Source organism: Tenuifilum sp., from assembly GCF_037481895.1.
Lineage (GTDB): Bacteria > Bacteroidota > Bacteroidia > Bacteroidales > Tenuifilaceae > Tenuifilum > Tenuifilum osseticum.
On the sequence record NZ_JBBFKU010000028.1, the window covers coordinates 1 to 48042 of the forward strand.

Annotated in this window: 37 protein-coding genes; 20 read left to right on the forward strand and 17 right to left on the reverse strand. The window is 42.3% G+C overall.

Features of this window, described 5'->3' with window-relative positions:
* Window positions 1-450 precede the first annotated feature (450 nt).
* Window positions 451-1626 carry a tRNA 2-thiouridine(34) synthase MnmA gene (mnmA, locus tag WHS63_RS09260; protein ID WP_445204865.1) on the reverse strand — a complete coding sequence of 392 codons (1176 nt, stop codon included), beginning with the start codon at window positions 1624-1626 and terminating at the stop codon, window positions 451-453.
* 123 nt (window positions 1627-1749) lie between these two features.
* On the opposite strand from mnmA, the gene WHS63_RS09265 reads away from it, so the two are divergent.
* The 5 genes from WHS63_RS09265 to WHS63_RS09285 all read left to right on the forward strand — a co-directional run bounded on the left by WHS63_RS09265 (window position 1750) and on the right by WHS63_RS09285 (window position 12112).
* Window positions 1750-4923, forward strand: a complete 3174-nt coding sequence (locus WHS63_RS09265; RefSeq protein ID WP_445204866.1) for a two-component regulator propeller domain-containing protein — start codon at window positions 1750-1752, stop codon at window positions 4921-4923.
* 67 nt (window positions 4924-4990) lie between these two features.
* Entirely contained in the window at window positions 4991-8137 is a 3147-nt protein-coding gene (locus tag WHS63_RS09270) for an efflux RND transporter permease subunit (RefSeq protein WP_445204867.1), read from the forward strand.
* A gap of 43 nt (window positions 8138-8180) precedes the next feature.
* Window positions 8181-9293: an efflux RND transporter periplasmic adaptor subunit gene (locus tag WHS63_RS09275; protein WP_445204868.1), complete on the forward strand. Its 1113-nt coding sequence runs from the start codon at window positions 8181-8183 to the stop codon at window positions 9291-9293.
* A 51-nt stretch (window positions 9294-9344) separates the two neighbouring features.
* Window positions 9345-9668, forward strand: a complete 324-nt coding sequence (locus tag WHS63_RS09280; protein WP_369489772.1) for a hypothetical protein — start codon at window positions 9345-9347, stop codon at window positions 9666-9668.
* A gap of 209 nt (window positions 9669-9877) precedes the next feature.
* On the forward strand, window positions 9878-12112 hold the full coding sequence (locus WHS63_RS09285) for a TonB-dependent receptor (RefSeq protein WP_445204869.1): 2235 nt from the start codon (window positions 9878-9880) through the stop codon (window positions 12110-12112).
* Window positions 12113-12165: 53 nt separating this feature from the next.
* On the opposite strand, the gene WHS63_RS09290 is transcribed toward WHS63_RS09285, so the two are convergent.
* The 4 genes from WHS63_RS09290 to WHS63_RS09305 all read right to left on the reverse strand — a co-directional run bounded on the left by WHS63_RS09290 (window position 12166) and on the right by WHS63_RS09305 (window position 17898).
* Window positions 12166-14445: a tetratricopeptide repeat protein gene (locus tag WHS63_RS09290; RefSeq protein WP_445204870.1), complete on the reverse strand. Its 2280-nt coding sequence runs from the start codon at window positions 14443-14445 to the stop codon at window positions 12166-12168.
* Between the two features lie 133 nt (window positions 14446-14578).
* The gene (locus WHS63_RS09295; protein WP_369489775.1) at window positions 14579-15760 is read right to left on the reverse strand and encodes a SpoIIE family protein phosphatase; all 1182 of its coding nucleotides are present in this window, start codon (window positions 15758-15760) and stop codon (window positions 14579-14581) included.
* Window positions 15761-15772: 12 nt separating this feature from the next.
* Window positions 15773-17644 carry a [Fe-Fe] hydrogenase large subunit C-terminal domain-containing protein gene (locus tag WHS63_RS09300; RefSeq protein ID WP_369489776.1) on the reverse strand — a complete coding sequence of 624 codons (1872 nt, stop codon included), beginning with the start codon at window positions 17642-17644 and terminating at the stop codon, window positions 15773-15775.
* An 8-nt stretch (window positions 17645-17652) separates the two neighbouring features.
* Window positions 17653-17898 (reverse strand): (2Fe-2S) ferredoxin domain-containing protein, encoded by a 246-nt coding sequence (locus tag WHS63_RS09305; RefSeq protein WP_369489777.1) that lies wholly within the window; start codon window positions 17896-17898, stop codon window positions 17653-17655.
* 301 nt (window positions 17899-18199) lie between these two features.
* On the opposite strand from WHS63_RS09305, the gene WHS63_RS09310 reads away from it, so the two are divergent.
* From WHS63_RS09310 to hydG, 10 genes are all read left to right on the forward strand, one after another.
* Window positions 18200-18664, forward strand: coding sequence for an NADH-quinone oxidoreductase subunit NuoE family protein (locus WHS63_RS09310; protein WP_445204871.1), 465 nt, complete (start codon window positions 18200-18202; stop codon window positions 18662-18664).
* 2 nt (window positions 18665-18666) lie between these two features.
* Window positions 18667-20616 carry an NADH-ubiquinone oxidoreductase-F iron-sulfur binding region domain-containing protein gene (locus tag WHS63_RS09315; protein WP_445204872.1) on the forward strand — a complete coding sequence of 650 codons (1950 nt, stop codon included), beginning with the start codon at window positions 18667-18669 and terminating at the stop codon, window positions 20614-20616.
* A 13-nt stretch (window positions 20617-20629) separates the two neighbouring features.
* A complete protein-coding gene (locus WHS63_RS09320; protein WP_445204873.1) occupies window positions 20630-22354 on the forward strand; it encodes a [FeFe] hydrogenase, group A in 1725 nt (574 codons plus the stop codon).
* A 21-nt stretch (window positions 22355-22375) separates the two neighbouring features.
* On the forward strand, window positions 22376-24385 hold the full coding sequence (locus WHS63_RS09325; protein WP_445204874.1) for a [Fe-Fe] hydrogenase large subunit C-terminal domain-containing protein: 2010 nt from the start codon (window positions 22376-22378) through the stop codon (window positions 24383-24385).
* Window positions 24386-24400: 15 nt separating this feature from the next.
* On the forward strand, window positions 24401-24796 hold the full coding sequence (locus tag WHS63_RS09330; RefSeq protein ID WP_445198694.1) for a response regulator: 396 nt from the start codon (window positions 24401-24403) through the stop codon (window positions 24794-24796).
* Window positions 24797-24798: 2 nt separating this feature from the next.
* Window positions 24799-25947: a sensor histidine kinase gene (locus WHS63_RS09335; protein ID WP_445204875.1), complete on the forward strand. Its 1149-nt coding sequence runs from the start codon at window positions 24799-24801 to the stop codon at window positions 25945-25947.
* Between the two features lie 79 nt (window positions 25948-26026).
* Window positions 26027-26662: a redox-sensing transcriptional repressor Rex gene (locus WHS63_RS09340; RefSeq protein WP_369489784.1), complete on the forward strand. Its 636-nt coding sequence runs from the start codon at window positions 26027-26029 to the stop codon at window positions 26660-26662.
* Window positions 26663-26671: 9 nt separating this feature from the next.
* Window positions 26672-27616, forward strand: coding sequence for a bifunctional riboflavin kinase/FMN adenylyltransferase (gene ribF, locus WHS63_RS09345; RefSeq protein WP_445204876.1), 945 nt, complete (start codon window positions 26672-26674; stop codon window positions 27614-27616).
* A gap of 169 nt (window positions 27617-27785) precedes the next feature.
* Window positions 27786-28034 carry a TM1266 family iron-only hydrogenase system putative regulator gene (locus tag WHS63_RS09350; protein ID WP_369489786.1) on the forward strand — a complete coding sequence of 83 codons (249 nt, stop codon included), beginning with the start codon at window positions 27786-27788 and terminating at the stop codon, window positions 28032-28034.
* An 80-nt stretch (window positions 28035-28114) separates the two neighbouring features.
* Window positions 28115-29542, forward strand: a complete 1428-nt coding sequence (gene hydG, locus WHS63_RS09355) for a [FeFe] hydrogenase H-cluster radical SAM maturase HydG (RefSeq protein WP_445204877.1) — start codon at window positions 28115-28117, stop codon at window positions 29540-29542.
* A gap of 50 nt (window positions 29543-29592) precedes the next feature.
* Here hydG and WHS63_RS09360 read toward each other — a convergent pair whose 3' ends face one another.
* Both WHS63_RS09360 and mtgA read right to left on the reverse strand, forming a co-directional pair.
* A complete protein-coding gene (locus tag WHS63_RS09360; protein WP_445204878.1) occupies window positions 29593-31524 on the reverse strand; it encodes a tetratricopeptide repeat protein in 1932 nt (643 codons plus the stop codon).
* Window positions 31525-31546: 22 nt separating this feature from the next.
* Window positions 31547-32236, reverse strand: coding sequence for a monofunctional biosynthetic peptidoglycan transglycosylase (gene mtgA, locus WHS63_RS09365; protein WP_445204879.1), 690 nt, complete (start codon window positions 32234-32236; stop codon window positions 31547-31549).
* 198 nt (window positions 32237-32434) lie between these two features.
* Between mtgA and WHS63_RS09370 the strand changes: the two genes are divergently transcribed.
* A complete protein-coding gene (locus WHS63_RS09370) occupies window positions 32435-33223 on the forward strand; it encodes a M48 family metalloprotease (protein ID WP_445204880.1) in 789 nt (262 codons plus the stop codon).
* Window positions 33224-33280: 57 nt separating this feature from the next.
* On the opposite strand, the gene WHS63_RS09375 is transcribed toward WHS63_RS09370, so the two are convergent.
* The 10 genes from WHS63_RS09375 to WHS63_RS09420 form a co-directional block, all read right to left on the reverse strand.
* Entirely contained in the window at window positions 33281-33799 is a 519-nt protein-coding gene (locus WHS63_RS09375; RefSeq protein WP_445204881.1) for a flavodoxin, read from the reverse strand.
* 47 nt (window positions 33800-33846) lie between these two features.
* Complete coding sequence (locus WHS63_RS09380; RefSeq protein ID WP_445204882.1) at window positions 33847-34542, reverse strand: Mpv17/PMP22 family protein; 696 nt, start codon at window positions 34540-34542, stop codon at window positions 33847-33849.
* A gap of 12 nt (window positions 34543-34554) precedes the next feature.
* On the reverse strand, window positions 34555-34704 hold the full coding sequence (locus WHS63_RS09385) for a hypothetical protein (RefSeq protein WP_445204883.1): 150 nt from the start codon (window positions 34702-34704) through the stop codon (window positions 34555-34557).
* A gap of 6 nt (window positions 34705-34710) precedes the next feature.
* Window positions 34711-36768: an acetate--CoA ligase family protein gene (locus WHS63_RS09390; RefSeq protein ID WP_445204884.1), complete on the reverse strand. Its 2058-nt coding sequence runs from the start codon at window positions 36766-36768 to the stop codon at window positions 34711-34713.
* A 153-nt stretch (window positions 36769-36921) separates the two neighbouring features.
* Window positions 36922-37635 carry a LiaF transmembrane domain-containing protein gene (locus WHS63_RS09395; protein WP_445204885.1) on the reverse strand — a complete coding sequence of 238 codons (714 nt, stop codon included), beginning with the start codon at window positions 37633-37635 and terminating at the stop codon, window positions 36922-36924.
* A gap of 184 nt (window positions 37636-37819) precedes the next feature.
* On the reverse strand, window positions 37820-39574 hold the full coding sequence (locus WHS63_RS09400; protein ID WP_445204886.1) for a dipeptidase: 1755 nt from the start codon (window positions 39572-39574) through the stop codon (window positions 37820-37822).
* An 82-nt stretch (window positions 39575-39656) separates the two neighbouring features.
* Window positions 39657-40703 (reverse strand): anhydro-N-acetylmuramic acid kinase, encoded by a 1047-nt coding sequence (locus WHS63_RS09405; RefSeq protein WP_445204887.1) that lies wholly within the window; start codon window positions 40701-40703, stop codon window positions 39657-39659.
* Window positions 40704-40735: 32 nt separating this feature from the next.
* Window positions 40736-41431: a hypothetical protein gene (locus WHS63_RS09410; RefSeq protein ID WP_445204888.1), complete on the reverse strand. Its 696-nt coding sequence runs from the start codon at window positions 41429-41431 to the stop codon at window positions 40736-40738.
* A 56-nt stretch (window positions 41432-41487) separates the two neighbouring features.
* Entirely contained in the window at window positions 41488-42372 is an 885-nt protein-coding gene (locus tag WHS63_RS09415) for a lysophospholipid acyltransferase family protein (protein ID WP_445204889.1), read from the reverse strand.
* A 33-nt stretch (window positions 42373-42405) separates the two neighbouring features.
* Window positions 42406-44097 carry a M23 family metallopeptidase gene (locus tag WHS63_RS09420; protein WP_445204890.1) on the reverse strand — a complete coding sequence of 564 codons (1692 nt, stop codon included), beginning with the start codon at window positions 44095-44097 and terminating at the stop codon, window positions 42406-42408.
* A 271-nt stretch (window positions 44098-44368) separates the two neighbouring features.
* On the opposite strand from WHS63_RS09420, the gene WHS63_RS09425 reads away from it, so the two are divergent.
* The 4 genes from WHS63_RS09425 (at window position 44369) to WHS63_RS09440 (ending at window position 47941) form a co-directional block, all read left to right on the forward strand.
* Entirely contained in the window at window positions 44369-44599 is a 231-nt protein-coding gene (locus tag WHS63_RS09425; protein WP_445198679.1) for a hypothetical protein, read from the forward strand.
* A 16-nt stretch (window positions 44600-44615) separates the two neighbouring features.
* Window positions 44616-44924 carry a cell division protein ZapA gene (locus tag WHS63_RS09430; protein WP_369489802.1) on the forward strand — a complete coding sequence of 103 codons (309 nt, stop codon included), beginning with the start codon at window positions 44616-44618 and terminating at the stop codon, window positions 44922-44924.
* Window positions 44925-45157: 233 nt separating this feature from the next.
* On the forward strand, window positions 45158-46693 hold the full coding sequence (gene rny / locus WHS63_RS09435; RefSeq protein ID WP_445204891.1) for a ribonuclease Y: 1536 nt from the start codon (window positions 45158-45160) through the stop codon (window positions 46691-46693).
* 114 nt (window positions 46694-46807) lie between these two features.
* On the forward strand, window positions 46808-47941 hold the full coding sequence (locus tag WHS63_RS09440) for a DegT/DnrJ/EryC1/StrS family aminotransferase (RefSeq protein WP_369489804.1): 1134 nt from the start codon (window positions 46808-46810) through the stop codon (window positions 47939-47941).
* Window positions 47942-48042: the final 101 nt, after the last annotated feature.

The window sequence follows — 48042 nt, forward strand, 5'->3', positions numbered from 1 at the left end:
GCCGCCCCCCTTACGCCCCGCGGGATTACCCCGCGGGGCTTTTTCATTGGTACCCGCCCAAGCCTAACAGCTGCGCCACAGCCGGAAAAATTTTTTTTTGTACCCGCCTGAACCAGGGAATTTTTTACTACATTTACTGAAAGCAGTTGGGCAGAGTTGTGAATACCGCACGCGTTTAAAAACGAGCGGGAGCGAGGGTAGTAAAGCGTAAGAAGTATTTATCGCAGGCTAAAAGTCCGCGCCAGCAATGATAGACCAGTTCTGATTTCCTGCCTGATAGTCCTTTTTCTCAAAGTTATTTATAAGAAGCGAACTTTGACAGTAAGTATAACTACTTACTATCAGCAAAATATTTACTATCAGGAAACTAAGTTGACGGTTCAAGGCTTTTACTATTAGGTTGTGGTAATCCTTGAACAAATATATCAAATTTCGTCAAATATTCAACCACTATTCCGCTATTACCCCAGAGCCAATCAGCTCATCGTCAATATACCATGCTGCAAATTGCCCTGCTGTTACTCCTCGTTGAGGGGTATCAAAAATCAGGTAGTATGCATTATTGGTGTGATGTAGGGTGGCTTGCTGCAGGGGTTGGCGGTATCGTATTCGAGCCAGAACCTGCAACGATTGCCCTGCGGGCAATGCTAAATCGGGGCGGACCCAATGAACCTCGTTGGGGTTCATGGAAAGTCCGGAGCGGTATAGCCCCGGGTGGCTTTGCCCCATACCAACGTAAACAATGTTATTCTCAATATCAGTGGCTATAACAAATAGGGGTTCGGCCTTACCGCCAACATTCAAGCCTTTCCTCTGACCAATAGTAAAAAAGTGAGCACCCTGATGCTCGCCAACCACCTTGCCATCAGAAAACTTATAGACGTATGGTTTTGAGAGCGATGCTAAATCGTTACTATTAATACTCGGCAACCGGGTGTAAAACTCGGCAGGTATTTCAACTATTTTCCCCTTTTTGGCTTTAAGCTTTTGTTGCAGGAACACTGGCAAATCAACCTTCCCTACAAAGCATATTCCCTGCGAATCCTTCCGCTCTGCCGTTGCAAGGCCAAGTTCAGCTGCAATTTTCCTAACCTCGGGCTTATGCAAATGACCAATCGGAAAGAGCGCTTTACTCAGCTGTTGCTGGTTTAGCTGGCACAGAAAGTAACTTTGATCCTTATTGGGATCAACTCCGGCAAGTAAGCGGTACAGAGTAGTGTTATCTTTTGTGATAGTATCTTTTCTGCAGTAATGCCCGGTTGCCACATACTTTGCACCAAGTTTTAAGGCTGCTTCCAAAAAAGCATCAAACTTTATTTCCCTGTTGCAAAGTACATCGGGGTTTGGTGTGCGACCCTTGGAATACTCGCTGAACATGTAATCTACTACGCGCTGGCGGTACTGGTCGCTGAGGTCTACAAACTCAAAAGGGATATTAAGTTTACGGGCAACCATCTCAGCAAATTGTTTATCATCGTCAAAAGGGCAATCGCCCTTAAGTACACCCGTGGTATCGTGCCAGTTTTTCATGAACATCCCAATAACCTCGTAGCCTTGCTGCTTTAATAGATAAGCGGCAACGCTTGAATCTACACCACCCGAAAGGCCTACTACAACTCTTTCCATTTCCTTCGTTTAGTGCTGCAAATTTAGCAATTACTATTTTTTAGTCAGATTTTTATGTAAGTAATAGGAATAAATTCTTCAATTTCATAAATTTAATGGATTAAATTTTAAGCCTATCATTTAATGCGTTTTACAATAGTTTTATCTCTACTCAGCCTGTCGGTTGTGTCGTTTGCACAGCGATACAATATTGAAATCATTGGTCTAAAAAATGGCTTGCTGCATTCCTTGGTTACTGGTATTGATCAGGATACCCAGGGGAAAGTATGGTTGTCAACCGGAGGAGGTCTTTGTAACTACAATGGATTTGAGTTTAAATACCTGACTACAAGGGACGGGCTCAACTATACCCGCTTAACCGATGTTGCTGTTGATGCCGAAGGCAATATCTGGGCAAGCTCATCATTGGGATTAAACATGGTTAGGGGTAATAGGATTTTAACAATTTCCAAAGATACAATTGGCGAAGTTGCCTCACTTGGTAAATCAAGCAATGGGGTTTGGGTTTTAAGCAATAGGGGTGTGTTCAGGGTTGCTTTTAGCAAGGAAAAATTTGATATTATTCGGTACTCACTACCGGTCAACTTAAACGTTGCATTAAGTCCTATCTTTCAGGACAGGCCTTTAACCGATTTTGTTTTTCAATCCACTTTAAACAAGGTATATGTAGGGCATAAGGGAACTCTTTACAAGTTGAATAACGAATCCTTCAACCCTTTAACGTTTGAACCCTCGGTTTATGTTAATGCATGTAGTGAAAATGCAAATGGCGATGTTTTTGTGGCTACCAGTAATGGGCTATATAGGCTAGTAGATGATAAACCAGTTAAAGTAAATAACCCGTATGCCAGTAGGATCGATATTTTAAAGCTTGTTTGTATTGGCAGTAAGATTTGGTGTAACGGAAAGCTTAAAGGGTCTGATGAGGTTTCAATCCATGCTTTTGACCTTGAAGATGAAAGTTTTAACCGAACGTTAGGTGTTAAGAATGGCTTGCCCGATATCCCCTCAAAGCTATACGTTGACCATGAGTATAACATTTGGATTTTAACTAATAATGGCATCGCAATCCTAAAAGGTGAAGCATTTACCTGCCTTACTGCCAACGATGGTTTAATTGGCAATAAAATATGGGGGATTTGCAGGGTAAGTGATGGTACTTTATGGGCAGGAACCATTGGTGAGGGTTTATCAGTTATTAGCCCTACCAGGATTTACCAGTATTCCACTAAAAATGGACTTCCTGATAACTACGTAGGCAAGATATTCGAATCGTCCAGCAGGAAAATTTATGTTGGTACAAGCAATGCCGGGTTAAACCTTGCAACTTATGTAAATTCCACTTTAGGCTATTCCTTTAATAGGCTTCCATTGCTTCCACATGATAGGGTTAGAATTGACGATATAGCCGAGGACCGGCAACAAAGGATTTGGGTAGCCTCATCTAAGGGGTTGTTTTATGCAAATGATGGAATTCATTTCAGCCATTTCCCCCTTTTTGATAGCGATACAGGAGGCGTTTTTGTCCAAAAGTTACAGATAGATACTTTAAGAAAGCGAATGTGGGTAGGAACTCGGTTCAACGGTGTTTTCTTTATTGAGAACGACAAACCCTTTAAGTTTACTGGTATCGATAAAAACGCTGAAATATCAACAATAGCACAAGATTTTAAGGGTGACATATGGTTTGGAACACGGAATAGCGGGGTTTTTCACTATGATGGTTCAAACATAAAGCAGATTAAGGAGACCGATGGTGTTTCATCAAATCTGATTTACGTACTCTATGCCGATAGCGATTACCTTTGGATTGGAACCAACCTGGGATTGGATAGGCTTAGCCTCTCAGAGTATAGCAAGGGAAAAATAGATTTGAGGCATTATGGCTCCAGCGAGGGTTTGCCCGATTTAGAAATCAACCTAAATGGCGTGTTAGCCGATGGAGATGATGGCTTTTGGATAGCCACAAACGGCGGACTTGCCCATTACCAGAAGAGCCTCGATAAAATTAATAACATTCCCCCAAAGGTGAGCATTACCAATTTACTCCTACGCTCGCAACCCACCCCTTGGGCCGATTATGCCTCTGACATTGATGAGTTCACCGGACTCCCTTCACAGCTAAAACTTAGTTACTGGCAAAACCATTTAACCTTTGAATTTGCGGGTGTTAGCTTTAAAAACCCACAGGGTGTAAAGTATGCCTGGTTTTTGGAAGGTTTGGATAACAGTTGGGTTGAGAGCAAGAACCGGCAGGCGGTTTATAGTAACCTACAGCCCGGGAAAACTTATCGTTTACACCTGAAAGCAGCCAATAGCGATGGCATTTGGTCGGGCGAGGTTATATCGATGCCAATATATATTGCTCCCCCGTTCTGGGCAACATGGTGGTTTAGGCTTTTATCAATCATTGCCATTGGGTTGTTAATTTACTGGTATGTGAATCGTAGGATACAGTATTTAAAGGAAAGGCAAGAGGAACTTGAAGCTATGGTTGAACAGCGCACCGTTGAACTTAGGGAACAGCTCGATATTGTTGATGATAAGAACAGGCAGATAATGGATAGTATTATGTATGCAAAGTTTTTACAAACATCAATGTTGCCTAGTGTGGATGATTTTAAGAAATATTTTAACGATGCCTTTATCTTTTACCGTCCCAAGGATTTTGTTAGTGGCGATTTTTACTGGTTTTGTCACAATAAAAACGTATCGGTTTTTGCTGTGGCCGATTGTACAGGGCATGGCGTTCCCGGTGCCATTGTCAGTGTTATTTGCGAGAATGCTCTTAGGAATGCAGTTAGGGAGTGTGATTATCAGAATCCCGCCCGGATTCTCACCATTACCAACACTCACGTTGTTGAGTTCTTTACCCAGTCGCAAAAAAGCATTCACGATGGCATGGAGATAGCCTTGGCTATTTTCAACCATCATACATTGGAGTTAGATTTTAGCGGAGCTAAGCTACCCCTTTACTACATCAGCGGTGGGGAGGTGGTAAAATTAAAACCTGATATCTACCGCATAGGGTGGGATAAGGAAAAGGTAGTTTACAATAATCAACGGGTAAAACTCTCAAAGAACGATCTGATTTTTGCATTCACCGATGGCTTTTGCGATCAGTTTGGGGCTGAAACGGGACAAAAATTCTCGTCGGCACGTCTTAAGAGTTTACTGGTTGAGAACAACCAGCAACCCCATACATACATTGAGCAGTTGCTATCCATTACCTTTGATCAGTGGCGAGGTTTTAGTGAGCAAACTGACGATGTTCTAGTTATGGGAATAAAGGTTTAATAATGCCTTTTTGAACCATTTTAAAAGATATATTGTTTAATCTATATAAGTTAATATATTTATTAATATGATTGAAAGGATTATTAGATTTAGTATTAACAGCAAGCTGATTATAATCTTACTAACTCTAACCATAGCGCTATTTGGTGTTTATGCTTTAACCCAAATCCCTGTTGGTGCAGTTCCCGATATTACCAATAACCAGGTTCAGGTTATAACCACCAGTCGAAACCTATCGACCCAGGACGTTGAGCAGTTCATCACCTACCCGGTTGAGCTCGAGATGTCAAATCTTCCGGGAGTGAAAGAGATACGATCGATTTCAAAATTTGGCTTATCTGTTGTAACCATTGTGTTTGAGGAGAATCTGGGAACTTACCTGCCCCGGCAGTTAATAGCTGAAAAGCTTAAAGCAGCAGCAGCCAATATTCCGGAAGGCTTTGGTGAACCTGACATGGGACCAATCTCAACCGGTTTGGGTGAGATTTACCAGTATGTGCTCGACGTAAAGCCCGGATATGAGACCTGGTACACCACCACCGACCTAAGAACCATTCAGGATTGGTTTGTAAAACGTCAACTATCCGGCATTCCTGGTGTTGTTGAGGTGAATACCTGGGGTGGATACCTCAAACAGTATGAGGTGGCTGTCGATCCGCAAAAGCTAGCCCAGTATGGAGTGTCTATTATTGATGTTCTTAACGCTTTGGAACAAAACAACGGCGTAGCCGGTGGTGCTTACATTGAGCGCGATAATCAAAGTTTCTTTGTTCGCGGCGAGGGGTTACTGAAGTCACTTGCTGATATTGAGCAAATTCCAATTTCTACAATCAATGGAGTGGCAATTCGTATTGCCGATGTGGCAAAGGTACAGGAGGGGCATGCCAACAGGTTTGGTGCCATTACTGCAAATGGTCAGGGCGAAAAGGTTATGGGGCAAATAATGATGCTTAAAAACGCTAACTCTAATAAAGTGATTGAAGCGGTTAAGCAGCGTGTTGCCGAGGTACAAAAGCATTTACCCGAGGGGGTTTATATTAACCCCATTGTGGAACGCAGCGAGTTAATCTCAAAAACTACTAACACTATACTTGAGAACCTGATATTTGGCTGCTTGATAGTTTTCCTGGTGGTTTTACTGATACTCGGGAATTTAAGGGCCGCACTGGTGATTTCATCGCTTATTCCACTGGCATTGCTATTCACCATATCAGCAATGTATATCTTTGGTATCGATGCCAACCTGATGAGCCTTGGCGCGCTTGACTTTGGAATTATTATAGATGGGGCTGTAATTATTGTTGAATTCATTGTAATGAAGCTCACGCTGAGGTCCAATGAAATTACTGGTATTGAAAACACAGAGCGTAAGAAAATTTTTGATACCATCTCGTTCCAGGGCGCATCAAAAATGATGAACTCGGCAATATTTGGGCAAATCATCATTCTTATAGTATTTATCCCAATCCTTTCGCTTGCAGGAGTTGAAGGAAAGATGTTCAGGCCAATGGCCTTGTCGTTTAGCTTTGCGTTGCTAGGGGCTATGTTTTTTGGGTTTACATGGTTACCCGTGGCTGCATCCCTTTTTCTGCGTCCGCAGAAAAGTAATTGGGCTGTTACCCGATGGGTTATGTGGTTGCTGCATTCCTCCTATAAACCTGTAATTGAATGGGCATATAATCATAAACGATGGGTGTTGGGTTTAGCCTTTGCCATGTTGCTTTTTTCCGGTTGGGTTTTCACCCGCCTTGGTGCAGAGTTTGTTCCAACACTCGATGAGGGCGATTTTGTTATTCAGCCTGTGCTAAAAACGGGAACCTCATTAACCCGAACCACAGAGCTAACCACCATGATGGAAAAGATTCTGATTGAGAAATTTCCTGAGGTCGATAAGATTGTGAGTAGAATTGGTGCAGCCGAGGTGCCCACCGACCCCATGTCGATGGAAGAAATTGATATGATAATCAAACTTAAACCCAAAAAGTATTGGGTTAGCGCTAAAAGCAAGGAGGAACTTGCTAACCGGTTTAAGGAGGCACTCTCGGTAATCCCAAATGTAGAGTATGAGTTTACCCAGCCCATTGAGATGCGCTTTAATGAGTTAATAACAGGTGTTAGAGCTGACTTGGCTATAAAAATTTTTGGCGAGGATTTGGGTGTGCTTAATACCAAAGCAATTGAGGTTACAAAACTTATTGATGGTGTACCCGGGGCTGCCGATATCATAATGGATAAAACTGCAGGCTTACCCCAAATTAGCATCAGGTATAATCGCGATAAACTTTCGGTTTATGGTATATCGGTTGCAGAGCTTAACAAAGTGGTTTCGGCAGCATTTGCAGGGGCAACAGCTGGTAATATTTTTGAGGGCGAAAAGCGTTTTGATTTGGTAGTTAGGTTAGCCGATAGCTATAGATATGATATTGACAATGTAAAAAATCTTTTGGTATCGGTTCCTGGTGGGGGATTAGTGCCTTTGGGTGAACTGGCTCAAGTTGAATATTCCAAGGGCCCCGCAAAAATTTCCCGCGATAATACTCATCGCAGGGTTGTAGTAAGTGTTAATGTTCGTAATCGCGACCTGGAATCGGTTGTTAATGACATACAGAAAATTCTCGACAGTAAGCTTAGGTTGCCTGCTGGTTATTATGTTGAGTATGGCGGTCAGTTTGAGAATCTTCGAAATGCTCGCAAGCGATTGTTAGTGGCTGTTCCGGTAGCCTTGGCTTTAATTTTTATTTTCCTTCACTTTGCTTTTCAATCGCTTAAGGATGCTATCTTGGTATATACCGCGGTGCCCCTTTCTGTAATAGGCGGAATATTGATGCTATGGTTTAGGGGAATGCCCTTTAGCATTTCGGCTGCGGTTGGTTTTATTGCACTCTTTGGGGTTGCAGTTCTTAACGGAATAGTGCTGATTGAACATCTTAAGGAGCTAAAAGATGAGGGAGTAGAAAATTTGAGGGAACGCATAATGAGAGCAACCCGCGATAGGTTAAGACCCGTTTTGCTTACCGCTTCGGCTGCGGCTATGGGCTTTTTGCCCATGGCTATATCTACATCGGCTGGTGCCGAGGTGCAACGCCCCCTTGCATCGGTTGTAATAGGTGGACTCATTACTTCTACTTTACTTACCATGATAGCGCTTCCACTACTTTACGCAGTATTTGAACGTTTTAATGGAGTAAAGTTTTGGACTCTTTTTCGCAAGTAACTATGTAAGGTTTAAAAGTTAAATGTTTTTAAGTTGAGGTATTATGAAGATTAATATTTTATTATTTATAACTGTTGGAGTATTGCTACTGTCTTGCTCTGGAAAAAATAATAAAAGCAATGAAAATCAGCCAACCGATAGCTTGGTTGAAATTTCTGTTGAGCAGTTTAAAGCAATGAATATGGCAATTGGTAATCCTACAATGGTAAAATTTGCCAGCGAAATTGCCGTTCAAGGGGTTATTGAACCAAGCCCCAATGCCAAAGCTTACGTTACCTCACCCATTGGTGGATTGATTAAGTCTGTGAAAGTAGTCCCATCGTCAGTAGTAAAGAAGGGTCAAGCGCTTATTGCAATAGACGGACCTGAGATTTTAAATACTCAAACCTTGTTTGTTGAAACCTACAATCAGCATAGAATAGCAAAGGCTAATTTTGAAAGGATATCACAACTATCAAAGGAGGGAATAGCCTCGCATAAAGAACTCTTGCAAGCCGAAAGCGAATACCGAATTCTTGATGCCAAGCTACACTCCCACCGGATTTTGCTTGGTAAGTTAGGGCTAAATCCAGATGAAATAATTAAAGGAGAATTTTCAAACGAGGCATACCTGGTTTCCCCTATTGAGGGCACAGTTGCTAGGGTAGAAACATCAATTGGTAAGCCCGTAACAACCTATGAGCCCTTGGCCGAAGTAATTAATACCCAAAGCTTACTATTAAAGTTTTTTATTTTTCTGAACCAAGTGAACTCAATAAAACCCGGACAAAAAGTTGAAATTAGTTTGCCTGGAGGTGGAAAGGCTTATGGAAGCGTTATTTCTGTTGGGCTCGATGCCAACACTGAAAATAAGGCTGTTGAGTGTTTTGCATCCATAAGTTTACCTGCAAATTTAGTTTTGATAAGTGGCACAAGGGTTTCAGCTAAGGTTTTCACCAATTTTATTGAGGGCTGGGCACTGCCAAGAACAGCATTGCATGAAATTGAGACTGGGCATATGGTTTACACCCTGAATGGGAGCGATTCACTAAGCTACTTTTTTAAAAAAGTTCCTATACAGGTTGGGTTAATTCAGGACACCATTGTTCAAGTATTTGATTCAACCCTTTCAAATGTGCTTGTAAAAGGCGGTAATGAGCTTACTGTTGAGGAATAGTAATTGAACAAATCGATTTTTGGTAGGTTTTAAGATAAATATATCTATTTAATGAAAAAGGGCAATACAAAACATTCCCTTATTCTTCTGACACTTTTTCTGCTACCTATTGTTTCAAAGATAGGCGATTCACTATTTCATCATCATAACCATGAAAATGAGCACCATAATTCATCAATAAATATTACTCATTACCACGATAAATGTTTAGTTTTTCAGTATGAGTTAATAGCTTTTGACCCTCAAGTTGTTTTACCTAAGGTTGAGATTTATTTAAATATTAGTTCAGAAATATCGGATTTAATAGCACCCAATGTTGGTATTGATAGTTTTGAATTAATAAAAATACGTGCGCCACCATTTAATATCTTCTAGTAATCTTTCATTTTAACATATTGGGGTTATAATTTAAGCAAGTAATCAATGATTACCTGTATTGGATGTATTATGATATAACATTGATTGTTATGTTGTAATCGCATATGAAGTATTTATATAATCTAATTGATATACCGGTATCATGCCAGTTTAAAAGTTGTTTAGTTTAAAGAAGTAAATAAATAAACTAGTAAAACTATTTTGACATGAGATTAATAAAGTTACTTATTATATTATTATTTGTCCTTGGAAATAATGTTTTGGCGCAAAATATTGTAAGAGGAATAGTATACAATGAGAACAAGGTTCCCCTTGAGGGAGCAAATGTTTTTATTCCGATGTTAGTAAAAGGTACCTCAACAAATTCAAGCGGAGAATTTGAACTTACGGGTTTACCAAACGGGAAGTTTGATATTCAGATTTCGTATATTGGATATGCTAATCAAATTGTACCGGTTATTTTAGGGGGGGCACAATTCGAATTAGATGTTGTTCTTACTCCTGCAAGTATTGAGACCGAAGGGGTGGTTGTATCCTCTGGATATAGTACAACACAGCACCAGAATGCAGTTAAGATTGAAGTTCTGAGGTTAAATGAGCATCACTTGATGAAATCGCCGAATTTTATGGAGATGCTTACTACGGTGCCTGGAATCGACATGATAAGTAAAGGGAATGGTGTTACTAAACCCGTTATCAGGGGTCTATCCATGAACGATGTTTTGGTGCTCAACAATGGCGTTCGATTCGAAAATTATCAGTATTCAAACCATCACCCATTAGGAATCGATGAGTTTGGTATTGAGACGGTTGAGGTCATAAAAGGACCAGCCTCACTACTTTTTGGTTCCGATGCCATAGGTGGGGTACTTAACTTTATTAAAGAGCGACCTGCTGCTGTTGGAAAGCTGGAGGGAGACTATAACTTGCAACTATTCTCAAATTCTTTGGGTATGGTCAATAATTTAGGATTCAAAGTTTCTGATGTTCAGTTTCATGGAGGAATACGGGTAGGTCAAAAAACTCATTCCGATTACCTGCAGGGTGGGGGAGAGTTTGTTCCAAACTCCAGATTTTATGAGCATTCGGTTAAACTCAATGGAGGTTTTAATGGCAAAATGTTGTCAACAAACATTTATTATGACTACAACATGCAAAAGCTAGGACTGGTGGAAGAGGAAGCCATTGATTTAATTGCCAGTCGGGGACGAAAACCCTCAGTTTATTACCAGCAGTTTGGTACCCATTTGGTTTCCCAGCAGTCCAAAATCTTTTTGGGTAAAACAAAGGTCGATTTTAATACTTCGTTGCAATCAACCGAACTTGCCCATATAGGTAACCCAAATGAGTACGAATTACAAATGCGTCTAACAACTTTAATTTACGAGGCTAAGGTATTGTTTCCTTCAAAGCCAGGCAACGATTACATTTTAGGTGCACAGGGTGTAAACCAATGGAATAGAAACATCAATAACCGCGAAACCATACTTCTTCCCAATGCATTTAGTTCAGGATACTCAATCTTTGGATTAGCACAACGTTCATTTACTAGGTTTCGATTTCAAGCCGGATTGAGGTTTGATGCAAAGCAAATTAAATCCAATGAGGTTGGTATTCCAAGTGAACCTGAGTATAGAGCAAGTGTAGATAGAAAGTATAATAATATTACTGGTTCTGTTGGCGCAACCTATAGATTAAATGAATACTTTTTAATACGAGCAAATGGCGCTGCTGCTTACCGAAATCCAAACCTAGCAGAACTTACATCAAAAGGTCCCCATGAGGGTCGCTACGAAGTTGGCAACATTTCTCTTAAACCTGAGAAATCTGTTGAGTACGATGTCAGTGCTCATTATCACAATGATAACTTTTTAGTTGATGTTGCTGGTTTTGTTAATACAATAGGAAATTACATTTACATTGCTCCCACTGGTGCATTGAACGGAGGCTTACCAGAGTATCGGTATTCGCAGGATGATGCTTACTTGTATGGAGGTGAATTAGGTCTTCATTTTCACCCCAAATCGGTTCAGTGGCTCCATTTTAAAACTAATTATTCTATGGTGATTGGCAAGAAACGTAATGGAGAATACCTCCCTTTTATTCCAGCTAATAAGCTAACTTTTGAGACTGGTTTTATGGGAAAGAAGTTTGGTTTAGGAAGTAAACCATACTTGCTGATAGCAATGAACTATGCGTTTGCCCAAAATAATATAGATCCAGATGAAACAGTTACGCCAGATTATATACTAGTTAACTTATCAATGGGGAGTAGTTTTAGGTTGGGCAATCAACCTCTTGAAGTAAACTTAACAGTTCAAAATTTACTCGATAAAAAGTATGTTGATCACTTGTCAACATTAAAGGAGGTTGATCTTTATAATCCTGGTCGAAATATTTCATTATCATTGCGAATTCCATTTCGGGCCTCAATTCGTTAAATAATAAAGGCTGCCTAATATTTAGGCAGCCTTAATACTTTCTCCCCGAACTTTTATTTCCCTAGTTCACGGACAAATGCCCCTGAATAGCCTAATCCAGTAATCTTGGCTAGGTCCGAAGAGGCTTCTTCGGGTGTGGAATACTTTCCAACACAGTAACGATACACTCCATCGTGTCCACGGTAAACCATTACATCGGAAAATTCAGTAAACTGCTTTATGCTTTTAGGCTTCTGTAATGCTAGGAATTGAATGGTATATCCCGGATGTTCCCGATTTATTCTTACCCAAACGTTGCTATAGCCGTGAGCACGAACCTTCTGCTGTAGTTCTTCAATCTCTTTGATATTATCAGTATTTCCTACACTATACCTATAGTAACCATCGGGCGAAATGGTTACGCTAATGCTGTCGAGCTTAAAGTAATTATAGTCAACTGGATATAGTGAGGCCATTAATTGCACAGAGTATGTTGGTTTTGCCAGAGTTCTTGTTGCTGAGGTTTTATTGAAGTCCATTCTGGGTGTTGGCGCTGCTGTTGGGGGAGGGGTTGGGGGCAAAGCCTTAGCAGGCTTTGGTTCAGGCTTTGGCTTTTCAACTTCAGCTTTTGTTTCCTTTTTTGGGGTTTGCTTTACAACCGGTTCTTTTTGGGGTTCGGGTTCAACAGCCTTAGGTTTATCGGTAGCTCTAGCCTCGGGTTTTACTTCAGGCTTGGGTTCTGGTTTTACCTCAGGTTTTACTTCGGGCTTAGGTTCTTCCTTGGGGGGGTCAAGCTGGGCAACGGGCTGCTGAACTACTCTCGGGTTTAACATTAGGCTTGCCTGGTATTCCGATTTATCGGGCTTGGCTGGAATACTAAGTGGGGTTTTAGTTTCCTCAAAGCCTTCGCCCTGTGCAGTTACAGTATAATCGCCGGGTTTTACCTTTAGGCTAAGCTGTGTTTTACCTTTTACTGACTGTTTTTCTACTACCTCACCAGTAGAATTATTTGTAACGTTAACGTTGTAGTATTTATCCAGAGGAGCATTGTCGGCAAGCATGAGGTTAAGCTTAACATCAACCATGGGAATTATTTCAACCTCGGCAATGTCAAGTTTCCCAAAACCATCGGGACTGAATTTTGCAATATAACCCGATGATAAGCTGGTTGGAAAGTAAAAGATTTCGTCGTCGGTAGTATTTAAAGGATACCCTGCATTCTTAACATTAGGACTTCCTTGTAGGTTGGTAAAAAACACATCGAATCCGCCCATGGTATTGTGCCCCTGTGAGCTGAAAAAAAGATACTTTTCATCGGGTGAGAGGAATGGGGTTGCCTCATCGAAAGGGGTGTTAACGTTGGGGCCAAGGTTTATGGGGTCGCTCCATCTGCCGTTATTGATTGTTGAAACCCATATGTCGTATCCACCCTGACCGCCCTTGCGGTCGCTAGTAAAGTAGACGGTATTCCCATCGCGGGTAACGCAAACATGGGTTTCGTTGAACTTTGAGTTAATGGGTTTGGCCGCCTTTACGGGCGATGACCATTTTCGTTTCTGTAAAAAACTTACTACAATTTCCGAATTTCTAGGGTCATTCTCTATGAGGTAAAGTTCAGTTCCCTCATACGATAGGTATGATGTGGTCAGGTTTTTACTACCCAGGTTGCGGGTTATATCAACCGGTTTAGCCCACAAGCCATCCTCCCCTTTTTTGGCAACAAATATTTTATTCCCTGTGGAGGTGCGGGTAGTGTAAGCAAGCGTGCTACCATCGCCCGATACCACAGCATTAAAGTTGTCGTTTTCATTATTGAAATCAGGACCTAACCGGTTGTATTTAATGCCTATTGGGCTTTTTTGAAATTTCTTTGCATTCTCGCAGCTTGCTATTGCATGCTCGGCCATGAGTTTGGCCTGTTCATCTTTAGGTTTAATGTAACCCTGATACTCTCTGAACGATTTTAGCGCATTGTCAAAATCATTTTGATACATGTATGACATACCAAGCTGATAAAGGGCTTCGGGGGGTGCGTTGGGCTCCTTTAGCGATTTAGCATCATATTTATCCGAAATTTTCATTACAGCCTCTTCAAGGTAGCTAATGGCTTCCGATTTTCTGTCGGGGGTTTTGAGCAAGCAGTATCCTATTTTAAATTTAAGGTTGGCACTTTCAGGAAATTTTTTTAGGGCTTTTACATAGGTATCGGCTGCCTTAGAAAAGTTTCCCTCAGCCATGTAGTATTCAGCATCGGTTTCCAGAGTGAAAATTGCATTCCAATCCTGGCCGTAACTTACAGCTGAAAAGTAAGTAGCAATAAGCATGTTCAAGAGGCAAAACCTAAAGCTGCGCATAGTTTTAAGGATTAACAATGATTTTAACGTAAATATTGTAAAAATGTTGGTAAAAGTCAACAGTTGAACTAATTATTTGCTTGTTATGTTAAAATACTGATATTCCAAAAATGGTAAAAGCAGCCTAAACCTTCTATAGGAACTGGAGTTTAACCTCCTTTAAGAACTTATCCTGAAGTATATTGGCAATTCGCTTTACCACAGTCCGTCGTATTTCAAGTTCAACAGGCAAGTTTGGGTCCTGGTGTGCAACGTTTATACAGGTGCCAATCACAAATTCAATGCTATCGCTTTCCAAAATAAGTTTAACAAGTTCATCGGCAGGGCCTTTGCCAAGGTTTGTGTTCTCGTTATACGATTCAAGAATGGTGTTAACCTTGCTAAGGGTTAAAATACCTTCGGTAACAAGATCGGCTCCCTCCATTTGGCTAATTGGAGGTAAATCAGGATCGGTAAATTCTAAGCTATCCTCAACACTTCGTTTTAGCTCCCTGGCAATGATATCAACGGTGGTAGCTCCGCAAATTGCCTTTTTCCCCTCAAAGGTGTCAAAAATCTTGGCAAGCTTGGTGTCGTTCTCCTTTTCGTACGGTGGGCCAGTGCAAATAAGGAGTTTTCTGGGGTTACGGAAGTATATTGTTACACACGAGGTATCATCCTTTGGATGATATCCATCGTTTAGGCTGGCCATATTTACCACCTTGGTGCTTAGCTTCCGGGCCGAAATATCGGGTTCGTTTTTAACCATTCGTTTCACAAATTCGCGCGCCTCGTCGCCCCAGCCGAAAGGGTAATCGGCTGAGCCCAGCCCGGATTGAGCAACTCCATCGGTCCAAAGGATTATTCGGTCTTCCTTTTGCGGAACAAACGAGCAGAACTTTAACTCCTTACCGGCATTTTTTTCGCTGTTAAGAATTATGCATTGCCACTCGGGTTCAAGTTCCTCGGTTCCGCGCATGATCAGGCATTGAGGGTTGTCGTATTCCAGTATGCGAGTTTCACCGTTGTGGTCAATATCAACAATGGAAAATGTAGAGTAACTCATTTTGCGGACTGAGCAAACCGGAAGGGTATTCATAATAATTTCAGCAATGGTGTTAACTTCCTTATGCTCTATGGTGAAGTTAAGTGCCATAGTAGATGTGAGGGTGGCCAGTACGTTTGCCTTAACACCATGCCCCATGCCATCGGATAGCACAATTATGGTGCGCTCCTCATCCTGTAACCTGCGCGAGTAGAAAACGTCGCCACAAATACGCTCCTCGTCGTGATTCTTTTGCTGGCAGTTTACCTCTATGAAAAATTTACTCGACATGGTTTTAGGTTACTATGCTTTATCGTCGTTATTTTTTCCCTCGCGGTATGTTTTTATGATTGAGTTGAGCATCTTTTCGGTTTCCGACGCCCCTTCGCCCAGCAGGAATCCGATGTTTTGTACCATGGCTAGGTTTTTATCAATAACTTCGGTAATTCGTTTAATAACCTCCTCCTTCTGAACCTCTGGGGCATACATATCGCGGATAACTGCCCCAACAATGCTGTTGGGTTTAATGGTGAATACTGAAAGGTTAAGCAGCTTATCCTTGTACATCACATCGCGGTTCAGGATATCAGTGTTATTTTGGAGCACGCTGGTAAAAAGGTTATGGATGTTGTATGGGAGCAGGGTTTTAAGGTCGGCACCAACAAGTCCGGGGATTATCTCATTAATCTCCAAAGCATCGTCGCCCAACAGATCAATAAAACTCTGATTGCTCTGGAGTATTTTCATTTTCTTGTCGATAAGCACTACTGCCGAAGGCAGTTTTTTAAGCATGGCGGTAATGGTTTCAGTAGCTTCCCGGGCTGCCTCTTGCTCGGTTCTAGCTTTCTTTTCTGACTCCCTAAGGGCTTCCTGGGTTTTTGCGAGTTTTTCGTTAGTGGCCTGTAAGGTTTTTATGTATTCCTGGCGCTTTTTAAGGGTAAAGTTCAAGCACATATCAGTATGGGCAAGCCCCGATGCTACAGCCGAGGCAAAATCGTAGCACGAGGAGTATCCACATGCCTCGCACCCCGAATCGCGCCCAACAAACTCTTTGTCAATCACCTTTAAAACCTCTTCAAGTTTATGCTCGTTGGGTGTAGGAAGGCGTTGGTCATCAATTGTGAAACCCCTTGAGAAATTCCCAAGACTATTTTTTGCGATATTTTTTTCCCATTTTTCGCGATCAAAGGTTTTTAATCGCTTGTTAGCGTAGTTAACCACCATTGTTCGCCTGATGAACTTTTTCCCACCTCGTGAGGTTCCAGGCCCCATCAAGCAACCTTCACAGTAGAAAAGATTGAAATGCCTGTTTATCAGATCGATGCTGGTTTCAAACTGCTCAAGGGCTTGTAAGGTGTTATTTGGACCATTGGTGCTGATTACTGTACCGGTGAGCAGATCCTCGCTAATATCTACAGCTTGCAGTATACCCCGCCCAATTGGGAACAATGAACCCTTATATCCAATTGGCTCGTCAAATTCGGAGTATTCCAAATTGCTCTCCTTGATGTTAAACTCCTCAAAAAGTTCCCTTAACTCAACAAATGTGAGATTCTCATCAATTCTTCTTTCGTCGTCGTAATGCCTAATTTCTTCTTTGCTTTGGATACATGGGCCAATAAGAACTACTCTAACGTTAGAGCCATACTCTTTCCTAACCGCCATGGCTGTAGCCACAACTGGGGAGATTATGGGGGCAAGGTTTTGAGCAATCTCGGGGTGGTATTTCTCAACCATCGACACCACCACCGGACACATGCTGGTAATAAAGTACTTGCCTTTAAAATCTTCGAAAAGCTTTTTGTATTCCCGCGCAACCAGGTCAACCCCAAAAGTTACCTCGCAAACGTAGGTAAAACCTAGCTGCTTAATCATCTGTACAAACTTACGATAATCGGTGATATCAGCAAATTCACCCGAAATACTTGGGGAACAAATAGCCGCAACAGGTTCGTCGCCTTTAAGTAGTTCCAAAACCTCCTTTTTTGAGGATCTATAGCTTACGGCATTAACCGGACAAATATTTAAACAGCTCCCACATCCTACACATCTGCTATCAATTATTCGAGCGTAGTTTTGGCCTGCCTTCACCTCAATGGCTTTTACAGGACAAACCCTAACGCATGCGTAGCAGTTAATACAGGTTTGCTCGTCTATTCTAAACAGTTGTGACATAAGTCTCCTTAAAGTAACTCATTTGTAAGAATGTCAATAATTCCATTTTCATCAACCCCGGTATAAATTTTACCGTTAATAGAGATGTTAGGACCTTCGGCGCAGTTACCAAAACAATGTCCCCCGTGGAAGTTTACCTTGTCTTTCAAATCGTGATCGTCCAAAAATTTCATTATTGCCTTGAGTGTGGCCTTATTACCCCTTGCAAAGCAGGAACTACCCAAACATATAATTAATTCGGCTCGTTTACTCATCTTAATGTTATTGGTATAACACTATTTCAAAAAGCTAAGATAGGGTTTGGTTTACAAATTATGCCTGAAATTTAATCATTTTTTAAATCAAATCACTTATCTGTAATCGTTTTAAATAGATAAAATATTGGTATTAGGCGAACAATTTTTGTAATGTTTTATTAAATTGTTCCGTGATTAACAAGATTTTATTTGTTGTAATAATTTGATTACTAAAAAGATATGTCTCTGTTAGTTGTTTAACAGATGAATTAGAATGGTGGGTTAACTATGGTTCTAATTACTACCTTACTTTAAAGCTATGTCAAACGCCGAGAAAATTGAGGAGATTCTAGAACGCTACAGCTACTTAGGTTCCGATAGCCTTATCCCAATTCTACAGGATATTCAAAACGAGTTGGGAAGTCTGAACGAGGAAGCAATTGTTCTGGTAGGGCGAAAGTTAAACATGCCTACTTCCAAAATTTATGGCTTAGCCACATTCTATAACCAGTTTAAGTTTGAAGCTAAGGGGAAAAATCATATCTGCCTTTGTAATGGCACCTCGTGTAGGCTAAAGGGTGCCAAATGGAATATGGTTTACCTTGAGGATAATTTGAAGCTGAAAAATGGCCAAACAACCCGGAATGGTCAGTTTAGCCTTGAGGTGGTAACCTGCATGGGTGCATGTGACCATGGCCCAGTGATTTCCATTAACGATGAGTATTACCGTGAGGTTGACCCCGAAAAGCTTAAAAATATTTTGAACGATTTAACCCAAGAGTAAACATGGCTCGGTGCGATTCAAAAGCAGAAATATCTTTTATAAAAGATGCTGTTATTCCAAACCTTCACGATGGGATATGGCCTACCGAGGTAAGCGCTAAGCTCAGCGCATTAAGGCATGAACGGGTTAGGCAGCCAATAATATATGTTGGCGTAACTACATCGTCCATTGTTGCAGGAGCGCTAAAAACCAGGTCAGCCATTGAGCAGTACCTAGACGATTACTCTGTTGATGCCGATGTAATATGTGTTGGTAGCCATGGTTTATGCTCCCTTGAGCCCATTGTTGAAGTGCAGATGCCCGGCAGGACTAGAGTGGCTTTTGCCAATGTAACTCCTGAAAGGGTTAACTCCATACTCGATGGAGCTCTTAATGGTTTTATTCAGCCTGAGAATGTCATTTTCCAATACTTTTCCGAGATTCATGAGCCTTGGCATGGAATTCCTTTTAGAAACGAACTCCCATTTTTTAAAAAGCAAAACCGTGTGTTGCTTAAAAATGCAGGTATCATTTGCCCCGATAGTATTGCCGAGTATATTGCCCATGGCGGATATAGCGCTTTGGCTAAGTCTATCAGGAAATACACCTACGACGATATTTGCCGCATAGTTGAGGAGAGCGGATTACGCGGAAGGGGCGGTGGAGCCTTCCCCACAGGCACCAAGTGGCGCAAAGCGTTACAGGTTGCAACCAGCGATCGATACCTGATTTGCAATGCCGACGAGAGCGACCCTGGGGGATTCATGGACCGACTGCTGATTGAAAGCGATCCGCATAGGATTGTTGAAGGAATTATACTGAGCTCGTATGCCGTGTCGGCAAGTAAAGCAATTATTTACATACGCGATAGGTATAAGATTACCATTCAAAGAATACAGAATGCTATTGAGCAGGCCTATGAGGTGGGACTACTTGGATATGATATTTTAGGGAGTGGCTATTCGCTCGATATAGAGGTGCGTAAAGGCCCCGGGGCTTACGTATGCGGTGAGGAAACTGCCTTGATTAAAAGCCTTGAGGGTAAACGTGGAATGCCCAGCATAAAACCACCTTACCCTGCTGAATTTGGATTAAATGGCAAGCCCACTGTTATCAATAATGTTGAGACTTTAGCCAATATCCCCGAAATTATCAGTAATGGGCCTCAGTGGTTTGCCGCTTTAGGAACTGAGGGGTCAAAGGGAACGAAAATTTTCTCCATTAATGGTCAGGCGTCTCAAACCTGTATGGTTGAGCTAACCTTTGGTGAACCCCTTGCAGCTTTGCTTGACCTTGCAGGAGGGGTAAAGGACGGAAGGACTTTCAAGGCATTGCACCTGGGCGGCCCTTCTGGGGTGAGTGTTACAGCCGACGAACTTGATGCCCCTATTGACTTTGATGAACTTCCGAAACGAGGGATAAGCCTAGGATCGGGTGGCGTTCAGGTTCTTGACAATACCGTGTGCATGGTTGACCTGGTGAAATACTTCATGCACTTTATCCGTAACGAGAGCTGCGGTAAATGTATTCCTTGCCGTGAGGGATCAAACCGGATGTACCAAATACTCGATAACATATCGAAACGACCAGTTAGTAACGAAGGGCATAATACCCTTGAACGGTTTAAAGGTGTTATTCAGCTCGAAACCCTGGCTGAGGTTATGCGCGACACATCGCTATGCGGATTGGGGCAAACGGCACCCAAACCAATCCTTAAAGCTCTAAAATCGTTCCGCGATGAGTTTGAGGAGCATATATTTGACCGGAAGTGCAGAGCAAGCGTTTGTCGCGATTTAAGGACATTTTACATTGATATTGAGCGTTGTACGGGTTGCACTGCCTGTGCCAAGAAGTGCCCAACACAGGCCATATATGGGACACCACGTTCTCCCTACTTTATTGTTGAGGAGCGTTGTATAGGATGCGGTATATGTCAGGATACATGCAAGTTTGGAGCTGTTTTCTTCAAGTAAAGTATTTGCTGCTATGAACATTACCATCGAAGTAAATAATAGAACAATACAGGCCCATAAAGGCGATACCATTCTTGAGGCCTTAAACCGTAACGGTATCAGGGTCCCCACTCTTTGCAACATGACCGATTTAACCCCTTCAGGGGCATGTAGGCTATGCGTCGTTGAGGTTGAGGGTCGCGATAACCTTGTTACCTCATGCTCGCATGTGGTGGAGAATGGTATGCGAATTATGACCCACTCACCTCGAGTGGTGCGCGCTCGTAAAACCCTGGTTGAGTTGCTCCTTGCCAACCATCCCGACGACTGCTTATACTGTGAACGGAACGGCTTTTGCGAGCTACAGGATTTAGCAGCAGAGTTACACATTCGTGAGCGTAAGGTTTTACGAAAGTCGTTCACTCAAAAGCTTGATCTTTCCAGCCCAAGTATTGTTCGCGATCCGGCTAAGTGTATTCTTTGTGGAAGATGTATAAGGATTTGCGATGAGGTTCAATCGGTATCAACCTTTGAGTTTGTCAACAGGGGATGCAACATGTATGTGGGTACCACTTTATCGCGCGATTTAAACTTCTCAAACTGTATTGGTTGCGGACAGTGTGTACTGGTTTGCCCCACTGGTGCTTTACATGAGCGTCAAAATGTTGCCGAAGTAATGGATGCCCTGAGCAATCCTGATTTAATCCCTGTTGTGCAGATTGCCCCTTCAATTTCGGTTTCGGTAGCTACTGAGTTTGGGCTTAAACCCAGTAAGGATGTTAATGGTTTGCTGTACAATGCATTGCGAAAAATTGGGTTCAGGTATGTTTTCGATACTGCTTTTGCTGCCGATGTCGCTGCAATTGAAATGGCTGCTGAGCTCATTGATCGAAAGGGAAAAGGCAGCAATCTCCCCATGTTCTCATCATGCTGCCCGGCATGGGTTAAGTTTGTTGAACAGTGGTATCCGGATTATATTCCGGCACTGAGTGCCGTTAAATCGCCTCAGCAGGTAATGGGATCGTTAATCAGGAACTACTTTGCTGCCGAAAATGAATTAAATCCTTCAAAAATTTTCTCCGTTTCCGTAATGCCTTGTTTGGCCAAAAAGTTTGAAGCACAAAGGGAGGAGATGACTACCCGTGGCCTATCCGATGTGGATACGGTATTATCAACACGTGAATTGGTTAGGCTGATTAAGCTTTACGGTATCGATATTCAGGGGATTGAATCGCAACATCCCGATAAACCTTTTAATATTCGTAGTTCGTCCGGAAAGCTATTTGGAATATCTGGTGGTTCAGCCGAGGCGCTTGCCCGGGTGGTTTACCATAAATTAACTTCAAAGGAACTTAATGATAGTAAGATAACCGAGGTTAAAATAGTTTCGGGGGTAAAGGCATTCTCTTTCAATGCCGATGGGCAAACATTCACCTTTGCAGTTGTTAATGGGTTAAAAAACATACATTCAATTCTCCCGGTTTTAATGGGAGGCGATGTTAAGCTGGACTACATCGAGGTAATGGCTTGCCCCGGTGGTTGTGTAAATGGCGGTGGCCAGCCCTATGTTGACGAGGAAAAGTATGTTAAGTTGAGGGCTAAAGCAATTATTGAAATTGATGAGGCGGAAGGAATTAAGTGCGCAACCCGGAACCCTGCCGTACAATCCATATACGATGAGTTTTTAGGGGAAACCGGTAGTGAAAAAGCCAAAAAATTTCTATACACCCGATATTCAAAGCGGGAAGTTTTACTTTAAATGGAACAATTCGGCCATAGCATGGATATGAATCGGGATAAGAGGAAATTGGTATACACCATTAAGGAGCTTTGCAGGGTGTGTTATACCTGTGTTAGGGAGTGTCCGGCTAAGGCAATTAAAATTGTAAATGGCCAAGCCGATGTAATATCGGAAAGGTGCATTGGTTGCGGCAACTGCGTTAAGGTATGCAGCCAGGATGCAAAGGTGTTTTTACTAACCCGCACCGAGGTAAAAAGCATGCTGCAGAGCGGCGAGAGGGTTGCTGCTCTTGTAGCTCCAAGTTTTCCCGCTGAATTTACTGAGATTGATGATTACCGCTACTTTGTTGGAATGCTCAGGGCTTTGGGGTTTAGTCATGTTTTTGAGGTTGCTTTTGGTGCCGATTTGGTAGCTAGCCGTTACAAATCGTTGCTGGAGGATAGGTCAGGAAAGGGTTATATCTCAAGCGATTGTCCGGCTATTGTTACATACATCCGTTATTACCATCCCGATTTAGTAGAAAATTTAGCACCCGTGGTGTCGCCTATGGTAGCCATAAGCAGGGTGGTAAGGCAAATTGACAGTAACCTGAAACAGGTTTTTATTGGTCCTTGCATAGCCAAAAAGGATGAATCCATTGAGATTGACGAGGCTATAACCTTTCGGGAGTTGCGGGTTCTTTTTGAGCAGGCCAGTATAACGCCCGAAAGCGTTGAACCATCGGATTTTGATCCACCCCATGCTGGCCGCGGGGCCATATTCCCGGTTAGTAGGGGGTTAATGCAAACCGTTAACATATTTGATGACCTAATTGAAGGCAACATCACAGTAGCCGAAGGACGAATTGGCTTTCAGGAAGCCATAAAGGAATGGGAATCGGGTAACCTGAAGGGACAAAACCTTGAGCTACTTTGCTGTGAGGGTTGCATAATGGGGCCCGGCATGTCGCCCGGAGGCAAACGTTTTGAGCGCAAAACCTATATCAGCTCCTATGCCCGTAATAAGGTAACCCCTGATCAGCTAAAAGAGTGGGAACTTGCCATATCAAAATTTAAAGACCTTGACCTTACACGTAGCTTTAATCCCGATGATAAACGAATAGCTAAGCCTACCGATGATGAGATAAACAAAGTGTTAGCCAAGATGGGTAAGTTTACCCCTCGCGATCACCTGAACTGTGGCGCATGTGGTTACGATACTTGCACCGAGCACGCTATAGCCATTGTTGAAGGCCTTGCCGAGGTTGAAATGTGTTTACCTTACGCTATTGAGGAACTGCATGAATCAATCAACGATCTAGCCATTTCCAATGAGAAACTGGCAAAAATGCAGCAGGCTCTCAAGCATTCCGAAAAACTCGCCCATATGGGGCAGCTTTCGGCCGGTATTGCTCACGAGCTTAACAATCCTTTAGGTGTTGTTTTGATGTATAGCAATATCCTGCTCGATGAGTGTAAACCGGACGATCCCCTTCGTAAGGACTTAGAGTTGATATCGTCGCAGGCGGAACGGTGCAAGAAAATTGTTAGCGGTTTGCTAAATTTTGCCCGCAAGAATCAGGTTAAGGTGGAAAAGGTTAATGTTAAAAAGTTGGCTGAGGATAGCATTGCAGGGGTTGTTATCCCTAAGAATGTTACCACCAATGTGGTTTGCCGAACCTCAAACCTGATGGCGAGTCTCGATTACGAGCAAATGATGCAGGTGCTTACAAACCTGAACAAAAATGCCTTTGAAGCCATGCCTAATGGTGGCGACCTTACAATTGTTATCGACGGCGATGACCATCAGATTTCAATCAGCGTAATCGATACTGGTGAAGGGATACCCGAGGAGAATATGGATAAGCTTTTCACCCCATTTTTCACCACTAAGGGAATTGGCAAGGGAACAGGTTTAGGTCTTGCCACTACCTACGGAATTGTAAAGATGCACAAGGGCAAAATAGATGTTGAGTCCAACACCGACCCCCAAAAGGGACCTACCGGAACAACCTTTAGGATAACCCTGCCCCGTAATGCGGAAAACGAATTAGGAAACGATAATAGTTAACTAAACGCAATAGCCATGGCTAACTCACGAAAAACCATTCTAATAGTTGACGATGATACCGACTACCTGTTTCAGCTTAAGTTTCATGTCGAAAAAATGGGCTTCGATGTGGTTACCGCTGAAAGTCAGCGTGAGGCTGAGAATATCCTAAAGAATATCAAACCCGATTTAGCCATACTTGACCTAATGATGGAGAACGAGGATAGCGGTTTTATTCTTAGCTACAAGCTAAAACGAATGTATCCCGATGTTCCCGTAATAATAGCCACTGCTGTATCGGCTGAGACAGGCATGTCGTTTGGCATTTCAAGCGAACAGGAACGCCAGTGGATTAAGGCTGATTTATACCTCGAAAAGGGAATTCGCCCCGACCAGCTGCATCGTGAAATTCTCAAATTGCTTAAGGTGTAAAAATGGAAGTTGTTGATATACTTGTTGTTGACGATGAACCGGGAATTCGTTCCGGTATAACACGTATTCTTAGGAACTTCACGGTTAGCTACCCATTCCTTGAGGATGATATAGGCTTTAATGTTATTGAAGCGGCCACAGGTGAGGAGGCAATCGATATTATCAAGCGTTCGAGTCCAGCCATTGTATTACTCGATAATAAACTACCAGGCATTCAGGGGGTTGAGGTTTTGCAGTTCATCAACCAGAATCACCCCGATATACTGGTAATGATGATTACATCGTATGCATCGCTGGAGTTGGCTATTAGGGCTACAAACATTGGTGCCTACGATTTTGTTCCCAAGCCCTTTACTCCACAGGAACTTAAGTCATCCATTGAGAATATCACCAAGCATTATTTCCTGCGGCGTATGACCCGCAAGCTCCATCGTGAGGGCAAGCAGGTTCGTTTTCAGTTCCTTACCGTGCTCTCGCACGAGCTAAAAGCACCCCTTAATGCCGTTGAGGGCTACCTTAAAATGATGCAGGAGAAGCAGGCTGGCGAGAGTATCGACAGCTACATGGATTTTATCGACCGCTCGCTTGCACGAATCCAGTCCATGCGTAATCTAATAATGGATCTACTCGACCTCACGCACATTGAGTCAGGCAAACGGCAGCGAACCCTTCGTGAAATCGACTTAACCCTCGTGGCCCGTTCGGCCATTGAGACCATGACTCCCCTTGCCATTCAGCGCGACGTCAACCTTTGCCTGCAAACCACAGAACCGGTTATCATGCTTGCCGATTCCGACGACATGGAAATTTTGTTCAACAACCTTATTTCCAATGCCGTGAAATACAATAAACCCAGCGGGTGGGTTAAGTGTAGTATCTGCAAAACAGCATCAGAGGTTACGCTAGTTGTATCCGATTCAGGAATTGGCATCGAACCCGAGGATATACCTAAACTTTTTCAGGAGTTTACTCGCATCAAAAATCCGCAGAGCAAAAATGTCACCGGAAGCGGCTTAGGACTTTCAATTGTTAAGCGAGTAGTGGATTTATATGGCGCTAGAATTGATGTACAAAGCGAGCCTGGTGCAGGATCAACCTTTACCATTACATTCCCTTTACCCGGTTCCGATACCCTTAACGATGGTATATAAATCCACTTTATTTTAAACAGCCGTTTGTTAACTGAAAAAAGTTAAATAGTTTTGTGTTGGAAAATGTAATAGTTGAGCTATGGATAAGGCAAACCTACCCGAAAAAACCATTGAGCGATTAAGCGAATATCGCAGAACCCTTCTGAATTGCTTAACACGAGGGAAAACTCATATCTACTCACATGAGCTCGCCGGTTTGCATAATATCACAGCGGTTCAGGTAAGGCGCGACTTGATGCTTATTGGCTACTCCAGCATGAAAAAGAAAGGGTACGATGCACAGGAACTTATCAAGGTTATTGGCGATATCATCGACCACAAAGTAGGATTAAATGTAGCTGTTGTTGGTATGGGTAACCTAGGACGCGCTATCACTACCTATTTCAATGGCAAGCGCCCTAAACTTAATATAGTTGCCGCTTTTGATGTAGATCCCAACAAGGTTAACAGGGTAATTTCTGGAGTAAATTGCTACCACATGAAGGAGTTGCCCGATGTTATTAAACGTAACGATATTTCCATTGCCATTATCTCATCGCCACCCGATACTGCCAATCAAGTTGCCGAGCAACTTGTTGCAGCTGGTATAAAGGGTATTCTTAACTTCACCACTATTCCTTTAGTTGTACCTGAGAATGTTTACCTTGAGGAGTACGATATGATTACCTCCATGGAGAAAGTGGCTTACTTTGTTAAACAGGGCTATTCCCGGTAAACGATAGTAATGAAAGTACATTATGGCTTTGATGGTATAGGGGAAATAACTAATCCGGTGGTCACCACTGGGTCGTTTGATGGGGTTCACTTAGGCCATAAGGTAATCATTAACAGGATAAATGAGATTGCTCAAAGCATAGGCGGCGAGTCGGTTCTTATTACCTTTTACCCTCATCCGCGCAAAGTGCTTTACCCTGAAACTGCTGGCAAAAACCTGATGTTTATCCTGTCGCAGCGCGAAAAAATTGAGCTGCTTAGCAAAACCGGCCTCGATCATCTAATCATAGTAAAATTTACTCTCGAATTTTCAAAAATCTCATCGGTACAATTTATCAGGGATTACTTGATAAGTAAGCTGAACGCTCGATATATCGTAGTTGGTTTCAATCATCATTTTGGACACAACCGCGAAGGCGATTACGAGGAGCTCAAAAAATTGAGTTCGGAGTATAATTTTATGGTTGAGGAGATACCCGAGCAGGATATCCAACAGGAAACAGTTAGTTCCACCACTATTCGTAAGGCTTTACTTGAAGGGAAAATACAACGGGCAAATGCTTACCTTGACCATTACTACATGATTATTGGTGCTTTGGGTAAGGGTTCGCACTTTTTTGGCAACGTGGGCTTCCCAACCCTAACGGTTCAAATTGAGGAGGCAGGCAAGCTCATTCCACCGGAGGGCATTTATGCCGTTTCGCTTGAATGGAACAAATCATCGTATCGTGCCATGGTTATCATTTGGTCAAATGGCGATAATACAGATTTGAACCCAGTTTTGACAAGGAATGTTGAGCTTCATATCCTCAATTTTGATGGTATGCTTCACAGTAGCGATGCCTATATTTACTTTCATAAGCAGATAACCGATAGAATTGATATTTCCGATAACAGGTTGTTATTCCAACAGCTTACACAGGCAGCCAAACAGGTTGATGAGTTAATTTATTAACAGTAATGATATTTATCATTGTTAACCAATTGTATTTTAACGTATCTTTGGGGCATAGTTAATCGTATAAGTATTTAGGTTTTTTGAAATGTAATTCCTGCATCTGAGGTTGGTAGATGTTTGCCACCAAGGATTCAGAAAATGAGTCTGATCCAAAGGAGATAGTCTGATGGAAAAGAGAATCGGAGCTGCACTAATTCTTGTTGAGAACCGCGAGAGCGCCTCAAGGCTGAACCAGATCCTTTCGGCCCATGCCGATATTATTATTGCCCGTCAGGGCATACCGCTCCAGCAGAGGGGTATTAGCGTAATATCGCTTGTGCTTGAAGGAACAACCGATGAAATTGGAGCCCTTACCGGGCCCATTGGTAAGCTCAGCGGTGTTCAGGTTAAAACCTTAATGCTCAAAGGGGTGTAGTTTTTTAAAAATCTCTTTTCCCTCTGGTATCAGGCTCAGGTAAGTTTGATAGTAAAACTATTTTAAACCGATATAGAGCCATGAAATTTAATCCGGAAAAGTACCGAATTCCCGATGAGCGCATGAAGCCTTTCATCGATGCCGATGAAATATGGGAATACATAAACAACGCAAAGCCCACCAAGGAACGGGTTCGTGAGATAATTGCCAAGTCGCTCGATAAGAATAGGCTAAACCTTGAAGAGGTTGCTACCCTGGTCAACACCACCGACCCTGAACTGGTTGAGGAAATACTACAGGGCGCTCGTACGCTCAAGGAGCGTATTTACGGGAACAGAATTGTGCTGTTTGCTCCGCTTTACATAGGGAATAAGTGTACAAACAACTGCCAGTACTGTGGTTTTAGGGCATCGAACAAGGATGCTATACGTATGACCCTTTCCGATGAAGAGATTGTACAGGAAGTTGAAGCGCTTGAGGATAACGGTCAAAAGCGATTGATACTTGTTTACGGTGAACATCCGGAGTACTCGGCCGAGTACATTGCCCATACCGTTAGGTTGGTTTATGGGATTAAGAAGAACAACGGGGAGATCCGAAGGGTTAACATCAATGCCGCTCCGCTTGACATCGAAGGATTTCGAAAGGTAAAGGAGGCTGGTATAGGCACTTACCAGATCTTTCAGGAAACCTATCACCCTGAGGCCTACACCTGGTACCACCCCTCGGGCAAAAAGAAAGATTTTGAGTGGCGATTAACCTCGCTCGACCGCGCACAGGAAGCTGGTCTGGACGATGTTGGAATTGGGGCACTCTTTGGTCTTTACGATTGGCGCTTTGAAGTCCTTGGCCTGGTTAGACATACCAATCACCTTGAGGCATGCTATAATGTAGGGCCGCATACCATCTCGTTCCCCCGCATCAAGTCTGCATCCGGTTTAAATATCACTGATAAGTATTTTGTTTCCGATAGCGATTTCGTAAAGCTAGTTGCAATACTCCGCCTGGCTGTGCCATACACTGGTATGATTCTTACAGCGCGCGAACCGGCCGATATTCGAAGGCAGGTTATTCAGTTTGGCGTATCGCAAATTGATGGGGGAACAAAGCTTGAACTGGGTTCGTACCATGCATTTAAGAATGAACATCAGGACCTTAATAAGGAGCAATTTGAGATTAACGATAACCGTTCGCTTGGTGAAATTATTGACGAACTTATTGACCATAACTATATCCCTTCGTTCTGTACGGCTTGCTACCGCCTGGGACGAACCGGTGAGCATTTCATGGAGTTCTCAGTACCTGGCTTCATAAAGCGTTACTGCACCCCAAACGCCTTATTAACCCTTACTGAGTACCTGGTTGACTATGCCAACCCAGAGGTTCAGCAGAAAGGCTACAAGCTCATTGAGAAAACCCTTGGAGAGCTCGACGGGCATCAGAACACTCTGGAGATTCGTCGAAGAATTGAGCGTATCAAAGCTGGAGAGCGCGATTTATACTTTTAATTTGAGTATTAGTTGTTACTAAAGCCCTGCATAAAAAATTAGCAGGGCTTTTACTTTTTACAGAATCTAGCTACCACCTCGGAGGCCTGATTATTGCCTAGGTTAACTGCCTTTCTGAGATCGGAACACCCTTTTACAGTTTCATTATTGATAAGGTAGAGTAATCCACGGTTATACCACGCGCCATGTATAAGGGGGTTGATGCCGATAGCTTTGGAAAACCATTCAATAGCAAGGTCGTTATTTTCAGTATGCATGAACATTACACCTATGTTGTAAGGAACTATGCCCTCATAGTCGTTGACCAATGCTATTGTTTTTAGATCATTACCAGCAGTAATAAAGGGTTCGTTATCAATTGTTTTTTGGGATATATTACTATTCCCGCTTTGTAAGCTTTTATTCTTAACGTTTTCAACAAATTGGGTCATTTTTATTTTTGCCAACACCTCGGCAAGCCTAAAAAGAGTGTTTGAACTATCACCCTTTAAGGTTTCTGAAAATTCTTTCATTGCGGCTGTATAATAGTTGCCTTGCAAATGGGCTATCGCTTTACAAATTCCGGACAATGAATCGGTGGCGATGGTTTCCAATTGTGAATACTGGTTAATGGTGTCGTACTCAAAGAATAGGCTGTAACCTCGGCAACTATGTGTGGCAAGAATCTGCCTGAGGTTCGAACTTTGCCAGTTCCTAGGCTTTGCATTTACGATTTTATCTACTTTTAGGGTGATTATAGGATAAACAATGGTTAGAATTCGGGTTCTGAGCTGTTCCATACTAATTGATGAGGTGATGTCGAGTTCCTCGTCAAGTGATAGCAATCGTTTTAGTTTTCCTGTGGAATCGATTACTGATGCAATATCATTAATTGCCCTATTACTGTATGCTTGCGCTAATCTATTGCCCTGAGCAATGTCAGCTTCGGCACCTTTCAAATCGCCTTTTTTGGTTTTAATCTCGGCTCTAAGCCGGTAAGCATTGGCGAACTCTGGAAAAATAGCTATGGCTTTATTAATATTTTCAAGTGCCATAGGCAAATATCCGAGTTCGTAACGTATTGAGGCCAGGTAGTAATGAACCAGCACATTGGTAGGAATAATTGATGAAAGTCTGGTTAGGTCATCAATTGCGCTTTCAGGATTGCCCACCTCATAGCTTATAATCGCTCTGTTAAAAAGGGCAAGGGTATTACGGTGTTCAAGCTGCAAAACCTTATTTAAGTCTGATAATGCCTGGCTATAATGTTTTTGGTAGTAGTAAACCAGTGCACGGGTAAAATATGCCTGTGCAAGTGTGCTATCAATCCCAATGGCTTGATTAAGATCTTGCAAGGCAAGTGGGTAGTTTGATTGCTGGGCATAAAGCGCACCCCTCCGTAAGTAAGGGTTTGCATTAAAGGGATTAAGGTTTATGGCTGCAGTATAATCGGTCAACGCTCCGGAACTATCCGAGAGCATTAACCTGGTGGTTCCCCTATTAACCCACGCATCCGGGATACGGTCATCAATTTTAAGCACCTGGTTGAAGGCATAAAGAGCATCGTGGTACTGCTCCTGCTGGAATAGAATGACTCCGTAGGTAAAAAGGTATTGTGCCGATGCTGGTCGCAGCTCGATGGCTTTTTGGATACACTCTATGGATTCAACGCTTTTCCCCAATTGCTGCAGAACCATTGCATAATACTGGTAAGCTTGGGAAAATAAAGGATTAATATTTAGGCACTTACTAAAATCGTTTCCTGCACCAACCAAATCGTTTTGGTAGTAGCGGGCAACGCCCCGCAGAAACCATGCCTCGTGTATGGTTGAGTCAACATTTAGCAGGGTGTTCAGGATTGGTATGGCATCAGCATAGTTACCTCTTGAAATTAACTCCTCGCCTTTGTAAAAAAAGTACGCCTTGTTGAATTGGGCCTTTGAAGGGGTAAAACAAACAAGAAAAGTCACAATTAGCCAAAAGGGGAATAATAATCTTTGCATTTTATAGTATTAATTATCGTGTCTATTTCTGTTCCTTTTCATTAATGTCAATTTCACCTAAATTATACATATTCCAAAGAATTTTTCGTTGGTAGCTCACCATGTATGCACTTGGTTTTGATGGATTTCGCTTAGCTGGTGCGGGTAGGGTAGTGGCAATCATTGCAGCCTCATGACGGGTAAGGCGCGATGCAGGTTTACCGTAGTATTTCCTTGCTGCGGCTTCCACTCCGTAAATACCCCTCCCCATCTCGGCTACGTTCAGGTAAACTTCCATAATCCTTTCCTTTGACCAGAAAGTTTCAATGAGCAGGGTAAAGTAGGCTTCTAATCCTTTTCGTACCCAGGAACGTTTGGGCCAAAGAAATACATTTTTTGCGGTTTGCTGTGAAATTGTACTGGCTCCGCGCAACTTTTTACCCCTTTGATTATACTTTCGGGCCTTTTTTATCGATTCCCAGTCAAATCCGTTGTGTTCCATGAACCTGTTGTCCTCGGCTGCAATTACAGCAAGCACCATCTGTGGCGATATATCTTCGATACTTACCCAGCTCTGTTCAAAATTGCTACTTCCTCCTTGGGTTTCCGGTAAATGCTTTTTTAGTATCATTAACCATGTGTAATGTGGGTTAACCCATTTGTACACTACAGTCAAACTAATACTAAGGGTAAAGAATAGTACTACCGAGTAGGTTATTACTCTTACTAACAATTTCTTAAAACTTAATTTTGCAATGTTTCCCGCTTCCGTCATCAATTGTTGACTTGTTGTTCTACCAATCAATAATTTATTTTATCGATAATGTTTGCTAATATATTAAATTTGCATTGACAAAAAAGATTTGATTTGCATTGAATTGTGTATTGAGTTGAAATTCAATGAATTAAATCAAGTTAAAAAAGTGATACCATGAAGAGATTATTTTGGGTTTTAACGAGTGTGATACTGCTAAGCAGCTGTTCCGACGATGGCATAAACTTTTTTACGCTCGAACAGGATATACAATTTGGTGAGCAGCTCGATTCCGCAATTTTGGCAAACCCCAATGAATATCCTATTCTTGATAGGACTCAATACGCTGAGGCATATACACATATTGAGAGGGTAATGAATGCCATTTTAAGTTCGGATGATCTGAGGTATACAACTACATTTCCCTGGCAGGTAAGAATCATCCATGACGACAATGTGTTAAACGCTTTTGCAGCACCTGGTGGTTACCTGTATTTTTACACCGGATTAATTAAGTTTCTGGATAACGAAGCTCAGATAGCCGGAGTTATGGCGCATGAAATAGCCCATGCCGATAGGCGTCACAGCACTCAAATGCTTACCCGTCAGTATGGTTTTAGCATGTTGCTCTCAATTATTATGGGCGATAATCCCTCGCAGCTTGAGCAGATTCTATCGCAGTTAGCCCTTGGTGGAACAATGCTCAAATACAGTCGCGATAACGAGTATGAGGCCGATAAGTATGCTGTTACATACCTTTGCGATACCGATTATCACCCGCGCGAACTTGCTGGCTTTTTTGAGAAGATGATGGGTTCTACACAAAAAATCCCTGAATTCCTTAGCACTCATCCATCGGATGAGAATAGGATTAAGAACATTGATGATGTGTGGAGAAGTTTAGGTAGTAAGGTTGGTAATACCTATGCTGACCGATACCAAAGTTTTAAGAATTCACTGCCGTAAAAGGGAGAAAAGAAAGAGCCACAATCTGTGGCTCTTTCTTTTTTGAATGCCTAATACCTAGAATGATTTCTTTATTAGCTCAACCCAACCTTTTACGCGGGCAATAGTTTTGTCGGCCTCGTAATCCTCATCAATGGGTAGGCCAATAAATTTTCCATTAATCAGAGCTTCGGAGTCGGTAAAGCTGTAACCATCGGTAGGCCATTGGCCTATCACCTGAGCCCCTTGAGCAATTAATTCCTTGGCAAGAATTCCCATTCCGTCGACAAAATTGCGGGGATAGGTAACTGAATCGCCGGTTCCAAAAAAGGCAAAGAGCTTGCCCTGAACTTGGATTTTTTTCAGCTCTGGTCTGAAATGGTCCCAATCCGAAGGCGAAGCCTCACCATTCCATGTTTCGCTACCAATGGTTGAGCATCCAAAAACGATAACGTCGTAATTGTTTACCATTGAAGGCGTTGCTTCTTTTATGGGGTGTAAGTCAGCTATAGCTCCAAGTTCTTTTGCTATCAGCTGAGCCACCTTCTCTGTAGAACCTCCTGTGGGTCCGTAAAATATTCCAATACGTTTATTCATATTTTATTCTTTACTTTTGATGTAAATATATAATTTTTCTACGATTTCTATTTACCACTACCTTTCAGGCTTGCCACGGCAAGAAATATTCCTAGCGCCACGCTCAGTAAAGCCGCAAAAAGAACCTGAAAATCGGCAGGTAAAAGGAATGTAATGGTATGAGCTGGGATCCAGAAGTAGGGTATTGTTTTGGCAAAAACAAAACTCCATTGAACCTTCCAGTTTATCGAAGCAAGAATATTTCCAAAATGTATGGGTTTTAAAAGGCACGAAAGTGTCCCACCATTGTTCACTATGTGGGTGTCGGTAACCTTATGGAGTGTCATCATTACGGGAGCGTAAATAATGTTCATAAACAGGCTAATGCTGAAGGCTACTAGTATCTTGGCTAAAGTAAGCTCGCCTTTTAAGGCCTGGGGCGCATTTTCCATGCCCATATATGCAAGAAATTGTGGAACCCCCGATGCAAATAGCACAAAAGCTAATTTTATGGTTAAACCAAGCAAGCCCCAAACAACTGCTCTGGGCAACAATCCAAATCCGGGTTGATTATAGTTTCCTGTTCTAATCCTTAACCCAATGGCTTCGCCAAAGGTGGCAAGGAGGGCAAACTTTATGAAACTTGTAACCATTCCATGGCTGGCGTTAAAATCAACATAAAAGTTGTAAACCGTTTCCGATATAAAAAAGGGTAGAAGGAACAGAATAGTTCCTACCATTATGTACAAGTCAACTCGTTTCACTTTAATCAAGATTTAACGGTTAAAATATCTAGCAAAACCAGCCCTAACCTGTTCCCATATATACTCAAAGCGTGTTGCAATAAGTATTACAAGAATAATGGCAAGGCCAATCATCATTTTTTCGTTAGCTGTAAGGCTATTCCATTTCTCCTTAAGGCTCATGGCGCACTATTTTTCAATTCTGATTCGGGCATCTACTGCAACAACCTTATCTTTTGAACCTAGAAGCGGGTTTAGGTCCATCTCAAAGATTTCAGGAGCAACTGTTACTAGTGCCGATAAACGGCTAACAATTTCGGCAAAAATCTGTTCATTAACAGGTTCCTGCCCTCTTGCTCCCTTGATTATTCCATAGCTTTTAAGCCCTTTTATCATGTTTAATGCTTCGTTTGTATCAATAGGTGCAAGGGCAGCTTTTACATCCTTTAGAACCTCAATAAAAATACCTCCAAGTCCGCATAGTACCATGTGACCGAATTTATCCTCGCGTTTTGCCCCAACAAAAAGTTCAACCCCTTTAAGCATTGGCTGAATAAGGATAGCTGTAGTATCCTTAATCTTAATCATACGGTCAAACTCTTTGCGAACCGTTTCGGAATCTTTCACATTAAGAACAACACCCCCAACATCCGATTTGTGGACGGGGCCAACTACTTTCATTACTACAGGATAGCCTAATTTCTCTGCTGCTCTGGCAGCATCATCGGCAGTTGTAACAACCGCTTCGCCAGCACGGGGTATACCGGCAGCATCGAGCAGCTGTTGAACAACATCGGGTGTCAGGTAACCGTTATTGCTTTTATTAATAATCTCACGTATGGCTTTTTCATTTACCTTTGGTAAAACGGGTGCTTCAGGTGATGGTTTTGGTGTATGGTAAATTTTTGCAAGGGCGTTGCCAAGCGATACCTCATCGGGGAAGAAAATTCGTCCTTTAGCAATAAAGTGTTCAATCTCATTCTTTACGTTCATAACCGAGGGGAGAACAGGGAATATGGGCTTGCGGCAAACCTTCATCTTTTCATCAAGCAGGTCGTAAACATCGTAAACGGGGAATAAGCCGGGGCTTCCAAAAATAACTATCATGGCATCGATATTATGGAAGTCGTTTTCGCAGGCATCAATGATAAATCCAAGTTGCTCGGCTGTTCCTGTTGCCAAAAAGTCAATGGGGTTAGCCACCGATGAGCCCGGAAATAGCTTGGCAAGCAGTTCCTTTGCCTTTGGCCCCTCAATTGGAGGTACTTCAAGTCCGTTGTTCGATAAAGAGTCAGTGAGCATAACAGCAGGGCCACCTGCATGGGTGATTACTGCAATGTTTTTCCCTTGAAGCTCGGGATGCATAAAAATTGATGCCACGGTAGCCAGTTCATCGCGCCCATAGCAGCGAACAATTCCCGCTTTGCGGAACAACGCTTCAACAGCTACATCGCTACTGGCAAGCGCACCTGTGTGGCTCGATGCTGCTCGGCTTCCTGCCGATGAACTGCCAGCCTTAATTGCCGCAATCCTGCACCCTTTCCTTATGAGCGACTGGGCATGTTTTAAGAGTTTTTGAGGTTTGTTGATACTTTCAACGTAGAGCAGCTTTACCCGTGAGCTGCTTTGGGGGTCGAATGTATTATCGAGGTATTCAAGTACTTCCTCAACGCCAATTTGGGCGCTATTGCCCACTGAGTATACGCTGTTAAATGTTAGGCCACGTGGAATGCTCGATTCCATAATAAACACCGCAGTGGCTCCTGAACCCGAAATAAAATCAACTCCTTTGGGGTCAAACTTGGGAATTGGGGTGGTAAAAACGCCGGCATAGTTAGTGTTCATTACTCCAATGCAGTTTGGGCCAATTAGGCACCCACCGGTACGGTTTATGGTGTCAACTATTTGTTGTTCAAGTTTTGCGCCTTCCTCACTCTCTTCATGAAAACCGGCCGAGAGAATAATGAAAGCTCTGGTTCCTTTTTGTGTGGCCAGAACCTCAACGGTTTGAGGGCAAAACTTAGCTGCAATGGCTAGTATTGCCAAATCCACCAGTGGTAAATCAGCAACATCGCGAACCGATTTCACTCCCTGAACCTCATCGGCTTTTGGGTTTACTACGTAAAGACTCCCTTTAAAATGGTTGTCGATAAGATTTTTTAAAACCTTTCCGCCGGGTTTCTGAATATCGTCAGAACCGCCAACCACCACTATACTTTTGGGATTGATTAACTCGTTGGTAATCATTTTAATGCGTTTTGAGTTTAACAGTTTACATTTTACACAAACGTAAATGAATTATGTAAAAGTAACAAGCCTGTATAATGTGTTAGAGAGCTACTTTTTTTGACAAAAAAAGGCCGACAGGAAGCTGTCAGCCTTTTCAACTATTATAACATCTTAGTAACTTTTGATATCTACTCCACCGAAAAGCACTAATCCTTTAAGAACAAGCTCTGGGGCATTTTCTGGTAGAGCCTGAGGTATTTTTCGTTTATCGGAAACGCCTCCAAAAATTGAGGTTACCTCAATTTTTACTTTCCATTCGGAAGGAATAATGAGTTTTGAGCCACCAAAAATGCATAGCAAATCAACAACATTTAAGCCTGATTCAAGTTTTGCGCTGCTAAGGTCAATGGTTGAGCCTCCAAAAATGTTGGTAATTTTTCCCCCTCTGAATTGCTGCGATGTAAATTTTTGGTCCGAACCACCAAAAATGGAAACATCATCAATCAAGTCGTCCTTAACTTCACCTGTTTTATATGGGTGCCACCTGCGTCGCCTGCTACCAAATATTAATGAAAGGCCTATAAAAAGAATTACAGCAGGCCAAAAAAGTTTGCTAATTGAAACGGGCAACTCGTAAAACTTTGCAGCAAGGAAAAATGCCCCTATGGCAATTAAAACTGTACCTGTAGTTCTATTTCCTTTACTGGGCAGAATAATTAATCCTATTACAATTAGTAACGTTTGCCATGTGAAAATGTATTTGCCCCATTCAACAGGATACAAATCGAAGTTATCGATAAGGAGTAAACCTGCCAATACAATTAGCAAAAATCCAAGTACTAGTCTTGAGTAGTCGGTTTTTGGGCTGTTCTCAATTTTTTCCATTTGATTTGAATTTGGTTTTCAACAATCTAAAAATACGATTTATATGTATCATTTGCTGCATGGTTATGAAATTTATTTAGTGTATTGCTGTTTTTTTGTACATAAACCCATAAAATGGGTTGGCTAAAGAAAAAAGAGCAATCGGCTTACGATTGCTCTTTTTTATTACTTTAAGCTTGATGCCTTAGTGACTAGCAGCACCTTCAGGAACAGCTAGCTTATCGCCGGTTGCATCAATCACATTTTTCTTCCACCAGTCGGGGTATTGTGGATTTTTAACTGGGGCAGGGCAGTAATCGTACTGGTTGTATTTAAGCCCACCCTTTCCATCCTCTTGCTTAACATTTCCATCCATAAATTTCATTAAAAGGAACTGGAATAGTTTTTCCCAACGAGCAACAACATAGTTTCCGGTATTAACGGTATAATCGGTAAGGTATCGTACAGCTTCCTCCTTGTTGGTTTCCAATAGCTTAAGAGCGGTTTGGTCAACTACGGCTGTTTGTGAGATGAAACGGTTCTCCAGCTCATCCTGTACCTTTTTGATATCCTGAATCATTAGGTCGTAGCGGAGGTAGGCAAAGTTTGATACCTTATTGAATACCCAGAATGCACAATCGTCGCAGTAGGTGAGCATATCGCCCTTGCCCTCGGCGTAAGCCTCTGGCACAGAGGTAACGCTGCAATATACAGGGAAGTAAACGGTTGAGGCAGCATCGTCGACACTGAACCAGAAAATACCACCAACAGCATCGGGTAGCCAGCTGCGCATTTGCGCAACAAACGAGAATCCTGTTTGCTGGGTTGCTGTGGCGCGTTCGTTAAAGTACGATTTACCTTCATATTTCCAGGTTAGTGGACGCCAACGGTATGGAAGACCATGAGGACCTGCGCCTGGATCCTTACTCATATCGAGCTCTGTTCCCTCAAGGTGATCGCGCATAAAGTTCATCATATCCCTAACCGAGAGTTTACGCTCAGGCTTGATATATAAAGGCATGCGGTTTTTAAGGTCGTGCCCCTTGGCGTAGTCAAAGTAGTTCCACATATCCTTGTTTACAGCCTTGAAAAACGACCAAACCCTAATCTCACAGAAACGAGCTGCACCAAAATCGAGTGGGGCATATACATCGGAAAAGCTAAATTCCTCATCTTTACCGGTAAAGTAACCTTTTTGACGAGCAAAGCTGATTACATCGTGAGCGTAAACAACCTCAACATCGGGCTCAAATATTTTATCTAAATTTTTTGAGCTGATTGAGGTTTTCATGTTCTCAAGGGGAAAGGTGGTGATACGAGCATGATTAGCATGACCCGATACGTACCCATCGGGAATACGAATGGCTACCCATAATGCTCCCCGATTTGCGTTGTAAGCCTTTTTAGTTTTCTTGTCCACCTTAATATCGGTTCCCTTACCAATCATTTCAAAAATCCAAACCTCGTTCTTGTCGGCAACCGAGAACGATTCCCCGGAACTGTAGTAGCCATACTTTTCAACCAGTTCAGCCATCACTTTAATGGCCTCACGTGCGCTCTTTGAGCGCTGTAGGGCGATATACATTAATGAACCGTAATCAATTAACCCAGTACTATCCTGTAGCTCTTCACGTCCGCCATAGGTGGTTTCACCAATTGCTACCTGATATTCGTTCATGTTGCCTACCACGCTATATGTCTGTAAGGCCTGGGGAATTTCGCCAAGGAATTTTCCTGTATCCCATTCGTAAATCTTCATTAGCGTACCAGCCGGATAAACAGCAGCGGGCTTGAAGTAAAGTTCGCCAAACAGGTAATGTGAGTCGGCGGCGTATGTTATCATGGTTGAGCCGTCAACCGATGCACCCTTGGTTACAAGGTAATTGGTGCATGCATTGCCGGTATTGGCATTAATCAGTAATGCAATAACAGCAAAAATCTGGATTGTGAGTTTTCTCATAATCGTTTTAGTTTAATTAAAGTTTACAAACCTAATATTTTTTTGATTATAAACCAGGTTGATGGTTTAATGGTTCGGGGTTTTAGCTGTATAGACACCCGGCTATGGAGCTGTTGTTTGCTCCTGTTACTGAGGCTATGGCGCCGGGTTCCTTTAGTAAGTAAAGCACCCCAAGGAATGCAAATATCAGGGCTTCCTTATAATCAATAGTTTTACTATCGGGAATTATAATTTTCACCTTGGTTTTCTGCTTAATTAGCTTCATTAAAAAGGCATTCTTAGTACCCCCGCCGGTTGCCAGCATGGTTGTTTTTTTCAAGCTGTTACAATCGTGGGCTATTCTACCTGAAATATGCTCGTATGCGGTTCTTAACTGACTGGTAAGCGGATATGCATTATACCTGTTGAGTATAGGCATTATATAGCTCTCGAACCACTCCCTACCCAGCGATTTTGGCGATGGCTGATTGTAGTATTCTAAATTTTCAAGTTCCTGAAACATTTCAGGAATAATCTGACCGGATTTTCCAAGGTCACCATTAAAATCGTATTCATTACCTGTTAACCCTGCGAGGTGGTTAAGCAACATGTTGCAAACACAAATATCGTAAGCCACCCGGTTACTAAAATTATCATCGTAGCTAATATTTGCTATGCCTCCCAAATTTAGGCAGATGTCAAACTCTTGAAAAAGCATTTTGTCGCCAATTGGAACAAGCGGTGCACCTTGCCCCCCCCGTGAAACATCGCCCGAACGAAAATCGGAAATGCAAGGAATCCCTGAATACGCAGCAATTGCTGCACCTTTGCCAATTTGTAGGGTGTATCCTTGAGTTGGATTATGAAAAACGGTGTGTCCATGCGATGCAATGTAATCGGCCTCAATTCCATGTTCCGATACAAACTTTTTAACCTGTTCCCCTAAATACTTCCCGTAGCTAAAGTCTAAAGCGGTAATCTCTTCAGCATTGTATTTATGGGCTTCCTTTAGCTGATTTGTGAGATGTGTTGGATACTTAATGGTTTCGGCAGCTAAAATGGAGTATTGCCATTTGCTATTTATGTTCTGAAAAGAGCAGTAACAAATATCAAGCCCATCGAGCGATGTGCCCGACATTAAGCCTATCATCCTATAACTTGAAGACTTGTTTAGGGAATGCATTACTTACGCGAATACACGCTTATTACTAGTTCCTTCACAGCCTGGTTGACCAGTTTATAAAGGGTTTCGTTAGGTGTGTTTATGTTAGTGTTTACAAAACCGTCAAAATATTTATCGTTCAGCGTTATTACTTTACTTTCAATAGCTTCACCTTTAGTGTTGGCTACTGGTATAATTCCTTTATCGTTATAGATGTTCATTTTAATGGTAATCTTTGGCTTTATCTCATTGGGAGCCAGTTGGATTACCTGTGGTGAGGTGTCGCTGGAGGTTTTGGTTACATATTTCGACATAAACTCAGGGCCAATTTCCACATCAATGCTGATATAAAACTTTGAGTTCCCTTTCTGAAGAGCTCTGTTTATTGTCACATTTGGAAATCCATAGTGGTCGTATGAAAATTTATCGCCATAGGCATCCAGGGGCAATATAATCATACCAACATCGTTGGTAAGCTGTTGCTTAATAATATCCCAGATATCGGCAGTAAGGTGCCCAACAATTCTATCCTGCTGCGGTTTAACCGGCTCGCGGAAAAGGTGAGCATACTCGCTAAACTTTGCATGGTACCCGGGATCAATATTGACCTTGAAATAAATCAGCCCTACCTCTTTATTTCTGTATTTTTGGGCAAAAACCTGAGTGCTAAAGAAAAATAAAGTTATTGCCAGCAGAACTGAAGTATATCTTTTCATGGCTTGAATTTTTTTCAAATGTAATAAAACTTATCAAAAAGTGAACCAAATTAGCTCTATTGTGCCTTTTGTGGTCTTTTCCTTTTCCATCGCCTATGCGTCCATAGCCAGCTTTCAGGGTTTTCTCTTATACTTTGTTCAAGCCTGTGCATGTAGGCAGCGGTTAGCTCACCGTCCTGCAGTTCGTTTGGTTTATCGCACAAAACGCTTAGTTCTACAGTATAGTAACCCCTCTTTACCCTTTTAATATCGATGTAAATAACAGGGTAGTTATACATTTTTGCATACTTTTCGGGACCATGAATGCAGGCGGTATCCTGGTTGAAAAAGTTTATCCAGTAGGCTTTTGATAGGTTTGACGGGCTTTGGTCAGCAACCAGAATGTATATGCAAGGTTTGTGTTTATATTTCTGAAAGGTATCAAAGGTCTGATTGGTTGGAACCAATTCGGTTCCCCTAATCGATCGGTTCCACTTGATGAACCAATCGATAAGCTTGTTGCTTAGTGGTTTGTATATGGCAACCGGGTGATGTTTTAGCTGTATTCCGGCCGAGAGGGCTCCCCATTCCCAGTTGTTTAGGTGCCCTGCAACTCCAATAATACTCTGTTTCTGATTGTAGTAGTAATCGAGTAGTTCAGGGTTAAGAATTTTATGACGTTCTCTTATGGCTGAGTTGCGCATGGTGAACCCTTTAAGCGCCTCAACAGAAATATCGGCTAGGTTCTGGTACGATTGTTTCTCAATTACTGCTAATTCCGCATCGCTTTTTTCAGGGAATGCCAATCGTAAATTGCTTCGGGTAACCCTTACACGGTATTTTAAAACATTGTGCAGGAGTTTAGCCATAATATTACTGTAGCCGTAGATTAAACCCCATGGAATTATGGCTACAATAACTATTGAGATGAGGAATAGTATGAAGTAAAAAACGGTTATCAAAACTCAATCAGTTTACATTGTCAAAGTTAGCTATTACCAGAAAAACATGATAGCATATTCCGAATCATTGTTTAACATATCGGTAGCAACAATTTTAAGGCTATGCCATTGACCTTTTTTAATCCTTTGGGGATTAAGATTATGCGAAAGTATACCGGTTTTTGGATCCCACTCAAATAGCGCCCAGTTACCATCAATATAGCCATTATACGTTTTGATACCCGTATTGTCTATTAGCTTAAAGTTTATGTTGTTTTGGCTGGTGATTTTTGCATTAGGCATTAAGTTTTGGGCAATAATTGACGGAGGAATTGTATCAACCAGAACGGTATATTTCCCAAAGCTATTACAGGTTGCCTTTAGGCTGCCATTAACAAGTTCGCTTCCAACGTATTCAAATCCTTTCCCGTTTATTTTTGCAATGTAGTGTTTAATCAATATGTTTTCAGAAATTTTGCTGGCTTTGTATTCCAATGTGAACTTTTTGAAGAGCTTTGTTTTTGGATTATGAATAGTGACTATTGGGTATGGTAGATTATCCGCTTGGTTCTCTTCCATTTGGAATAGTATATCGTGGAATAGGGCATTTTCGGGCAACCTAACCATGTAACTATCGGTTTTATATATATTTTCAGCATTCCATTTGAAAAGAGGAAGGGAAGGTACGCTATTGGCGTTTACCTTATTTTCAACTCCTAGTATCTTAGATATTAGTTTGCTACTGTTTCCTGAATGATCCCAAACCGTAACAGCTACACTGTATATGCTATCTTTAGCTACATCAATAATACCATGGTTGATAACATGATTGATGCCCGAAAACCTGTTGTTAGGATCGGTCCATAGCCGAATTGCTTTATAGCCATTCCATCCATTATCGGTAATACCATTAAAACCATTTGCATACCGGGTTTCCAGAAAAGAAAATCGGTCAACATGGAAGGTAAATGTTTTATTACCATTTATTCTCACTTCGGCTTTCTTGATACCGGCTCTCAGGCTGTTTGAATTTACAATATCGTAGTAATCGAGTGCTAGGCCAACTTTACCCGATGCTTTAATTGGCAAGGGAACTATAAAATCGCTCCCCTTTTTTACGGCTTCATAGGCTTTATAGGTTAAGCTGTCGAGCAGGTATCGTAAGCTGTCAATTTCAAAAACAAGCAAACGGTTAATGGTTGGTGGATTGCTATCGGTTTGCCTCCATTCATTAAAAAACTCAAACGGATCTAAAATATGCTGTGAGGTGGTTTCACGAATTTCGAAGTGCAGGTGTGGCCCCCCGGAACTACCACTGTTGCCCGATAGTCCAATAATATCGCCCTTATTCACATTTAGTTCTCCTGGGTTAGGGAAGAGTTCAATCTCGAACGACTGTTTTTGGTATTGGGCATTCTCAACATACTCTGCAATTTTACCCACAAACCTATCGAGGTGAGCATATACCGATGTTTTGCCATTGGGGTGGTCGATGTATATTACTTTACCAAAACCAACAGGGCTTACTTTGATTCGTGAAACAAAACCTTTTTCAATTGCAAAAACACTATAACCCACCCGCCCCATAGTACGAAGATCGACCCCTGAGTGGAAATGATCCGATCGAACTTCACCAAATGTGCCCGAAAAGGCGGGTGGCATTTCGAGTGGTAACTTAAACGGTTGGGTTTGAGCAATTGTAACACTTGAAAGAAATAGCAGACCTGCAAAGCGGTAAAGCCTCATTGTTATTATCTTTTAATGCCCAAATATATAAAAGCCTACCTTGAGTGGTGCTTAAAATTGAAATGAACCGATAGAAATATTTTAGTTTTGAGCGTAAGCATCTCATTATTAGATTTATGGAAAACCCCACTCTGCTGAGTTTAAAAATTGTTTAAAGATTTGTTTTTTGAACTAGGTTTAATTAACTTTGTAAAACTTTATCTGGGATATGAACGATTCTTCGAGCCATATAATCGACAACATTAAACAAAAGGTTCAAACTCTTGTTTTTATGTATGAAAGAGAAAAACAGGAGAACGACCGTTTAAAGGCTCAGGTTGCTCAGCTTGAAGCTAAACTGAAAGCTAAAGAGCAAGCCTGCGCCGAGCTTGAAGAACGATATTCCCGGTTAAAGATAGCCAAGGCGCTGAAGGCAAGCGATGCCGATGTGCACGAGGCAAAGATTAAGGTGAACCGGATTGTGCGGGAAATTGACAGGTGTATTGCTCTACTTAATAAATAGAACCTAGCGCTGCCGAATGGACGAAAAGTTATCAATTAACGTGAATGTGGCCGAACGGTTATATCCCCTCAAAATCGACAGAGATGATGAGGAAAAGATACGTAAGGCTGCTAAATTGATAAACGACAAAGTAATGCTGTACAAGCAAAGGTATAGCGACAAGGACGTACAGGATTATTTGGCTATGGCAGCACTACAGTTCGTTATAAAGCTGATAGAGTGCGAGGATAAAACTGATACCTCGGAGTTTATGAGCGAGTTGAAAGATCTGGACGAATGGCTGGGTTCTTTCATTGGTAAGCAAAACATGAGTTCTTTCAAATAGCATTGCCCGCATTATCGCCTTAACGTTTTTGCGAAACTCAACACTACAAAAATTGGAGAAGGACTTTCTCCGCACAAGACAGGCCTGTTTACCGCTTGTTCGGGATCTCCTCCGGGAGACGCTGGTAGTCTGAATCGGATGGCCTCTCCACCCATGTTTAGCTGGGGTTTCTACATAAAATTAAGGCATAATGCGGGTTTTTTATATATATAATTCTTAAAAATTCATTTAGTATGGTGTTAACAATAATAATAGCAGTTTCGGCTTTTTCCCTAGGGGGATTACTGTCGTACTTTGTCTGGAATAAGCTTTTGGCCAGCAAGCGCAATAAGATTATTCAGGAGGCCGAAGCCGAGGCCGAAGTTATCCGTAAGGAGAAGATTTTGCAGGCAAAGGAAAAGTTCTTACAGCTTAAAACTGAACACGATAAGGTAATTTCGGAAAAAAACAACCGGATTGCTCAAGCTGAAACCAAAATCAAGCAGCGCGAACTGCAGTTATCGCAAAAGTTTGAGGAGCTTCAGCGTAAGCAGAAGGAGGTTGATGTTATTCGCGAAAACCTCTCGAGTCAAATGGAGCTGGTTGAAAAGCGTGGCGAGGAACTTGAGCGTATGCATAAGGATCAAATTGAGCGCCTTGAAGCAATTTCGGGCCTTTCGGCCGAGGAGGCTAAAGCTCAGCTTATTGAGTCGCTTAAAGCCGAGGCTCGCACCCAGGCCATGTCGTATATCAACGAGATTGTTGATGAGGCCAAAATGACTGCCACCAAGGAGGCAAAACGAATTGTGGTACAAAGCATTCAGCGTGTTGCAACCGAAACAGCCATTGAGAACTCAGTTACTGTGTTCAATATCGATTCCGATGAAATCAAGGGTCGCATCATTGGCCGCGAAGGCCGTAACATTAGAGCTCTGGAGGCTGCTACCGGTGTGGAAATCATTGTGGACGATACACCTGAAGCAATCATCCTTTCAGCTTTCGACCCTGTTCGTCGTGAAATTGCCCGACTTGCCCTTCATCAGCTGGTAACCGATGGCCGTATCCACCCTGCGCGTATCGAGGAGGTAGTGCAAAAGGTTCAAAAACAGGTTGAGGAGGAAATTATTGAGGTGGGCAAACGCACCGCTATTGATTTGGGTATCCACGGCTTACATCCTGAGCTCATCCGCCTGGTTGGTAAAATGAAGTATCGCTCATCCTATGGGCAGAACCTGCTCCAGCACTCGCGTGAGGTTGCAAACCTTTGTGCAATTATGGCCTCAGAGCTTGGGCTTAACCCCAAGGTTGCCAAGCGTGCTGGCTTACTGCACGATATAGGCAAGGTGCCCGATGATGAACCCGAACTACCACACGCTATTCTTGGTATGAAACTCGCCGAGAAGTACAAGGAGAAACCCGAGGTTTGTAATGCTATTGGCTCGCACCATGATGAGGTGGAGATGACCACCCTCATTGCTCCTATTGTTCAGGTTTGCGACGCCATTTCAGGTGCACGTCCAGGTGCACGCCGCGAGGTTGTTGAATCGTATATTAAGCGACTTAAGGAGATGGAAGACCTTGCGCTTTCATATCCCGGAGTGCTTAAAACATATGCAATTCAGGCTGGTAGGGAGTTGCGTGTAATTGTTGGTAGCGAAAAGGTTTCGGACGAAGAAGCCAATAAGCTCTCGTTCGAGATTGCCAAAAAGATTCAGGACGAGATGACATATCCAGGTCAGGTTAAAATTACGGTGATTCGCGAAACCCGAGCCATCAGCTACGCTAAGTAGTGTATAGTGGTTAGTGTACAGTGTTTAGTATGAACCTTTAACCTTGAATCTTGAATCTTGAATCTTAAATTTTGAATCTTGAATCTTGAATCTTGAATCTTGAATCTTGAATCTATGAACATCCAGATGTGCGACCTAAGGGGGCAGTACTTAAAGATAAAAAGTGAGATTGATGCTGCCATTCAGGAGGTAATTGACAGTACTGCTTTTATCAAGGGGAAGGAGGTAGGTCTGTTTCAGGAAGAACTTGCTTCCTATCTGGGCGTTAAGCATGTAATTGGCTGTGCCAACGGAACCGATGCCCTTCAAATAGCACTTATGGCACTCGATTTAAAACCGGGCGATGAAGTTATCACGCCCGACTTTACTTTTATTGCCACGGTTGAGGTTGTAGCCCTTTTGGGGCTCACGCCAATACTTGTCGATGTTGATCCATCAACCTTTACTATCGATGCTAAAAGGTTAGAGGAAGCCATAACCCCAAAAACCAAAGCCATTATTCCTGTTCATCTTTTTGGCCAATGCGCCAACATGGATGAGATTATGCGTTTAGCTCAAAAGTATAACCTGTACGTTATTGAGGACACAGCACAGGCATTGGGTGCCGATTATTTCCATTCCGATGGCCGAGTTTCAAAAGCAGGAACCATAGGAGCCGTTGGCACAACATCGTTTTTCCCTTCAAAAAACTTAGGTTGCTATGGCGACGGAGGTGCTCTTTTTACCAATGATGATAGCTTGGCTAACGAGATACGTTCAATTGCCAACCATGGTATGAAGGTCAGGTATCATCACGATAGGATTGGGGTGAACTCCCGTCTCGATACCATTCAGGCTGCCATTTTAAGGGTTAAGCTGAAGTACCTCGATTTTTATAATAAGGCTCGTATTGAGGCTGCAAATGCCTACGATTCCGCGTTAAAACCTTGTAGCAAGATTATTACGCCGGCACGAGCTAAGTGGAGTAGCCATATCTTTCATCAGTACACATTAAAGCTTAACAATGTTGATCGCGAAAGGCTACAAAAAGATTTGGCTGCCAAAGGTATTCCCACCATGGTTTACTACCCAATACCGTTGCATAAGCAAAAAGCTTTTGAACCCTACAGGGAGTTTAATTATGGGCGTTCGTTTCAGGTTTCCGATTTTCTATCAAGTTCTGTAATCTCGCTTCCCATGCATACCGAGCTATCAGCCGATGTAATAAAATATATCACCGAAACTCTACTGGAGGCATTAAAAGATTAATTTTGATAAATTTTTATTGTCATGGAGAAAACCTACTTCGCCCACGAAACAGCAGTAATTGATGAAGGTTGCACAATAGGCAAGGGTACAAAAATATGGCA

Bases quoted from the DNA above. Each gene is read 5' to 3' on its own strand.
- mnmA (WP_445204865.1), bottom strand. From the start codon at position 1,626: ATGGAAAGAGTTGTAGTAGGCCTTTCGGGTGGTGTAGATTCAAGCGTT.
- WHS63_RS09265 (WP_445204866.1), top strand. From the start codon at position 1,750: ATGCGTTTTACAATAGTTTTATCTCTACTCAGCCTGTCGGTTGTGTCG.
- WHS63_RS09270 (WP_445204867.1), top strand. From the start codon at position 4,991: ATGATTGAAAGGATTATTAGATTTAGTATTAACAGCAAGCTGATTATA.
- WHS63_RS09275 (WP_445204868.1), top strand. From the start codon at position 8,181: ATGAAGATTAATATTTTATTATTTATAACTGTTGGAGTATTGCTACTG.
- WHS63_RS09280 (WP_369489772.1), top strand. From the start codon at position 9,345: ATGAAAAAGGGCAATACAAAACATTCCCTTATTCTTCTGACACTTTTT.
- WHS63_RS09285 (WP_445204869.1), top strand. From the start codon at position 9,878: ATGAGATTAATAAAGTTACTTATTATATTATTATTTGTCCTTGGAAAT.
- WHS63_RS09290 (WP_445204870.1), bottom strand. From the start codon at position 14,445: ATGCGCAGCTTTAGGTTTTGCCTCTTGAACATGCTTATTGCTACTTAC.
- WHS63_RS09295 (WP_369489775.1), bottom strand. From the start codon at position 15,760: ATGTCGAGTAAATTTTTCATAGAGGTAAACTGCCAGCAAAAGAATCAC.
- WHS63_RS09300 (WP_369489776.1), bottom strand. From the start codon at position 17,644: ATGTCACAACTGTTTAGAATAGACGAGCAAACCTGTATTAACTGCTAC.
- WHS63_RS09305 (WP_369489777.1), bottom strand. From the start codon at position 17,898: ATGAGTAAACGAGCCGAATTAATTATATGTTTGGGTAGTTCCTGCTTT.
- WHS63_RS09310 (WP_445204871.1), top strand. From the start codon at position 18,200: ATGTCAAACGCCGAGAAAATTGAGGAGATTCTAGAACGCTACAGCTAC.
- WHS63_RS09315 (WP_445204872.1), top strand. From the start codon at position 18,667: ATGGCTCGGTGCGATTCAAAAGCAGAAATATCTTTTATAAAAGATGCT.
- WHS63_RS09320 (WP_445204873.1), top strand. From the start codon at position 20,630: ATGAACATTACCATCGAAGTAAATAATAGAACAATACAGGCCCATAAA.
- WHS63_RS09325 (WP_445204874.1), top strand. From the start codon at position 22,376: ATGGATATGAATCGGGATAAGAGGAAATTGGTATACACCATTAAGGAG.
- WHS63_RS09330 (WP_445198694.1), top strand. From the start codon at position 24,401: ATGGCTAACTCACGAAAAACCATTCTAATAGTTGACGATGATACCGAC.
- WHS63_RS09335 (WP_445204875.1), top strand. From the start codon at position 24,799: ATGGAAGTTGTTGATATACTTGTTGTTGACGATGAACCGGGAATTCGT.
- WHS63_RS09340 (WP_369489784.1), top strand. From the start codon at position 26,027: ATGGATAAGGCAAACCTACCCGAAAAAACCATTGAGCGATTAAGCGAA.
- ribF (WP_445204876.1), top strand. From the start codon at position 26,672: ATGAAAGTACATTATGGCTTTGATGGTATAGGGGAAATAACTAATCCG.
- WHS63_RS09350 (WP_369489786.1), top strand. From the start codon at position 27,786: ATGGAAAAGAGAATCGGAGCTGCACTAATTCTTGTTGAGAACCGCGAG.
- hydG (WP_445204877.1), top strand. From the start codon at position 28,115: ATGAAATTTAATCCGGAAAAGTACCGAATTCCCGATGAGCGCATGAAG.
- WHS63_RS09360 (WP_445204878.1), bottom strand. From the start codon at position 31,524: ATGCAAAGATTATTATTCCCCTTTTGGCTAATTGTGACTTTTCTTGTT.
- WHS63_RS09370 (WP_445204880.1), top strand. From the start codon at position 32,435: ATGAAGAGATTATTTTGGGTTTTAACGAGTGTGATACTGCTAAGCAGC.
- WHS63_RS09375 (WP_445204881.1), bottom strand. From the start codon at position 33,799: ATGAATAAACGTATTGGAATATTTTACGGACCCACAGGAGGTTCTACA.
- WHS63_RS09385 (WP_445204883.1), bottom strand. From the start codon at position 34,704: ATGAGCCTTAAGGAGAAATGGAATAGCCTTACAGCTAACGAAAAAATG.
- WHS63_RS09390 (WP_445204884.1), bottom strand. From the start codon at position 36,768: ATGATTACCAACGAGTTAATCAATCCCAAAAGTATAGTGGTGGTTGGC.
- WHS63_RS09395 (WP_445204885.1), bottom strand. From the start codon at position 37,635: ATGGAAAAAATTGAGAACAGCCCAAAAACCGACTACTCAAGACTAGTA.
- WHS63_RS09400 (WP_445204886.1), bottom strand. From the start codon at position 39,574: ATGAGAAAACTCACAATCCAGATTTTTGCTGTTATTGCATTACTGATT.
- WHS63_RS09405 (WP_445204887.1), bottom strand. From the start codon at position 40,703: ATGATAGGCTTAATGTCGGGCACATCGCTCGATGGGCTTGATATTTGT.
- WHS63_RS09410 (WP_445204888.1), bottom strand. From the start codon at position 41,431: ATGAAAAGATATACTTCAGTTCTGCTGGCAATAACTTTATTTTTCTTT.
- WHS63_RS09420 (WP_445204890.1), bottom strand. From the start codon at position 44,097: ATGAGGCTTTACCGCTTTGCAGGTCTGCTATTTCTTTCAAGTGTTACA.
- WHS63_RS09425 (WP_445198679.1), top strand. From the start codon at position 44,369: ATGTATGAAAGAGAAAAACAGGAGAACGACCGTTTAAAGGCTCAGGTT.
- WHS63_RS09430 (WP_369489802.1), top strand. From the start codon at position 44,616: ATGGACGAAAAGTTATCAATTAACGTGAATGTGGCCGAACGGTTATAT.
- rny (WP_445204891.1), top strand. From the start codon at position 45,158: ATGGTGTTAACAATAATAATAGCAGTTTCGGCTTTTTCCCTAGGGGGA.
- WHS63_RS09440 (WP_369489804.1), top strand. From the start codon at position 46,808: ATGAACATCCAGATGTGCGACCTAAGGGGGCAGTACTTAAAGATAAAA.